The following is a 49,378-nucleotide window of genomic DNA, read 5'->3' as shown; positions in this document are numbered from 1 at the left end:
AGCGTATTTGGGATTAATCTATATTTGTAAACAACTAACAGGATTAAAGAAAAAAAACGTAAACTTTTTTCAGGACGAGACATAAATCAAAATCCTGTTAATCTGCTTAATCCCGGTTCAGACAAAAAAAAACTTGCGAAGTTTTTAAAACTTCGCAAGTTTAATCAGGTTCCCACTAATGACTAATGACTAATGACTAATGACTAATGACTAATGACTAATGACTAATGACTAATGACCAAAAGAAATTTCTCCTTTTAAGTAGGTAACGGCTTTGCCGCTCATGAGTACGCGGTCACCTTTAAGTTCGCACCAGAGTTCGCCGCGGCGGGCCGAGATCTGGTAGGCGTGGAGGCTGCTTTTGTCAAGTATTTTTGCCCAGTAGGGAATAAGGTTACAATGTGCCGACCCCGTTACCGGATCTTCGGGAATCCCTGCGCCCGGCGCGAAGAAACGGGAAACGAAGTCCGAATTATCGCCGGGGGCAGTGGCTATAACGCCTACGGTATCCATTTTTGATAGGGCATAAAAATCGGGCGTAAGATCTTTAATATCCTGCTCGCTTTCATAAACCAAAAAGTAGTCGCGTGATCTTAAAAATGCTACTGGTTGTTTTTCTCCAAGAGCTTCGGCCAGGCCATAAGGTGGTTCTATTGGGATAGGCGGCCTCGACGGAAAATTCATGGTGTATTTATCCCCATCGCGTTTAATATGCAGGGTGCCGGCCTTTAGGGTTTCAAAATGAATTTCATTACCTTCAAAACCAAGCTCGGTAAATAATATATGTGCCGATGCCAGGGTGGCATGGCCGCAAAGGTCAATTTCATATTCGGGGGTAAACCAGCGCAGTTTATATCCGGTTTCGGTCTTTACAAAAAAAGCGGTTTCGGCCAGGTTGTTTTCAATAGCTATCTTCTGCATGGTGGCATCGGGCAACCAGCTTTCAAGCGGACAAATTGCCGCCGGATTACCGCCAAACAAAGTATCAGTAAAGGCATCGGCCTGGTATATAGGAATAGTCATGGCTTTTTGGTGTTATTAGCTAAGATAGGGAGGAGAATCAAGAAACAAGAGTCAAGAATCAAGATTTTTTTACTGATTTTGAGCGAATTGTAGTGTTTTTTCTGAAATACTTCGGTAAAATTAAAAAGTGTCTTTAAATTAAGTCACCTGAACCCTTCCTATCTTGACTCTTGATTCTAACCTCTTGACTCTTCTTCCTCACTCTATCCAAATAAATGAATTACTGGTATGCTGTTCGTTTTGCTCGTATAGTTTATTGGCGGGGTCAAGGAGCCATTTGCCATCCGCCAGGAATTTGTAACGGTATTTGCCTTGCTTAAGGTGCATTTTTATAGTCCACTCATTGCCGGTATGATCCATCACTAAGCCATCGGGGTCCCAATCATTAAAATTGCCGGCAATGTGTACGCTTTTGGCGTTTCCGTAACCGGCAAGCCTGAAAGTGTAGTTAGGTTTTATACTGATGAAGGAGTTGGATATGCCGCCTTCGGTAATGTGACGCGGATTTACGGGGTCTGTTATCCAGTTATCGTCCACAATAAACTTATAACCGTAATTACCGGGCGGAACGATGATAGGTATAGCCCAGCCCGTGGCTGTTTTTTTAAGCAGGATCTCTCCCGGTTTCCAGTTGTTGAAACTGCCTGCCAGGTAAACCTTTTTAGCCTCTGTATGGCCGTTTAGTTTGAAGGTTACCGTTTCGCCCAGGTTTAATACCGAATTTGTGTGCCCGTCGGCGTCTTTTACCGTGATAGGATTGGCAGGATCGGTAACCCATTTACCATCTACCCAAAAGCGGTAGGTGTGTGTACCATCATGCAGGTAAAACCGGGTTTGCCAGCCGTTACCTGTTTTTTGAAGTGAGATATTGCCGGCATCCCAGTTATTGAAACTGCCTGCAAGCATCACTTTTTTGGCATTAGCATATCCCTTAAGGGTAAACGTATGGTTGTATTTATAATAAACCGAGTTCACATCGTTAAAGCCATCGGCATGTTGCTGCAGGTTATCACGATCGCGTTGCCAGCGACCATCAATAATGTATTTGTATTCGTATACGCCCGGTGCCAGTCTGGCATCGGTAACCCACCCGCTATCGGTTTTTAACATAGTGCCTTTTAGCGTACTCCAGTTATTGAAACTGCCCGATAATAACACCCGTTTTGCCTTTAAAAAACCGGGCAGGTAAAAACGGGTTAAGCCCGATGGCAGGTCATAAACAGTAAGTTTCATGAACTTATTGATACCAAATGTTTCCTCATCCGGGTAGCCGGGTACACCGGGGTTTATGCCATGATCAGGAGCTATGTTGGTAGTGATAAGTACCGGCTGGTTTTGCGGATTTACATCTAAATCTTTTAAAGCGCGGTTAAAGATTACCGTATTTTTTTCTCGTTTGGCCAGTTTCCAGCCATCGTTGGTTAATGATGTAAAATCGTTATGTAAAATGGCCGCGGTATTGATGGTTTTAACACCGGCTTTAAGCAGGATAGTATCCAGTTGTGGTTTTGATGAGTTCAAATCAAGCATCAATATCAAATGCTCTTTACCCAAAACCAACGAATTACGGGTTTGGGCCCCGACCGTAAAGCCCGAGAGCAAAAGGAATAAAACGATGACTGATCTGCACTTTTTCATACTACTGGTTAGTGTAAATGTACATTTCAAATTCTTTTTTAGCAAAGTTGATGCTAAAGACACCCCGGATAAAAAAATCATACCCAAGGATGCCGTCAACAGAATGCCCGTAAGCCTTGCCCATTTTTTCCAGGCTGGTTAGCAATACCCTGTTTTTTATAAAACGCCTATCGCCAATAAGCAGGGTATCAAACCGGGCATAGATCACCTCAAATGCAGAGCCTCCAATTCCGGTAGTTTTTGATCGGTTAATTACCTGCATGCCGGGTAAAATTTTGCGGGCGCGATCATAATCCATCAAATTACTTTCGGCCCCGGTATCAAAAGCAAACCACATGGTATCGCCATTGGCTGTGCCTTTAATAAAAATTACATCATTTGCAAAGCGGAAAGATGTTTTCATCCAGGGTTCGTGAAAAGCCTGCTCACCTACAGGTACGTTACCATCAGCATCAAGCTTTTGAATGTATAAGGTGTTTCGGAACAAATCAACCGTGATAGAAAACTTGCTGAATAACCGGGTACCCAGCAAACCAAGTATTTTAACGCCCCGCCCGTTTTCAATGGCCGATAGGTCGGTAACATCCGCTGTAAGCCTTGGGTAGTGTATGTCTAAAATATTAAAATTGAAAACAGCGGTGGTAAATGATTCAGATGCGGCCCCGTTTAAACCTGCCGGTTCCTGGGTATCAATTTTGCGCATGTTGCGGAAATAGGTGGCATTAAGCACCAGGTAAGGCGCACCGGTATCCAACACAAAATTGCCGGCGAGGGTATCTATCTGCGCTTCCACAATAATAAGGTTGCCTGCCCTTTTTATGGGGACTATCACGGTATTGAAATCTCCGGAAGGGTCAGGATCGGGGCCGCGCATAGCATTTTTGAAAGTAATGCCCCCTATCGATACTTTTTCTGTGCATTGCCCCGTTTGCAGGCTTGCCATCAAAATAAGGATCAATAAAAATAAACAGGGCCGGTACATTTCATAGATGGTTTATGATAAGTAGACAGGTTTAAATGAGGATATGTTACAGGAAGGCTGGAATTAATTGATATGGCTTAAATAGCCGTAAGTAACCAAATCGTCTTTATGTTTAATTGGCCGGGTATATCCGTTGGTGATCAGAATTATCCTGTCGCTTACGTCAAGGATGTTGTAGTACTGGTGATCTGTTAAAATAACGCCTTTTATCTGCGCGCATCGTTTGATAATCACTTTAAGCGCCTCGGCCTGTATGGGCGAAATGTGGGTGAAAGGTTCATCCAGTAAAATAAAATCGGCTTTGCTGTAAATCACCAATAATATTTCCAGTTGCCGTAGTTGGCCGCCGGATAGTTCTGCTATCGTTTTGTTGTGGTAATCGCGATAGATGGGGTGGGCGGCTAAATCGTCATTAAACCTGTCGTCAATAATATTCATAGCCAGGTTTTTAATTTTGATACCTTTTGGCAGATAGTTATGCTGCGGCAGATAGGCTACACGCATGTTTTTATAGCCTTTTTTGATATACTCGCCGCTGATACTTACGTGTTTATAGGCTGGGGTAAGGGTACCAAATATAATGCGCAGCAGGGATGATTTGCCACAACCGTTACGGCCAAGAATGCCAACTACTTCGCCTTGTTTGCACTCCAGGTAAACATCCTGCAAAATTTTCCTGTTGTCAAATTCCAATAATACACTGTCGGTTTTTAAAATGAGTGGCTCCAAGGTTTAGCGAATGGTTGATAAGAAGATTAGGATTGTGAATATGAGAAAATCAAAACTGAAAGTGTACACATACAAACGGTTGATGCTGTAACCCGCGTTACGGAAATAGAAGTTTGTTTTGGTTGAATTGTAGTTTAAATACCGAACTCCAAGTACAGATACGTAACCGAAAATTTTGATTATAAAAGCTAACGCGATATTTAACTGCCCTTCAAATACGTAGTAAATAGCAAAAAATGAAACCAGCAGGCTCCATATAATTAAGGATTTATAAAAGTACCAGGTGATTCTGATGGTGTTGTTCATTCAGTTAATTATGACAGGTTAGCTGAATAACGTGAATTGAGGAATTAAATTTTAAGGGGAGAGTAATTTTAAAAAATACGTTCTACGCTTCAACTTTCAGCTTGTGAGTAATAAGGTTGCAGCTTTCAGCTGCCCTATATGGGGGAGTAAACTGTAACATAAGCTGCTCACTTATGTAGTATTAACCACGATTTACGCTACACTAAACTCGCGTTAACAAATAAATGATGCATTTAAACAAAAAGGTTGCGATCTAAGTAGGATGCTTAAATCTCAACTTTATATCTCGTCGCTTCGCAAGTTTTTAGATAATACAGATCAAATGTGGTAAGAAATGAACTACTTTATGATATCCATTAGCATCTTAAACACATATACTCTATTTCTCGCCCCTCCGGTAATTTCTATTAAGATGTTTTCGCTTTGAAATTTTTCCAAAAGATTATAAATAGTTTGAGGGCTTTTAGTGTTTATGTGCTCTTTAATCAAAGAAAAAGAAACCACAGGATTGGCGAATATAATATCAAGCAATGCTATTCCATACGTTGAACCAAAAACACTCAAACTGTCTTTGATATCCTTATATAGGTCAAGCATTTTATTTACTTTATTTTTGGTGTCTTCTGCTTGTACACTAATGGATTTAATAAAGTAAGTAATCCAAGCAATCCAATCTGAATTTTCATCAACTAATCTGAGGTTGTGGTAATATGCTTCTTTATTTCTTTCAAAATATTCGCTGATGTACAATATTGGATAACTTAATATGTTTTTTTGATATAACATTATCGGAATTAATAGTCGACCGATCCTTCCATTTCCATCTAAAAATGGATGTATAGCTTCGAATTGATAATGCGCTATTGCTATTTGGACTAAAATATCGGGTTCGTCTTCCGAATTTATATATTTTTCCCAGTTACTTATTAACGTGGTCAATTCATTGGCTGGTGGCGGGATATAAATTGCCGAATCTATAGTTGCGCCTGGTTTACCAATAAACACAGGGATTCTCCTAAAATTGCCTCTGTCTTTATTGGTGCCTCTCACAGATTTTAACAAGATTTCATGAAGTTGTTTCACGAAATTTTCTCCTAAAGGTTTTTTTTCTAAAAGTTTGGTTGCAAATTCGATAGCTTGTCTATAATTAATAATTTCGCGTATATCTCTCTCTTTAGCGTCATTTTCTGTTTTTTTTCCTTCCGCTTCATATTTGAAAACTTCTTCAATTGTAGCTTGGGTTCCTTCTATTTTGGAGCTTGCGACGGCTTCTTTTGTTAACAAGGGGCTTACTAAAATACTCTGATTAGGGATCAATGCCAATAATCCCTTTAATTCTCCTAATGCTCTATTTGCTTCTGATAAACACCGGACTAATTTTCCATAATCAATCTGAGGGGGTAAGATTGGAGGTATATAAGGTTGCTTTTTCAAGTTTTTATTTTTTTTTAAATATACTTATTCCATTCTTTCGATTCAAATTAGAATAGTTAATTGTGTAAAGTAATCTTCTATTTATTAATTTTTTAATCGAGATAGAATTAGATTAGAATTTTTAATTCCATTTTGTTTTTTAAAAATGGAATAATGAAATATTTAATTCTATTTCATTGGAATATGAATATTCTAATTCTATTCCATGAACTAATATTGGAATATATAACTCCTAATTCTATTATATTGGAATATAGATATTCTAATTCCATTTTATTCTCTTTGATTAGAATATCTCTTTTTTTATTCTATTTCATTGGAATAGCTTCTTTAATCTTATTTTGCTATTCAATCTTTGAATTGAAAATTGGAGTTTTTTTAATTCTCGTTTATGGCTTATGCAATTTTGTTGATTATTTAACAGAATCGACAATAAGAACAAAATACATAAAAGATTCTAACAAAAAAGCCATCGGCGTCACCGATGGCTTTCAAACTTATTGGGGAGATTCTCTATCCCAAATAAGATTTCAAAATTTTGCTTCTTGAGGTGTGGCGTAAACGTTGTAGTGCTTTGTCCTTAATTTGGCGCACACGTTCGCGGGTAAGGTTAAATTTTTCACCAATTTCCTCTAATGACAACGGGTGATTGGTGCTTAAACCGAAAAATAATATAATGATTTCGCGTTCGCGCTCTGTTAAGGTTGATAACGAGCGTTTGATCTCTTCAGATAACGATTCGTTGATGAGCATCGAATCTGTATTAGGCTCGTGGTTTTCCAATACATCTAATAATGTATTTTCTTCGCCCTGTACAAATGGTGCATCCATAGATACATGGCGACCAGAGTTACTCAATGTGTCAGAAATCTTGTCGACCGTGGTTTCTAAAATATCTGCCAATTCTTCTGGCGATGGCTCACGCTCATACTCCTGCTCCAGCTTGGAAAAAGCCTTGCTTATTTTGCTTAAGGAACCTACCTGGTTTAAAGGTAAACGCACAATGCGCGATTGCTCGGCAATGGCTTGTAAAATAGACTGGCGAATCCACCATACGGCGTAGGAGATAAACTTAAAACCTTTGGTTTCGTCAAAGCGTTTAGCGGCTTTAATTAAACCAAGGTTGCCTTCGTTTATCAAATCGCCAAGGGTAAGGCCTTGATTTTGATATTGTTTGGCTACAGAAACAACAAAGCGAAGGTTGGTTTTTGTTAAACGCTCCAATGCCGCCTGGTCGCCCTCACGAATTTTTTGGGCTAATATTACTTCTTCTTCGGCTGTTATCAGATCAACTTTACCAATCTCGTGAAGATACTTATCAAGCGACTGTGATTCGCGATTGGTAATGGATTGCGTTATTTTGAGTTGTCTCATCTATTTATTAAACCTCTCTGTCCTTTCTATTTAATTACAGAACGTCCAAAGTTATAAAAATGTTGTAAAAAATTGCAATTGAAGCGTCTATTTTCAAAAAAAATAAGCTATAAAATTTGTTTATAATATATTGATTGTCAATTGTTTGAAAATTTATGTTTCTAAATTTATGCTATTTTAATATAAAAATTGTTGAAATCTGCAAGCGGTATGGTTTTTGTGGTGTTCGTAAAACACTATGTAAATTTGGTGTTTGGTAACCCAGCCTCCCACATCAATTTCGCTGTACTATTTAACAGGCTTTATAAGCTGTTATTACGATTTTTCTCCAAATTATGTTTTTATAAATTTTATATCATCCATATTAAAGTATGTGAATAAAGTTGGTTTGTAATTCAATCAATATTTATTGTAAATCAATAAATAAATTTTGATCTTTAATAAATATTAATTTGCTTTGACTTAAATAAAAAGCAATAAAATGAAAAAGATCCGCAGCCTGCAAATAATGGTTTATATTGTGTTTGGCGCATTATTATTAAAGGGACTGATTGCCGGAGGCTTAGAAGGTTTTAAGGAAGGCTACGGCGACGTTAAAAATGTAAGCGATGGCAGTTTCAGGCAGTCGGAGGTCATGCCGGCTGTTTTCGATGGGAGTGTTTTAACACATAATGATGAAGGTAAAATAAAAATAAGCGATAAATACCTGCTCGAAAACGTAAACATTACCGCCGATTTACGGGTAAATACCGATAAGATTGCCATACCATACGTACTTACCGGGCTAAAATGGATTTTCAGTTTGGCGTTATTTATCATAGTAATTAAAGTAGCTGTTAACACCAATAGGGTAATAAAGCAAATTGCAGACGGGACCATGTTTAACCGGGCCTGCATTAAAGTGATCAGCAATACAGGCATGTTATTGTTGCTGTTTAGCCTGGTTGATTTCGCCCAACAGCAACTGGCATATTACCAACAATCCATATTAACCCAGGGAGGGCTTAAAGTTGTCAATGTATCCACATTTGATTTTGGATCGCTCATCATGGCTATCCTTGTGTTTATTATTGCCGAAGCTTTTAAACAGGGCGCTAAGTTAAAAGAAGAACAAGCATTGATTATTTAACCATGCCTATAATAATTAATCTTGATGTGATGATGGCGCGCCGTAAAATGTCGCTAAATGAATTGAGCGATAGGGTAGGGATCACCATATCCAATCTATCTATCCTAAAAACAGGTAAAGCCAAAGCTATCCGTATCGAAACCCTCGATGCCATCTGCAAAGCGCTCGGCTGCCAGCCGGGAGATATATTGGAATATAGTGGTGAGTGGTGAGTGGTGAGTGGTGAGTTTGCGGTTTGCAGTTTGCAGTTTGCAGTTTGCAGTTTGCAGTTTGCAGTTTGCAGTTTGCAGTTTGCAGTGAAAATAGCCTGACAAGTTAGGAAAAATCGTATCGAATTTTATAAACTTTCTCCCGCGCACCCGGCTCGTGGGAGTATGGTAAATCTGATTTCAGAAAATTTTAATAATTCTTTAATTCGATAAATTCTGGTTCAGAAAAAAATAAATAATCAAAACAAAGCCCCCTCAAATCGAATTCCCCACTGCCCACTGCCCACTGCCCACTGCCCACTGCCCACTGCCCACTGCCCACTGCCCACTGCCCACTGCCCACTGACCACTGCCTAAACTTCGCTCAGCTTAAACACATCCTTAACCCTGATACCTTTTTCTGTTTGTTGCAGGGTGCAGCATTCGTTGATGGGGTCGTGCTCAAAGTATAGGATGTAATCTTTTTCCAGGGCTTCAGTTAAAATCAGTTTCTTTTCTTTAAGTGTGGTAAGCGGGAACATATCGTAAGCCATCACGTAGGGCATGGGGAGGTGACCGATGGATGGCAGCAGATCGGCCATGTAAAGGATTTGCTTACCTTTGTAAGTTATTAATGGCAACATCATGGCTTCGGTATGGCCGGATGCAAAACGGATATCGAAATTGTTGGTAAAGTTGATGCCGTCTTCTGCGTTAATGAATTGCAACTGACCGCTTTCCTGTATCGGTAGTATGTTCTCTTTTAAAAATGAGGCTTTCTCACGGTCGTTAGGGTTTACGGCCCAGTCCCAGTGTTTTGGGTTGCTCCAGTACCGGGCATTTTTAAATGCCGGTGATAGTTTTTCACCCTCACGAACAACGGCACCGCCAACATGGTCAAAATGCAGGTGGGTTAAAAATACATCGGTAATATCATCGCGATGAAAACCTAATGATGCTAATGATTTATCCAGCGTAGCATCGCCATGTAAATAGTAATGACTTAAAAACTTAGCATCCTGCTTGTCTCCAATACCCGTATCAATCAAAATCAAACGACCTTCGTCCTCTACCAGTAAACAGCGCATAGCCCAGGTGCAAAGGTTATTGTCATCGGCCGGGTTGGTTTTATTCCAGATGGATTTTGGTACCACCCCAAACATGGCCCCGCCATCTAATTTAAAAAAGCCGGTGTTTACCGTGTAGAGTTTCATAGTTTAAGTCAAAATTAAAAATTCAAAAGTCAAAAATTGATTGGCAAGTTTTACAAAGTCAAAATTCAAAAGTAAAAATTCAAAAGGCTTTTCTGATGTAATAATGAAATTAAAGGAGGCAAAAAGTGTGTAAAACAAAAGCCGGCTGCTAATTAAAGCAACCGGCTTTTGAGTTTGTCTATCCAACAGCCAGGTTTTTTGACTTTTGACTTTTAATTTTGACTTTTCAAATTACAAATGAATTACTTCGTCGTAAGCGGCAGCGGCTGCTTCCATTACGGCTTCGCTCATGGTCGGGTGCGGGTGTACCGATTTGATAATTTCATGGCCAGTAGCTTCCAGCTTGCGGGCGGTAACTACTTCGGCAATCATTTCGGTAACGTTAAAGCCTAACATGTGCGCACCTAAAAACTCGCCGTATTTGGCATCAAAAATTAGTTTTACAAAACCATCTTTAGCGCCGGCAGCACTTGCCTTGCCCGATGCCGAGAATGGGAATTTACCCACTTTAATTTCGTAACCGGCTTCTTTAGCCGCTTTTTCGGTATAACCTACCGATGCAACTTCTGGTGAGCAGTAAGTACAGCCCGGGATGTTGTTATAATCTAAAGGATGTGGGTTTTGACCAGCAATTTTTTCAACGCAAATGATACCTTCAGCAGATGCTACGTGAGCCAAAGCCTGGCCTTTTACAATATCGCCAATAGCGTAAACGCCTTCAACGTTGGTTTTGTAGTAATCATCAACTAATACTTTACCACGCTCGGTTTTTACACCGTTTTCTTCAAGGCCGATGCCTTCAATGTTGGTAGAGATACCTACTGCCGATAAAACGATTTCGGCCTCGATAACTTCTGTGCCGGTTGCGGTTTTGATGCTAACCTTGCAAAGTTCGCCCGTGCTGTCAACGGATTCAACGTTAGCACCGGTCATGATATTGATGCCTTGTTTTTTAAGGATGCGTTGCAGGTTTCTTGAAACTTCTTCGTCCTCTAAAGGCACAATGTTGTCTAAATATTCAACAACGGTAACCTTGGTACCTATTGAGTTATAAAAATAAGCAAACTCGATACCAATAGCGCCCGAGCCTACAACCACTAATGATTTGGGTTGTTTTGGCAATACCATAGCCTGGCGGTAGCCAATTACTTTAACACCATCCTGTTTAATGTTAGGCAATTCGCGGCTGCGGCCACCTGTAGCAATGATGATGCTTTTAGCGGTGATTTGTTTAGTTGTGCCGTCGTTTAATTTTACTTCAACAACGCCTTTTGATTTTAATTTACCAAAGCCGTTAACTACATCGATCTTGTTTTTTTTCATTAAAAACTGTACGCCTTTGCTCATGCCATCGGCTACGCCGCGGCTGCGCTTAACTACAGCTCCAAAATCAACTTCGCCGGTTCCGTTAATTTTAATACCATAATCCTGTGAGTGGTTAAGGTATTCAAAAACCTGGGCGCTTTTTAATAAGGCTTTGGTTGGGATACAACCCCAGTTAAGACAAATACCACCTAATGATTCTTTTTCAATGATGGCAGTTTTTAAACCGAGTTGTGAAGCGCGGATTGCTGCTACGTAGCCACCCGGGCCCGACCCTATAACAATTAAATCGTAGTCCATATTTTTAATGATATACTTTGATAACTAAATTTTTGTTTTGAACGGATTAACAGCCGGATGTGTTGCTACACCAACAGCTATATTTTTCAAAGGCCCAAAGCTAAGTAAAAACGGGCGAAATGAGAAAACAGAACATTTTACTGGTACGATAAAATTTAGGATTTACAGTTCAGTTTTTATCTTGATGCAAAAGGTTGTATTATTTATGAATATCATATTAAATCTACCGTTTTAGTGTGGTATTTATGTAATATTATGACATTGTGTTGAAAAATAAGCAAAGATTGTTAACATAAACTTAACATTGACAATGAGGGGATTACTTATCTTTGCTGCCAATTAACTCAAAGTATAATTAAAAAAGCAATTTATGAGGAAGCATTACCTTCTTTTATTATTATTGACTGGTTTATCATTCCTGATTAGCAGGAACGCGGTAGCACAGGGTGTAACAACCGCCAGCATAAACGGTACCGTTACCGATGCTAAAGGTGCAATTCCAGGCGCAACTGTAACCATTACACACGTACCAACAGGTACAGTGTACGCGACTGTAACCCGTGCCGATGGCCGTTACAACATCCCTAACTTAAGGGTAGGTGGTCCGTACACTTTTAAAGTATCTTTTATCGGGTACAACTCTTTTACGCAAGAAAACATCACTTTATCAATTGGCCAGGATCAACGTATCGCGGCTGTTTTGCAGGATAACACCACCGCTTTAGGTGAGGTTAAGGTTACTGCATCTGCCGGTAAAGTGATTAACTCGTCACGTACCGGTGCCCGTGAAACCATCAGCCGTCAGCAAATTGAAAACCTGCCAACTGTTTCACGTTCATTAACCGATTTTACCAAATTAACACCATCTGCCAACGGTTTAAGCTTTGGCGGTCGTGCAAGTACCTTTAACAACATTACTGTTGACGGTGCATTGTTTAACAACTCATTTGGTTTGTCAGGTACTTTAGGTGGTCAAACCAGCTCACAGCCAATTTCATTAGACGCGATTGACCAAATCCAGGTTGATATCGCTCCTTATGACGTTCGTCAGGGTAACTTTACCGGTGCAGGTGTTAACACTGTAGTAAAATCTGGTACCAACGAAGTTAAAGGTACTGCTTACTACTTAGCACGTGGCTCTAAATTACAAGGTTACCATGTTGGTCCAACCAACTTAAACGTTACTCCTGTTAATTACCATACAGATGGTATCGCGGTAGGTGGCCCAATCATCAAAAATAAATTGTTCTTATTCGTATCTGGCGAGCAAGAAAGAATCTCTCAACCACCTTCAACTGTGTATGTAGCCGGTGGTAATGGTGCAAGTGGTGCAAACGTATCACAAGTACAGGCTTCAACACTTGATGCGATTAAAGCAAAGTTAATTTCATTGGGTTACAATCCAGGTAACTACCAAGGTTATAACTACAACACTTACAGCAATAAATTAACTGCTAAGCTTGATTGGAACATTGATAAAAACAACACATTAAGTGCTAAATATTTTTATCTGAAATCATACAAAGATCAGCCTGCAAGTAACTCTGGTATCAGCAACAGCGATGGTAAAACAGCCGTTGGTTACGGTACTACCCGTGCGCCAGGTATCAGCACATTGCCTTTTTATGGTTCTGGTTATACTATCAACAACAACTTTAACATTGGTATTGTTGAGTTAGATACCCGTGTATCTAACACCATGTCAAACAAACTGACTGCCGGTTACTCTGCTTTAAGAGATTATCGTAGCTTCCTGGGTTCGGGAACTATTCCTATGGTTGATATCGGCAACGGTACAAACGCTGCCGATGGTACTCAAATTACAGGTGCTACTGCAACAGCAACCAGCTTTGGTTCTGAATTGTATACTGCGGGTAACTTGTTAAGCACAAACATCTGGCAGTTTTCTGATGATTTCACTATCTACGCAGGTAAACACGAGTTTACCATTGGTACTACAGATCAGATTCAAAGCTATACCAACGGTTTCGCTCCGGATTATAACGGTTTATATACCTACAACTCAGCATCTGATTTTATTAACGGAAATCCTGCTGCCGCTTACACTCAACGTTACTCTGCTGTGGGTAATAGCTTCCCTTATGCTAAGATCAAAGCATCTATTTACAGTGTTTACGTACAGGATAAATTCCATGTAACTGATAACTTCAGGTTAACATACGGTTTAAGAGCCGATTATGATGCTTTCCCAACTTCATTAGCTGCAAACGCAAACGCCGCTGCTTTAACTTTCCAGGGTGGTACTCATGTTGATGTATCTAAATTACCAAAAAACAGAGTTCAGCTTTCTCCACGTGTTGGTTTTAACTGGGATGTTAATGGTGATGGATCTACCCAGATACGTGGTGGTTCTGGTTTATTCACCGGTTCTGTTCCATTTGTATGGATCTCTAACCAGGCTTCAAACAACGGTTTATTGTTTGGTTCAAAAACCATTACAAAAGCTAACGATCCTACCAACAAGGCGCTTATTTTTAATCCTGATGTTAATGCAAACCGCCCGGCCAACGCAGTTGCCAATACCTCTTACGAATTGGACGTTGCTGACCCGAACCTGAAATATCCAAAAATCTGGAGAACCAACTTAGCAGTTGATCAAAGGTTGCCAGGTGGTGTTATTGCTACTATCGAAGGAGCTTACACTAAAGATATCCGCGCTATCTATCACCAAAACCTTGTTCTTTCTGATAGCTATACTGTATTACCAGGTACAGAAGGACAAATCCGTTACACTTCAAAAAATACAACTCCTGCCGCTGCTGCTGCAACTGCAGAAAACCCATCAATTACCGGTTTGTATTACATGAGAAATACTAACAAAGGATTCTCTTACTTCTTAACCGGTCAGTTACAAAAAAGCTTCACTAACGGCTTTGCTGCAAGTGTTGCCTATACTTACACCAAATCTAAAGATGTTAATGACGGTGGTTCAACTGCAAGCACTATCTGGAGCACAAGATACGTAGCAGGTAATCCTAATACCGATAACCTGTCAAACAGTAGCTATGTACAGCCAAACCGCGTAATCGCAACTTTCTCATACCGTAAACAATTCTCTAAAAACACTGCAAGTACTTTAGGTTTAATATTTGAAGCTGCTAACAGTGGTGCCGTATCATACATCACCAGCAACGACCCTAACGGCGACGGTGCTACCAACGATTTAATGTTTATCCCTAAAGCTCAGGGCGACATTATCCTGGTTCCTGGTGCTCCATCTGCAAACGGTACAGTTGATAACCGTACTCCAGCCCAAATCTGGAATCAGTTAAACAACTTCATTAACCAGGATGCTTACTTAAGCGCCCACAGAGGTCAGTACGCTCAAAGAAACGGTGCTATTTTGCCAACTTACAAAAGGGTTGACTTACACTTTGCACAAGATTTCTTTGTACAAGCCGGTAAAACTAAAAACACATTGGAGTTCACTTTCGACGTGATCAACTTCACCAACTTATTGAACCGTAACTGGGGTTTATACCAAACTTCATACAGTGGTTTCAACAACGGTGCAACAACTGTGTTAAGGTATGCTGGTTTAGATGCAACAACTGGTCGTCCAACTTATTCATTCCCTTATCTTGATGCCAACAACCAGATTCCGGTTACTAAATCATTCCAGAATGATATTAGCATCCTGTCTCGTTTCCAGGCTCAGATTGGAGTTAGATATACTTTTAACTAAGATAGTATAGCTATAAAATACAAGCCCCCGGCCATTTATGTGGCCGGGGGCTTTTTTGTTGTGTAAGTTTTGCTTTAGCCTTTATAGGTTTTAAAAATCTTATCCCAAATGGTGGTGTAAAAACCGTAATTGTAATGGATATTTAAGTGGTGGTTATGGTGAAAGGTGGATGTACCCAGGTAACGAAAAGGAATAACACGCCTGATAGAATGAGGAAAAGGCTCGATACCTAAATGCCCCATGATGCCAAAAAATACATTTACAGTTAGGTAAATGAGCACCGAGTAAAAATTGAAGCTAAGGGACGCGATAGTTATAAGCCATAAAGAGCCAAAGCCAACAGTTTCAATAGGGTGGAGCACGAAAAGATCAATAGGCGTGGGATCTGTATAGTGGTGGTGAAACCGATGGATTGCCTTGTATACAACCGAATGATGTATAGCATAATGGAAAATGAACATAGCCAGGTCCATTAGCATAAAAAGGGCTACAAAATCTATAACTATAAACCAATTGATAGTAAAGTTCATAACAATGTAGCCCTGCTGCCATAACCAAAACCCAGCATAAGTAATGGCGGTATTGATGACGTTTGTTAGCAGGCAAATACCTATTTCATTGCGTGATGGTTGTTTTATGGCGTTGTGGTTTAATCTTAATATTATCCACCCAAATAAGAGCGCAAGGGCTGTAACCGCCAGGTTTTCTAACAAGAATATGAGCCATAAATTTAATGTTGGTTGTGCCGATAAAAAGCGGAGCATATTAGATTCTTTTTGTTAAAAATAAAGCTGTTGAAATTATGTATTATTTGTTAAGATGCAGTTTTTATGTTTTACAATGATTTTCTTTAAAAGAATTGATCTTGCTAAACACTTGTTTTTTAACTATTTACGATAATTTGTAAAATATTAGTTATAAAGAAATGGTTAATATTAACTTAACATTAACCGATACCTCGTTCTTTACTTTTGTTTTCAATTAAATAGATAATTAATTAAAGACAAAGCAAATGAGGAAGATTTTACTTCTCCTACTATTTTCGGTTTTTACAGTGGGCATTACCCACGCGCAAGGAAACGATGGGAAACAAATTAAGGGCAAACTGTTAGATGCCCAAACAAAAGAGCCGCTGATAGGCGCTACAGTATCAGTAAAAGGTACAACTACGGCAGCTTCGGTAACACTTGACGGTACTTTTAAAATTAAGGTACCCGAAGGTAACACAACTTTAGTATTCAGGTACATAGGTTATGTAACCAAAGAGATGGATGTTACCGGAACCGATCTCGGAACTATTATGTTAGATCCTACATCGGCCTCTGTAAAAGAGGTTGTAGTAACAGCGAATGCTTCGTTAGCGATTGACAGGCGTACGCCCATAGCCGCGTCATCGGTTAATAAGGTTTACATTGAAGAAAAAGGAGCCGGGGCCGAATTTCCAGAGTTATTGAAGGCAACACCAGGCGTAATGACCTCAAAAGGCGGCGGTGGGTACGGCGATTCACGGATCAATATCCGCGGATTTAGCAGCAATAACGTGGCGCTGTTAATTAACGGCATCCCGGTTAATGATGTGGAGGCCGGTAAAATATACTGGAACGACTGGGCCGGTTTAGCCGATGTTACCGCATCAATGCAGGTACAACGCGGTTTAGGTGCATCAAAAGTGGCCGTGCCATCATTAGGTGGTACTATTAACATCACAACCAAAAGTACAGAGCGTCAGGAAGGCGGTACCATTCAACAGTCAATTGGTACATTTAACTCAGCTAAAACACTTGTATCTTATTCAACCGGGTTAACAAATAAAGGATGGGCTACATCATTCCTGCTTTCAAGAAGCACAGGCGATGGTTATGCTCCTGGCTTGTATTACACCGGTTATAGCTACTTTGCCAACGTATCAAAACTTATTGGCGAATCGCAAACTATTTCATTTAATTTGATGGGTGCCACTCAAAACCACGGACAGCGTTACACCTTCAATAATATTAACACTTACAGAAGCAGCCCGCTGGGTATCAGGTACAACTCCGATTATGGATATCTTAATGGTGTGTTGACCAGTGCCGAACAAAACTATTACAACAAGCCACTGGCATCTATCAACCACAACTGGCAAATTAACACCACATCATCGTTATCAACCGTGCTTTATGCGTCATATGGTAACGGTGCGGCTCGTTATTTAACAGGCTCAAATGTTACGCTTACACCGGGTAGCTCAACAGGTGTGCCGCGTACAGGCGATATCTACTCGCCAATTGATTTTAATGCTATCACTAAGGCAAACGTTAGCAATGCTGATGGATCTGCAAGTAGGTACTTTATTAACAGCGTAAATGATCATAAGCAGTACGGCATATTAAGCACCTACAAAAAAACAGTTGGTGATATCGATATATTAGCCGGTGTTGATGGTCGTTACTATGAAGGCGAGCATTACAACCAGGTAAATGATTTGCTTGGTGGTTCATATATTGTTGATACCAGGAGCACCAGTGCTACCAGCCCTACAGGTAATATCAACAACCCTAACGCACACATAGGCGTTGGCGGTAAATTCAATAATGATTACCGTTATGAAATAGCCCAGGAAGGTGTATACGTACAAGCCGAATATAACAAAAACGATCTTTCGGCTTTTGTAAGTCTTGCAGGTAATAATACCAGCAACAGAAGGGTAGACTATTTTAACTACCTGGATACCGATCCAAATCAGACCAGCAAATGGGTTAACTTTTTAGGTTACCAGGCAAAAGGTGGTGCCAACTATAACTTAGATAGTCACAATAACGTTTTTGCTAATATTGGTTATATCCAACGTTCGCCGCTGGTTGCTAACATTTTCGTCAATAAAAAGAACGATCTTAACCCTGATGCCAAACCAGAGCAGTTAATGAGCTATGAGTTAGGTTATGGTTTCAGAAGTTCGATATTTAGCGCAAACGTTAACCTGTACAGATCAACTTATAATAACAGGGCTAAAACAGCCACGTTTGTTGATCAAACGGATAACTCCGTTTATAACGTAAATATTTCTGGTATTAACGAAGTACACCAGGGTATTGAGGTTGATGCCAAATTACGCCCGGTTAAAGATGTAACCTTAAGCGGAAGCTTATCAATTGGCGATTATCATTACACCAGCAACACCGGCCCAACACAGGTTACCAGCGATAACGGTAAATCATTTACACAGGACGCTTTATTACTAAAAGGTTTAAAAGTTGGTGAGTTTGGTACTTCAAACACAAGTGCCCAAACTACCGCAGCTTTAGGCTTAGATGTGCAGGTATTTCCGCAGGTAAAAATTGGCGCAAACTACAACTACTACGCTCGTTACTACGCTACTTTCGATCCGTCAAAACTGACTACTACACAACAAACAACAGCAGGCCAGGCTTTCACCAACTATCAATTGCCGAATTTTTCGACAGTAGATATGAACATTGCTTACCGCTTCAAATTCGCAGGCCTTGACGCTGCTTTAATTGGTAACGTGTATAACCTGTTTAACACTACTTATATAGCCGATGCTTTTGAGACCGCTATACCTAACAGTGTTGCCGCTTACGGTTTTGTGCCACGTACCAATAATCTTGGTGTTTGGTATGGTTCGCCAAGAACTTATGTAGCCACTTTTAAAATTAACTTTTAATTATTGCCAATAAGATATTTCATGAAAACGATAATATATAACCTGCTATTACTTACAGCTATTACCGCTGTATTTAGTGCCTGCCACCCGGTGAATAAGCTATATGACGCTATCGGGCCGGTACCAACACCTAACGGCACACCACAAACTTTTACACTTACTTTGGCAGCGGCCGACTACAACTTATTGCCGTCAACTAACTATGCCAAAACATCGTTAAACTTTCAAACCAAAGATGACGCGGCATCAAGTATCCCTGTTATTCTGGGTTCAAAATACCCTAACTATGCCGATAAATCAAGCGTGACAGTTACCTATGCTGTGCCGCCGGTTACGGTTGCAGTTGCCGATTCTGTTTTTAAAGATGTAGCCTATACATTGGTTGATCCTACCGATTACCTTTTATTACCAGGAAATAAATACAGCGATTTTAGCGCGGCGCAAATCCTTTCATGGTTGCCTTATAAATATCCAACCCCGGTAGCCAACCAATTGGCGGTTTTAACTTTTATTTATTATGAAAGTGGCGCGACATCTACAGTGACACAGTCATTCCTGTATTTAAATGGTGCCTGGAAAAAAATCTACACTATATCTGCAGCGCAATATGCGTCAATTGGTAAAGGCGGAACAAGTAATGATTTCGCCGCGGCAGATGCTGCCAACCTGGTTGCCTATTTCAATACCTTTTTAAAGGCCGATGCTGCTGTTGCTGCCACTGCCAAAGCGGGTGATGTGCAATACATCAGCTTTAAATATTATGGAGGCAGCGCGGCTAAAACCTATCAGCGTGTAATGCCATTAACTTTTGATGGCACTAACTGGGCTACAACCTCATTACCACAAAGTTTAACTTTTGCCAGAACTGCCGGCGTTTGGATTGCCGATAACACGGTTAATTACACACTTGCTGCTGCCGATTACACTTACATAGGTACCACTACAACGGGTTCAGATGCTGCCCGTGCTAACGTGGCCCAGTATGGCGATTTTAACCTTACCGCTGGTGCAGCAACAGGATGGACGGATGCCGACTTACAGGCTGCCCTGATTGCGGTATTAGCACATAAATATCCAACCGCTGTTGCAAACCAAAAATTTGTGGTAACCTACGCCGCTTATAATGGTTCTACAATTAGTGTAACCAAAACATTCCAATTCAACGGTACCACGTTTGTACAGTTATAAGTTGTTTACTGGATATATAAGTAGCAAACAAAAAAGCCGCCGGATAAACTCCGGCGGCTTTTCTATTAAAAAAAAGACTCTTTTAGTTATAAACAAACTCCCCAAACTCCGATGTTACGGTTACTTGTTTAACATCGGCTGCCTCAACCCGGCCAATGATTTGCGCGTCGACGCCGAAGCTTTCGGAAATAGCGATTAAATCGGCAGCAATTTCCTGTGGTACGTAAAGTTCCATGCGGTGGCCCATGTTAAATACCTTGTACATTTCCTGCCAGTTGGTTTTTGATTCCTGTTGAATAAGTTTAAACAGCGGAGGAACCGGGAACAGGTTATCTTTGATGATGTGCAAATCATCAATAAAATGCAGCACCTTGGTTTGTGCGCCGCCGCTGCAATGTACCATACCATGAATCTGGCTGCGGTAAGCATCTAACATCTTTTTAATGATAGGGGCATAGGTACGGGTAGCGCTTAATACCAGTTTGCCGGCGGTGATGGTTTTGCCGTCGCCAATATCAACCAAATCGGTAAGGTTTTTACTGCCGCTGAAAATTAGCTCATAGGGGATTGCCGCGTCGTAGCTTTCAGGGTATTTATCGGCAATGGTTTTATTAAATACGTCATGACGGGCAGATGTAAGGCCATTTGAGCCCATGCCGCCATTATATTCTTTTTCGTAAGTAGCTTGTCCGTATGATGCCAGGCCAACTATCACGTCGCCGGGTTGAATGCGGTGGTTTGATACCACATCATCGCGTTTCATGCGGCAGGTTACGGTAGAGTCTACAATGATAGTACGCACCAGATCGCCCACGTCGGCAGTTTCGCCGCCGGTTGAATAAATGCCGATTCCGGCATCACGTAAATCGCTTAAAATTTCTTCGGTTCCATTAATAATGGCTGCTATAACTTCGCCGGGAATGAGGTTTTTGTTACGGCCGATGGTTGACGATAACAGAATGTTATCAATAGCACCCACGCAAAGTAAATCGTCCAGATTCATAATAATGGCATCCTGCGCGATGCCGCGCCATACAGAAATGTCGCCGGTTTCTTTCCAGTAAGTATACGCCAATGACGATTTTGTGCCCGCGCCGTCGGCATGCATAATATTGCAGTAATCCGCGTCGTTAGTTAATATATCGGGTACTATTTTACAAAAAGCTTTTGGGAAAACGCCTTTATCAATGTTTTTAATAGCGTTATGTACATCATCTTTTGAGGCAGATACACCTCGTTGATCGTATCTTTGCGAAGAAATCATGGGCAAATATACGGCTTAATAGTTTTTTACATAGTAAAATTTACTACATTGCTAATGCCCCCTGCTAACATTATGCTCAAAACATTATCCTATAAAATAAACCGCTGGCGACTGAGACGTAACAGCCAGCGTAACTTTTTAATTTATTGCAGTGTTTTTGTAGGCTTTTTTGGCGGTTTGGCTGCTATCGCCCTAAAATTCCTGGTTCATTTTATGGAGGATGTAAGTCACCGTATTTCGGGGCACTTATATTATCACCTGGCCTACGTGTTTTTACCGGCCTTAGGTATTTTTTTAGCCGTGGCCTGGCAGCACATTATCAATCGCGATAAAATTCAAAAGGGGATAGGCAGCATTTTAGTCAACATTAAAAAGAACCGGTCAAACATCCGCATCAATAATATGTATTCGCACATTGTTACCAGTTCGTTAACGGTGGGTTTTGGCGGATCGGCGGGTTTGGAGGCCCCCATTGTGGCTACCGGTGCGGCCATAGGTTCAAACGTAGGTAAGTTTTTTAAATTAACTCCTTATGAAAAAACAGTATTGCTTGCGGCAGGGGCATCGGCAGGCATAGCGGCGGTATTTAATAGTCCAATAGCCGGCGTATTGTTCTCTTTAGAAATTTTAATAGGCGAGATAACCATCCCAACATTCATCCCTTTACTAATAGCCTCGGCAACGGGGGTAGTAGTTTCAAAGTTGTTATACTCGGGCCAATTGTTTCACCTGGTTACCGAGGGATGGGTAGTTACCGCCATACCCTTTTATATTTTGCTGGGACTTTTTAGCGGCTGGATGGCCTTATATATTAATAAGGTAGGCGGCAATTTAGAAGGCGGCATCCTCAAAAAGCAAAACAGGTATGTAAGGGCCTTATCTGGCGGTTTATTTTTGGGTGTTATTATCATGGTTTTTCCGCAGCTTTTTGGCGAGGGTTACCATTACCTGCAGGAAATACTGAACGGAAATATTGATGCGCTGAAAGACGAATCACTTTTCGCTGATTTGCTATCAAACCCATGGATCATGTTGCTGTTTATTGCGGCGTTGGTGTTTATGAAAATTATAGCGGCCGGTATAACCATAGGCTCTGGTGGTAACGGCGGGTCATTTGCGCCAACCATGTTTACAGGGGCCTTTTTAGGGCTGCTGGTGGCTTATGGCGTTAACCAAACCGGGTTAATACATTTAAACACCAGTAATTTTATAGCAGTGGGTATGGCAGGCGCTTTAAGCGGAGTATTACATGCCCCGCTTACGGCCATATTTTTGATTGCCGAAATTACCGGCGGCTACGTGTTGTTCATCCCGTTGATGATTGTATCGGCTATATCTTACATCATATCCCGTTTATCATCGCCACATAATATATACTGGCAGCATTTAATTCACGAGCAAAATATTCACCCCGGGCAGGATTATGGTATGCTGAACGCCATAACGCTTGATAGCATCATTAACCGAAAATTCACCGCAGTTGATAAGCAAACCACGGTAAATGATTTTTACAAAGTACTGGCTGCAACTGATGCTAATATTTTCCCGGTATTAAAGGAGGATGGACGTTTAGAAGGTGTAGTATTGGTTGATGATATTCGCCGCCGTTTGTTTAACCAGGAAATAGCCGATAAAACCATTGCTGATATTATGGTAGCACCTCCCACGGTAATTGATTACGAACAACCGGCCAGCGCCGTAATGGAAACTTTTGACGCCATTGACGTGTGGCAGCTACCGGTAGTTAAAGATAACCTGTTCATCGGCTTTATATCCAAATCGGCTTTGTTGAGTAAATACCGGGAGGTAATTATTGAACAGCATAAGGCGAGTGACTTGTTTGTGTAACACTGATTTCACGTATTTGAGTGTGTGTAATTGTTAAACTGGCATTACTGTTGCAACTATACCCGGTGTTATTGTTATTATTGTTTTAAATTAATGCGCTTTGTTAGCCGGTTTTTCGGTTAATTAATGCGCTTGTTCCATACCATGAAGGTAACCTATACAAACATACTATCCAGAAAAATCCTTCTGTCGTTTTTAGTATTGATCATCATTTTGGCCATCGCGGCGCTTTTTGTTAGGGATAGTATTGCCCAAAAGCTGGCAACAACTGCCCGTTTATCCCACCAGATGGAACTTGATCAATCTCGCCCGCAGCAAGTATTGCTTTTACTTCACCAGGCCGAAAGCTTGTTTCAATCATCGTTACTTGATGATAACGTTAAAAAAAGATTGGTTTACAGGCGTAAGCTTACACAGGCCTTTAACCAGATAGATACTTTACTTAAAACCAGTTTTGATACGGTAAAGTTAAACGCCGGCGAGCGCCTGCAAATCCGCAACTGGTATACTCAAAAGCTAAAGCTATCTGATAACCTGCTGCAGGTAAAGCATCGTTTTGATTCGTTGCTGGCTATTAATGGCGAGTATGATAGGGTGGTGAGTTTAAATGCTGCCCGTAGCCGAATTGATCAAGATGCCGAAACCACATACAAGGGCGGCAAAACTAAAAGGAAAGGCTTTTTTGCCCGTATAAAGGCCGCTATCAAGGATACCAATGCCTATGCAGAATCTACAGGCAAAGAGGTTAATCATTACCATAACCGCAAAGTGCTTGACGCGACCGCCCAGCGCGAACTGGCCGAGAATAATAAAGCTTTTGTCAATAAATTTAAAAGGCTACAACAAACAAACCTTGAGTTAAGGGACCTTCAAAAGCAGCTAATTGGCTTAAATACCCAAATTATTAATGAATTGGAGCAGCTGATGGACGATTTAAAACAGCTGAATTACACCATAGCAGATTCGTTCAGGAATGTGGCGTTGCATAGTTATGCCGAAGCTACGCTGTTGCTCAATAAACTTTACTTAGGCGCGCTTTTATTGGTGTTGGTGTTTGCAACGATGCTCATAGCGTTTGTAATTAAGCTGGATAGATCTGAAGTGCTTTTGCGTAAGGAAAACGACCGTGCTGTGATCATTGCCCAGCAAAAAATGGATTTGTTGCTACATATGACGCATGAAATCCGTAACCCGCTTACCGCTATAAAGGGTTTCCTGTTTGTTTTCAGTAAAACGGAGTTATCATCCAAACAGGCGGATATGCTTACCTCTATCCGCTCATCATCAGATATGCTGCTGCATACCCTGAATGATACGCTTGACGCCGCCAAAATGGAAAGCGCCGAGTTGCAGATTCATGAAGCGCCTTTTACGCCCGATATCGTACTGAAAGAAGTTACCGAAAGTATGGAGTTTAGCGCGGCCAAAAAGAAACTGGAACTCATTTACCGTTTTGAAGGTGATGCCGCCACCGTTTTATCGGGCGATAGCTTCCGCCTTAAGCAGGTGATGGTAAACCTGCTCAGCAACGCCATAAAGTATACAAAAACGGGCAGCATAACCATTAATGCCGTATTGATTAACACAGATAAAGAAACCAGGTTAGCGGTTGCTATCGCCGATACCGGCGATGGTATTAGCCAGGAGCAGCAAGCCAGCCTTTTCTCCAAATATTACCAAACCAATTCGGCCCGCGGTAATGTAGGTACAGGGCTTGGCTTATACATTTGCAAACAGTTGATTGAATTGCAAAAAGGCAGTATCGATGTTAAAAGTGAAGCAGGCAAGGGGAGTACCTTTAGTTTTGTTATTCCTTATAAGGCTGGGGCGGGAGAGGAAGTTTAGTATAATATCAAAAAATCGTCATTGCCAGGAGGTACGACGAAGCAACCTCCAAACTATACAGCGTTAATTTGCAAGTGGACCTGCTTGCTGGGAGATTGCTTCGTTCCTACCTATGACGTTTTGTAAAAGAAGTTTGTCATCCTGAGTAACCTTTATTTGCGCACAAATAATCGCATTGAAAATGACAAGTAGAAAATAGCGTTGATAATCAATATTTTATACACTTGTCATTGGCCGGAACGAAGGATCTTCTTCGCCATGCTAATTGCAGACTTTTATAGCGAAGAAGATTCTTCGTTCCTCAGAATGACAGGGTGTAGAAGGTAGTTCTTACGTCACCCCTACCTTCAAAGTCTCCGGATTTCACAACTCGCAATGACGGATCTGTAAATCACGCCATCTCCGTTTTTCAGGGTTTCCCTTACAGGTACCTCGATGATGTTTTTAATAGGGTCTTTTGCCATAAAAAATGCCACTAACCTTGAAAATTAGTGGCATTTATAATTTATGCAATTAGTGGCAAATTTAAATTAGTGAAATTCGCCTCAATCCGTGAAATTAGTGCCTATTTAATAAACAATAGCTCCCTGAACTTTGGCAACGGCCACATGCCGTCATCAACCAATTGCTCCAGTTTATCAACCCGGTAGCGGATAGGCTGGAAGAATGATTTTACCTTTTCATCATAATCAATGGCACGCTGGCGGATATCCTCTACCGCGTTGGCCGTTTTGCGCGCTTCAACCATTTGATCAACATTGGTTTTAATGAAGTTAACGTGATCAGCAATTTTGGTGATGATATCCAACTGAGCTTCATATGTTGAAGCCGGCAAGCCAAGGTCTTTTAAACCCTTAACATTTTCTATTAATTTACTTTGATAGCTTAACGCAGCCGGAATGATCACGTTTTGTACCAACTCACCCATTACACGGGCTTCTATCTGTAATTTTTTGTAAAAGCTATCTAACAGTATTTCGTGGCGGGCATGTGCTTCACGTGGCGTAAATATGCCGGTTTCGGCAAAAAGGTTTTCCGTTTTTTCAGATAGGAAGGCATCAAGGGCTTTTGGCGTGGTTTTAACGTTGGCTAAGCCACGTTTTTCGGCTTCTTTTTCCCAGTCCTCGCTATATCCGTTACCTTCAAAACGAATGTTTTTTGATTCTTTGATGTATTTTTTAATAACGATAAGCAGGGCAAGGTCTTTTTTCTCGCCTTTTTTAATCAGCTTATCTACATCGTATTTAAACCTTTTCAATTGCTCGGCAACAATAAGGTTAAGGATAGTCATCGGGCTGGCCGAGTTTGCAGATGAACCAACAGCCCTTAGTTCAAATTTATTACCGGTAAAGGCAAAAGGCGAAGTACGGTTGCGGTCGGTATTATCGGGCAAAATCTGTGGTATTTTAGGGATGCCCTGCCATAGCAGGTTATCTTCTTTAATTTTTTTGCTGATCCTGGAGGTTTCTATCTCGTCCAAAACATCATTAAGCTGGCTGCCCAGGAAAATAGAGATAATGGCCGGAGGGGCTTCGTTGGCACCTAAGCGATGATCGTTATTAACAGATGCTATAGATGCCCTCAGCAAATCGGCATGTTCATAAACCGCTTTTATGGTATTCACAAAAAAGGTAAGGAACATGAGGTTGTTTTTAGGCGTTTTGCCTGGCGATAACAGGTTTTTACCTGTATTGGTAATCAACGACCAGTTATTATGCTTGCCAGAGCCATTGATACCTGCATAAGGCTTTTCATGCAGTAACACTTTAAAGTTATGACGACGGGCCACACGATCCATCAAATCCATCAACAGTTGGTTGTGGTCAATGGCCAGGTTTATTTCTTCATAAATTGGGGCGCACTCAAATTGCGATGGCGCAACCTCATTATGGCGGGTTTTTAGTGGGATGCCTAATAATAAAGCCTCGGCTTCCATATCTTGCATATATGCGTACACCCTGCCAGGTATCGAACCGAAATAATGATCCTCTAATTGCTGGTTTTTGGCAGAAATATGGCCAAAAAGAGTCCTGCCGGTTAAATAAAGATCCGGACGGGCATTAAATAGGGCAATATCTACCAAAAAATACTCTTGTTCCAGCCCTAACGATGCATTTACCTTTTCAACGCCTTTATCAAAGTAGTGGCAAACATCAACAGCCGCTTTATCTAATACACTCAGCGCTTTTAATAAGGGTACCTTATAATCAAGCGCTTCGCCGGTGTAGGATACAAATACAGTAGGGATACATAAGGTGCGGGCCATTAAAAACGCCGGCGACGATGGGTCCCAGGCGGTATAGCCTCGGGCTTCAAAAGTATTGCGGATACCGCCGCTTGGAAAGCTTGATGCATCCGGTTCCTGCTGGGATAATGCATCGCCGCTGAAACGTTCTATAGCACCGCCATCGGCAGTAGGCTCAAAAAAGGCGTCGTGCTTTTCGGCAGTGGTGCCGGTAAGCGGTTGAAACCAGTGTGTATAATGTGTTGCGCCTTTGCCCAAGGCCCATGATTTCATGGCCGATGCTATCTGCTCTGCCAAATCGCGGGGAATAGGCTCACCTTTTTCAATAGAATTAGCAATACCCTGGTAAGCCTCTGTTGAAAGGTACTCCTTCATTTTCTTTTTATCGAAAACATTGGCGCCAAAATATTCTGAAATTTTTGAAGCTGGTGGTTTCACCTCGGGGATGGTTCTGTTCAGAACGTCCTGCAGTGCTTTAAATCGGATGTTGGACATAATTATTATGCGGTTTAATAAATGGCAAATTCAAAAATAGAACTATCCTTTAAAATATGCACCAAAATTTAATGAAATAAATGGAAGTTAATGTGAAAAAGCTACTGTTAAAATGTCTTTTTAAGATAATTTGGATGTGTGTTTTGTGTGCATTGTGGGGTAAAATTTGCTTTTTGACTTAAAATGTTTCATTTTTTACCGTTAAAATGATGAAAATATGTCTTTTTACTTTTTAAAATGATGATTTTGTATGTTAAATGTGTTTTATAAGTACTTATGTGATTTTGTTATTAAAAATTCGATAAATTTTGACCTGTTTTTATGTTTTGAATTGTAATTTTTATAATTATTTATGTTTTTGTAATCTTTTTTTTATCTAAAATTTGTTATTGTTAAAATAACTACATAATTTCATGAAATAATTTACAAAAACCCCATAAATATTATATTTTTTTTAAAAAGGTGTAGTGTTTAGTGGTCAAAACTTAAAACCTGCCCTTTTTAAGTTGCTTTTGTAAAAAATAAACCATTTGCAATCAAGTTATACGTACTATACAACAATCAAACTAAAATTAAACTATTAAAAAACAATCAAACTAAATTAAAAAACAAATGAAAGTAAGTTCTACAAAATTCAACTTCCTAAGTTCAGTCCGACAGCTGACACGCGAGAAATGGGCGCTGGGTGCTACCATTTTTACAGGAAAAATGGTGGGCCTGTTGCTGGTTTTTGGAGCAATGATGGTTTTGCCGGGTTTATTTGGCACAAAAGCACATGCTGCCGAAACCTACACCGCACATGAAACAGCGTTAATTAATACAGTTAACACTGTTTGGACACTGGTTGCCGCCTTTTTAGTATTTGGTATGCAAGCAGGTTTTGTTATGCTTGAGGCAGGTTTTGCCCGCAAACGCGAAACAGTGAATGTGCTTATGGAGTGTATTTTTGATACTTGCCTTTGCGGTTTGTTATTTTACGCTGTAGGTTACGCGTTTATGTTTGGTAATGGTAATGGCTTTATTGGCTGGGGTGGTTTAGGCGCCGATGGAAAAACCATCACTAACTGGTTCTTCCTTCAAAATACGCCTGATACTTACGGTTCAACCGGTATCCCGGTATTGGCGCACTGGATTTTCCAATACGCTTTTGCTGATACCTGTTCAACCATCGTATCTGGTGCAATGATCGGTCGTACAAGCTTCCGTGGCGATATCCTTTACAGTATAGGTATTACAGGCTTTATTTACCCAATTATAGGTCACTGGGCCTGGGGACCAGATGGTTTCTTAGCAGTAATGGGTACTTCAAGCATTTTTGCTCATTTAAGCTCTCAGCCTTTCCGTGATTTTGCAGGCTCAACAGTTGTACACACTATTGGTGGTGTAGCCTCATTGGCCGGCGCAATGGTATTAGGCCCACGGTTGGGTAGAATTTTTGCCCGCGACGATAAAGAAAAAGGCGGATTACCTGCCGGTCATAACTTATTAGTTGCCGCGGTGGGTGGTTTCATCCTGTGGTTTGGCTGGTATGGTTTTAACCCTGGTTCAACTTTATCTGCTATGGATATGCAAGGTATTGGTCGTGTTGCTGCCAACACTACGCTTGCAGCTTGTGCCGGTGGTTTTGCCGCTATGTTGTTTGCATTGTGGTTTGGCCCAACCAAAGGTAAGTTTGATTTGGCTTTCACTATAAACGGTTTCCTTGCAGGTTTAGTTGCTATTACCTGCCCTTGCTACTGGGTTAGCCCGCTTGGTTCTATCTTGTTAGGCGCTGTTGCCGGTATGGTGGTATTTGGTGGTATTTACTTAATTGAGTATTTCCGTATTGATGATCCGGTTGGTGCTGTGTCTGTACACGGTTTCGCAGGCATCTGGGGTACCTTATCATTAGGTTTATTTGCATCTGGTCAGTACGGTGCTACAGGCCCAACCGGCGCCGATAACTCTGCACCTGTAAAAGGTTTATTTTACGGAGGTGGTTTTGAGGTATTGAAAGCGCAATTCATCGGTAGCTTTACCATTACTGTTGCTGTATTTGTGGTAACTTTTGTAATGATGTTTATCATCAACAAATTAGGCCATCCATGGAAATTACGTATCGAAGAAGAGGGTGAAACAGGTGCTGGTGGTATCGATGTATTTGATCACGGTATCGAAGTTTATCCACCTCAGGATGATGAGATTAGCTTAAGCGGCCTTTTTGATAAAGGTGTAAAAGCTCCATCTGCAGTATAATATAATACAAAAGTACCTTGTGTGGTTGGTTGCGTTACCGACATAATCAGCCAATCACACCAGGTATTTTATAATGATCTTTTTACCGGCTTTAATAACAGCGATGTTGTGTGTGAGTTTATTAGCCAGCCGAAGCTTAAAATAAAATATTTAATCAACCCAATCAATCCACAATTAAACAAACTGTTTACCATGAAAAAAGCTGCTTTTAATACTCCTTCCTAATTTATAAACGCGTGTTGCAATCATTTGCAGCCGTAATATAATCAAGAATATTTATTGAAAATTACCCCGAGGCCAGGTGTAAAACCGGGCTTAATGGGAAAGCTTTGTTCAACCCTAATCAAAATCAAATCAATTAAATCGTTATCATGAAAAAAACACTTTTACTTTTATCAGTTTTTAGCATTGCGGCTTTTACGGTTAAAGCCCAGGACACAGTAAAAACCACGTCTGATGCGCCTTTGGTAATCTACGGTTCGGTAGATACCTATTTTAAAAATGATTTCTCAAATAAGCCTAATATTCAAACCTCTTTCGGATCAGATCAAAACTCTGTTTCTATTGGTATGATTGACCTGGGTTTGAAGAAAAAAGTTGGTAAAGCTTCATTTGTGGGCGAAATGTCTTTTGGTCCGCGTGGTCAGGAGCAATCAATTCCTGATGCAACTTTAGGTGGCCTGCCTACTGGTACTTCAAGCTACCACATCCAGAATTTATATGTTAGCTATGATGTTACTGATAAATTTAACTTAACCGCTGGTTACATGGCAACATTTGTTGGTTATGAGGTAATTAGCCCGACTGCTAACTTTAACTACTCAACTTCGTATTTATTTAGCGCTGGTCCGTTCCAGAACGCTGGTTTCAAAGCTACTTACGCTTTTTCTGATAAAGTAAGCTTAATGGCAGGTATATTTAACGATACCTGGAATACCTATCGTTCAACTTCAACTACTCCCGAAGTATCAACTTTTGGTGCTCAGTTGTTTTTAGCGCCTGTTAAAGGATGGACAGCTTACATTAACCTGGCAAGCGGTAAATTCTCTGGTACTGTATTGGATTTAACTACTGCTTACCAAATTACCGATGCCTTTAAACTTGGCTTAAATGCTGCTAAAAAATCAGGCGGTGGTGCTCTTAACTATTATGGTTATGCATTGTATCCTCAAATCGCTGTTTCAAAAACAGTTACCTTTGGTTTACGTGAAGAGTATTTCAAAGCAAAAGCTACCAACAGTGGTTCTGACATAGGCATTGCACCAGGTAACTCTGTATTTGCATCAACTTTAACCGCAAACATCAAAGCAGGTCCGTTAACTTTTATTCCGGAGGTTAGGTTAGATCACACTAAAAACCTTGACGCATTTGTTAACAGCGATGGTGTAGCAACTAAATCAGCATCTCAATTTATCTTAGCTGCTGTTTACGCTTTCTAATTTTTAATAAAAGCAATATTTTACAAAAAGCCTCCTGATATAACCGGGAGGCTTTTTATCTTTGGAATAGAGTCAAGAATTAAGAGTCAAGAATCAAGACAGAAGTTTTTCAAATTTCGATTAGAATTTGAAATGCTTAAACCTTGTTCATTGATCTCCAATGCAAAGCAGACATGCTTTTTATCTTGACTCTTGATTCTGTTTCCCACTATGAAAAATATCATCGTTGCCTTAATATTCCTGCTGTCGGCTAAAATTGCTTTGGCTCAAAAAGACTCCCTGGCTTTTGACGAGCGTAATAAATACATTTACTACCAGGCTACCGAGCAACCGGGTTTAAGTAAGGATACCCTGTTTAACAGGGGCGCTCATTTTATGAGCAAAGCTTTCCCTAAAGGCAAATTTAAAGTAACCCAAAGCGACGAAGCAAAAGGTGTGTTAACCGGCGAGGGTAGTTTTATTGTACCTAAAAGGTCGTTGATCTCCAATAGCCTGGGTGGTGAAATAAGCTACACTATGCAGATAGAGGTTAAAGATGCCAAATATCGGTACTGGTTTACCGATTTTACCTTTAGTCCTTACAAGCGCGATAGGTACGGAATGGAAGTGCTTACCCCCGGCGTAACCACTGCTATGGAAAAAGGTAAAGATGTGCTTGATAAAAAAGATTTTTCGGTTTACCTGGATAAGATCTTGCTGAATAGCCGTCAATATGGCAATACATTAAAGGCATACATGCTTAAAGTATCTGCAAAGCCAAAAGTCGCGGATAAGTCGATAAAGAAGATATCGACTAAGGAGTGGTAAAAGCCTCACCTAAATCCTCTCCAAAGGAGAGGACTTTGATTTGCAGGGCTTGAGCCGAAAAAAAACTATTTTATCTTTTGAATATTGCTTTTATAAGTCCTCTCCTTTGGAGAGGATTTAGGTGAGGCAAAAAAAAAGCTGCCTCTTTAACAGAAGGCAGCTTTAATTTTTTGTTGTTATTTGGTTCGTGGCGAGAATTAATAACAATTACGTTAATTGGAGTGTTTGTTTAAATGTACTTGTAATGTTTGTGTTTTGAGGGGATGTTTTAACTGGCACCTCCTTTCTGATTTTAATAAGCTCAATTCAATTCGTGAAATTCGATTTAATTCGAGAATATTCGTGTGTAATTATTCGAGTACTATAATTCTTCGTCGTGTTGGCTGATATCCAAACCTGCGGCTTCTTCTTCTGGTGTTACACGCAATTTGCTAATCTTGTCGGTAATGATCAACAATATGTATGAGCCAACAAAGGCAAAAACCGATACGGCTACCAGCGCGATAAGGTGGATGAAAAATAATTTGGTTTCACCATAAAACAAGCCATTGCCGGTGCCGTTACCACTGTTAACATTAACGTGTGCAAAAACGCCTGTAAGTAGCATGCCAACCATACCGCCTACGCCGTGGCAAGGAAATACGTCAAGGGTGTCATCAATGCTGGTTTTACTTCTCCAGATCACTACCAGGTTACTCACCATAGCGGCAACTATACCTATAATTAATGAATTTGATATGGTTACAAAGCCGGCTGCGGGAGTGATGGCTACCAGCCCTACAACCGCGCCAATACAAGCACCTAAAACTGATGGTTTTTTACCCAGCATCATATCAAAAAAGATCCATGAAATGGCAGCGGCGGCAGATGCTGTAGTGGTAGTGGCTAAAGCTGTAGCAGCAAGTGGGTTTGCGCCCAGGGCCGAACCTGCGTTAAAACCAAACCAACCAAACCATAAAAGGCCTGTGCCTAATAATACGTAGCTGATGCGGGCAGGAGAGTGCGCTTTTTCATTACGTTGTTTTAAGTATAAGGCAGATGCTAAAGCAGCCCAGCCCGCGCTCATGTGTACTACGGTGCCACCGGCAAAGTCAAGTACGCCTAATTTAAAAAAGAAACCATCGGGGTGCCAGGTAGCGTGTGCCAATGGCGCGTAGATGAATACCATAAACAGGCAAAGGAAAATAAGGTATGAGTTAAAGCGGATACGCTCTGCAAAAGCGCCAGTGATTAAAGCCGGCGTAATAACCGCGAATTTTAGCTGAAACATGGCAAATAATACCAACGGAATGGTAGGGGCCAATGGCCATACATCGTTGCCAAGCATGCCTTTCATCATAAAAAAGGTGCCCGGGTTGCCAATAAAGCCGCCAAATTCGTCTTTGCCAAACGCAAGGCTAAAGCCAAATATTACCCATAACACGGTGATAACGCCCATGCATACAAAGCTTTGCATCATGGTTGATAATACGTTTTTTTTGCTTACCATACCGCCGTAAAAAAAGGCCAGGCCAGGTGTCATGATCAATACAAGGGCAGTACTAACTAATAGCCATGCGGTGTCGCCGCTATCAATTTTGCTGGTTTTAATAGTAGTTACAAGGTTTGAAGGGTATATAAGGGCAAGTACAATTACAACTAATAGTACGCCAAATGGTATGAATTTTTTCATGCTTCGGGTTTTAGGGAGTAGTTAAATTAAGTGATTAAAACACTGCCCGGTACCCAATCAAAATACCGGGCAGTATAAAACTATACACGCAGGCACCCAATCAAAATGCCATGGTGTATCAAAAAGTACTTACAGGGCACTCAATCAAAATGCCGTTCAGTATTTTAAACTAAATTTTAAAAAACAATAAAATACGGGCGTGTAATCAGCATGCCGCGTATGAAATTGCTTTTGTTACTACCAGAAATCGTGGAATGGAAAAAGGATGAGTTTGCGGAAGCGAGAGAGTTCGCCTGTGCCCCAACCGCAAATAAAACTGAGGTATTTAAAATGTATGGAGTAAAAATTGGGGCTGTTGTAAATACCCTGCATGGAGTGCGACCCCCTGTGTTGCTGCAGGTTTAATAGTTGTGAGGGCGCGCTGTTTAATATAAACTCACAACTGTAGGGGTTATAATGTTGGTGACGCGCCGTTGTGGCCGATATTGACGTTTTTTTATCGTCGGTGTGGTTGGCATGGTACAATCCTCCTCTTGCCGAGGCCGAAAAGCCCGGAAAAAGAAGAAAAAATAAGGCAATAAACCGATAAAGCCTGTTGTCCATTTCATAAAAGTAGTAAAAAAATAAAATAAGTGTGATTTTTTTATAAATATTTTAACTTTTTATTGTTTTATGTGATAAATCTATATTGATTTTTAATTATTAATTGTTTTTTAAAAAGTTTTGTATGTTTTACTGTGTGGATATGTCTATTTTTTATAGTTGAGTTGAAATATTTCCCAATAATGGCAAAGTGTTTAAGGTTAATCACTGTTAAACTAAACGATTGGGCTTGTTTTTCTTTGATTTTCGATAAAAGCTAATTGCAATTTGGCTGCACTTGTTAGCGAGGGCTAATGTAATTTCAATAATGATTTGCTAATCATCCGACTACTTAAATTACCTGCAAAATCATTCTGCGCCAAATTAAATTCTGAAAAATTCGATTTTTATCTTGTTTTATAAAATATAAATACTTTATATTCGTTAATTGTAAAATTTAATTCTGTAAATATGTCAATGACGAAATTTAATTTGTACGAGATGGAGTGGCTCGATCTTGTATTTGATCAGCGTAACAAAAGTTACGGCGCGTATGAATTGCGGCAACATTACAGCCGTACCATGAGTAAGGCTATGGGGCTGGCCTTCGCGGTAGTAGCGGTTTGGGGAATAGCAAACTTTGCATTCCGGCATAAACCAGGTGCTGAACCTTCAACCATAGAGCATGTTGTTGATATATTACCACCGCCACCCCCTGTATCACCCGAAAAGCAAAAACAGGTAATCCCTCCACAATCTGCCGCGTCTAATTTACCTAAGGATGTATCTAAAAAGATCAACTTTCCGCCGCCTGTTGTAGTGCCCGAAGAAAAAGCCGTTGATCCTCCCACTACAGCCGAGCTTCAAAAGGCTGTTATATCCAATGTAAATCAGGATGGGCAAGATGCGACGGCGGGGAATCTTTTAATTGATAATGGGATTAAAGACGGACCCGGCGGCCCGGGTGTTACTGAAGATGTATCCATCCACACGTTTGATGCTATAGAGGTTTTGCCTACACCTGATGGCGGGATGGAAGGCTGGGCTAAGTTCCTGCAAAAAAACCTGCGCTACCCGGCCGTTGCACGTGAAAACAATGTACAAGGAAGGGTAATTTTGAACTTTGTGGTGGAAAAAGATGGATCGATATCCAACATTAAAGTGGCCCGCGCTTTGGGTTCTGGCTTAGATGAAGAATCTGTAAGAGTACTTAAACTGGCCAAGCCCTGGAAGCCCGGCATTCAAAACGGACATCCGGTAAGGGTTGCTTACAGTATCCCTTTCAATTTTCAACTGGCCGAAGGCGAGTAATGTTTAAACCATAAACACGGCTGGTTTGGTGAACTTAAAATGAAACTTTAATGAAATTTATTTTTCAGATAAATAAAATATTTTAAGATTTTATAAAATATAATAGATGTTGTAACGTTAATATAGAAATTTAATTCTTAAAATTATGCCTTACACGAAATTTGATTTGTACGATGCCGAGTGGCTCGACCTTGTATTTGACCATCGCAACAAAGAGTATGGAGCTTATGAATTAAGAACCCATTACGGGCAAACCATGACTAAAGCCATGGGCCTTGCCTTTGGTGCTGTGGCTATTATTGTTGTATCCAGCCTTATGTTTAAGGTTAAACCGCCCGAGTTGGTTAAAATAACGCCGGTTGAAATTATGACTTTTAAAACCATTAAGCCCGTTGAGCCGGCAAAACCTGCAACGCCTGCAAAACCGGCCCAGCCACTAAAAGCCACACCGCCTGTAAAAACCCTGCAAAACCTGCCGCCGGTAGTGGTACCTAATGATCCGCCGGTGCAGCCGCATACTACTACCGAGCTGTTAAATAGTACTATTGGCAGTACAGATAGTAAGGGTGATGATAAACCGGGCAATGCGATGGATAATACCAAAGCGAATGATGGTGGTGGCAACGGACCGGCGGTAGATAACACCATACATGATGTAAATGCCGGCGGCCTTGAAGTAATGCCCGAGCCTGTTGGTGGCAGCGCTGCCTGGAGCAAGTTTTTAAACAAAAACCTGCGTTTCCCGGCTGCAGCACAGGAGCAAGGTATCTCTGGCAAGGTATTGATGAGTTTTGTGATTGAAAAAGACGGAACGCTATCAAATATAAAAGTAGAGCGTGGCGCGGGTTTTGGTTTTGATGAAGAGGCCAGCCGCGTACTCAAACTGGCCAAAGCCTGGAAACCGGGTATGCAAAATGGGCAGCCTGTGCGTGTTAAATACGTTATACCAATGAATTTTCAATTAGCCGATGGCGGATAAAGATGGTGAATAGTGAGTGGTAAGTAGGATTTTGTGTGTAGATAGGTAAGTGTATGATTGGAGGTAAACGGAGCTTGTTCGTTTACCTTTTTTATTTTTATATAGTTAGCTAAAGGCTTTCGGCTTTAAGCATTTAGCTTTAAGCTTTTCCTAAAGCAAATACTATCCGGCAAATCAACATAAGGGCCGTATTTAGCAATCAGCACATAGCCCGATTTTGGATACAAGCTTAAGGCTTCCACTTGTTTGGCGCCGGTTTCCAGTACCGTGTAAATAAAACCCAGTTCGCGTGCCCAGGTTTCTAATTCAGCTAATACCTTTTTGCTGATGGCGTTTCCGCGGGCTGCGGGTTGTACAAACATCCTTTTTATTTCTACCGCTTCGGCATCAAAGGGTTTAAAGCAGCCACAGCCGGCCGGCTGGTTATTTAAGTAGGCAATAACTACGGTATCAATTTTTTCGATTACGTTATGCTGATCGTAAATGTCCATCATCTCGCCATTGCGCTCGCGCAGGTCGGCATCCAGTTGGCTAACCAGGTTTCTGAAATCAAGATCGTCGCTATTGGTTCGTTTAAGGTTGATGATATTCATAAAGGCAAAAATAATATTATGGATGGTAAAGCTATCTTGCCATAAATTAAAAATTATAAGGGTGAACTTAGGCGTTTTTTTTCTTTTGTCTAAAAGTCCTTTATCCGTTGTCTCTTACTCTATTTCAGAGTACAACCTGTGCGATTGCTATTTATCGCCACTAATATTAAAACCTTAAAAACCGAGATATTAAATATATCGTTTATAGTAATAACAAATTAAACCTAAGGGAATGGAAATTTTAGCGAACTACAGCGTGAAAACCATAGCTGGTAATATCCGTACTACCAGGGAGCGTTTAGCGTATTCTCAGGAATACCTGGCCGCCAAACTCAAAGTATCACAAAATACCTATAGTAAAATTGAACTCGGCTACGTTAAACTTACCCTTGAACGTTTCTTTAAAATTTGCCAGGTACTTGAAATCGACCCAGCCGAAGTAATCAACGCCGAACGCGCAGCAGCATAGGGAGTAGAATCAAGAGTCAAGAATGAAGACTTTTTCTGAATCTCTTTTCTGTAAAGTGACTTCAATCCAATATTCTCAAAATCAAATAGTCCTATAAGTCAAATAGTCTAAAAGTCCAATAAGTCTAATTCTTAGTTATTCCCGTCTTATATAAACTCGGCGTTGTTCCCACAATTTTTCTGAAGGCCCTGCTAAAATAGTGCTGGTTGTTAAAGCCGGCTTTAAAGCAGGCATCCGCTATGCTGCAGTAGGGGTTATGTAATAGTTGTTTGGCAAACTGGATGCGCTCCTTAATAATATAATCAACCGGCGAAATTCCCATTTCGTGTTTAAACGCCCTAAAAAAGCTTGCCTTGCTCATATAGGCCCTCTGGCTTAAGGCATCAATGCTCAGTTTATCGGTAAGGTGGTTTTTGATGTACTGCAAAATGTAGGCAAAGCGGTTATTTGTACCCAAATGCTGCATGTTTTCCTTTACCTGGTGCAGGTTTTGCATCTGCATAATGCGGATGAGTAGTTCCTTAAGGGTAAGGTTGGCCAATACATCTTTGGTAAGTACATCGCCGGTACTGATGCTAATAAGTTTATTGATGAGTTGCGCGAGTTCATGGTTATTAAAAAAATGAAACTGCTGATAATTGAGCTGCCACAAGTCGTCATTGGCACGGGGATAGTTCTCGTTCAAAAAATCGAGCGTGCTTTTGATCTCCTGGTGATTGATAGCCAGGGCTGTGCATTGCGATGGGTTAAGCTCCGATGCCTCGGGGAAATCAATGGTCATGGTAACGTTGGGTGGTACAATAACGGTTTCGCCGGGCAGGTAATCAAAGCCGGGTTTATCAAACAGGTGCATTACCTTTTTACCCCGCAACATGCTGGTAATTACAAGGTCGTTAAAGGTAAGGGGTACCAGTTCGCTGCGCTGATAAGTTTCGTAAATATTAAGCTCACAATGGTTTAAGGTATAGGCACGGCGGTTTTCAACCAGCGTGTGCAACTCGCGCCTACCGCTCAGGGTAAACGGAGATACCAGGTTTCTCTCATTCATAATTGGCTTATTTAAAAGCAAGTTAGGGATAGTTAACAATAGTTTGCAAATCAATTTTACTTTGAAACTATTGTGCACCCAATTGAGAGTATTGTGCAAAAGGCCGATGATGCCCGCCGCTAACTTAGCCTGTACCAATTCAATAAAACAAAAAACTATGAGTACAGCGCAAAGACCATCCTTTAAGGATAAGTACGACAATTTTATTGGCGGCAAGTTTGTTCCGCCTGTTAAAGGCGAATATTTTGATAACATATCGCCCATTGATGGCAAGGTTTTTACCAAAGCCGCCCGCTCAACCAAAGAAGATATTGAAGCCGCCGTTGATGCAGCTACCGAAGCTTTTAAAACCTGGAGCAAAACAGCTGCTACCCTGCGTAGCAATCTGCTGCTTAAAATAGCCCAGGTAATTGAAGATAATTTAAGCTATCTGGCTACAGTAGAAACTATAGATAATGGCAAGGCCATCCGCGAAACCATGGCCGCCGATTTGCCTTTATGTGTTGACCACTTCCGCTATTTTGCAGGTGCCATCCGTGCCGAAGAAAGCAGCATCAGCGAGCATGATGAGTACACCGTAAGTATTAACTTACAGGAGCCGCTTGGTGTGGTAGGCCAAATTATCCCATGGAATTTCCCTCTACTAATGGCTACCTGGAAAATTGCCCCGGCGCTTGCCGCCGGTTGCTGTGTGGTGGTAAAACCTGCCGAGCAAACGCCAACCAGTATTATGGTATTGATGGAATTGATAGGCGATATTTTGCCCGCAGGTGTATTAAATATTGTAACCGGTTTTGGGCCGGAAGCGGGTAAGCCGCTGGCTACCAATTCGCGCATTAGCAAAGTAGCCTTTACCGGCGAAACCACTACCGGCAGGTTGATTATGCAATATGCGTCAGAGAATTTGATCCCGGTTACCATGGAGCTTGGCGGTAAATCGCCCAATATTTTCTTTGAATCTGTTGGGGATGCCGATGATGAGTTTTTTGATAAAGCGGTAGAAGGGGCTGTGCTGTTTGCCTTAAACCAGGGCGAAGTTTGTACCTGTCCATCGCGCATGCTGGTGCATGAAAATATTTACGATAAGTTTATGGAGCGGGTTATTGCCCGCACCAAGGCCATTAAAATGGGTAATCCGCTGGATTCAAGTACGATGATGGGCGCGCAGGCATCCAATGATCAGTACGAAAAAATCCTGAGCTACCTGGATATCGGTAAAAAAGAAGGGGCCGAGGTATTAGCCGGTGGCGAGGCGCAAAAGTTGGATGGTGATTTGGGCGACGGCTATTACATAACACCTACTATTTTTAAAGGCAACAACAAGATGCGTATTTTCCAGGAAGAAATTTTTGGTCCGGTGGTATCGGTTACCACTTTTAAAACGGTTGAGGAAGCGATAGAGATAGCCAACGATACATTGTACGGATTAGGAGCCGGCGTTTGGACCCGCGACGCGCATGAAATTTACCAGGTACCACGCGCCATACAGGCCGGCCGTGTTTGGGTTAATTGTTACCATGCTTACCCGGCACACGCGCCATTTGGCGGCTACAAAAAATCGGGCTTTGGCAGGGAGAATCATAAAATGATGCTCAACTACTACCGCCAAACCAAAAATATGCTGATCTCTTACAACAAGAATAAGCTGGGCTTTTTTTAGCACCGGTTCATTGCTAAAGGCGTCTGCGAAATGTTTGGGATTTTGCAGCACCTTTTATCGTTTGATAACAAAAAGGAAGTTGACAATAGCGGGGGCTTGAGCGAATCCCCTCTTGAGAGGGGCGGAGGGGTGTGTTTATGCAAGATGCTGAGAACGAGGGACAGCACACCCCTGCCATTGCTCAAATCCCAACGCGCCCCTCTCAAGAGGGGATTTGAAAAAACTGAAACCCATGACACCAAGAATATCATCCACCCCCGCAGCCGAAGGCGTTATAGCACAGCTAAAAGAGCGCTTTGGCCCTTTAATGTTTCATCAAAGTGGGGGCTGCTGCGATGGCTCATCGCCCATGTGTTTTGAAAAAGGCGACTTTAAAATTGGCGGTAGCGATGTAAAAATTGGGGAGGTAGTTGGCTGCGAATTTTTCATGAGCGCAGATCAGTTTGAGTACTGGAAACATACCCACCTAACGCTGGATGTAACGCCTGGTCGTGGCTCCAGCTTTTCTATCGAAATTCCGATGGGCATCAGGTTTATCATTCGCTCAAGGCTGTTTACAGATGAGGAACTGGGTAACCTTGAGCCGGTAGTTTATTACGAGTCGTAGGTGCTTTTGTTTTCTTAATAAATCAATACCTTACCTAAAAAGATATTTTCGCTTTTTAATAAACAAAATTGTTGTTAGATTGCTTAGCATTTCTAAAACATCAGTAAAAGTTGGAAAACTTTAGTCCCCAGATTCAATCAGATATTAAAGCTGTAGCCAGCATTTCGGTAGTCCCGTCAATTTTAGAAGTTATTTGCCGTACCACGGGTATGGGCTTCTCGGCCGTAGCACGAGTTACCGATGAAAAGTGGATTTGTTGCGCCGTGCGCGATGAGATAGCTTTTGGCTTAGGCGTTGGCGGCGAACTGGTACTGGAATCGACCATTTGCCACGAGATAAGGCAAAGCGGACAGGGGGTGATTATTGACCATGTGGAGCTTGATTCACATTTCAGAACTCATCATACACCGGCCATGTATGGTTTTCAAAGTTATATCTCTATTCCCATTATCCGCAAAAATGGTGACTTTTTTGGTACGTTATGTGCTATCGATCCAAAGCCGCATGTATTGAATACTACGGAAACAATCAACATGTTCAAGCTTTTTGCCGAACTGATCTCCTTTCACCTGGATGCATCGGATAAGTTGGCAATCAGCGAAAAAAGTTTGCTTGAAGAACGTGAAACCGCCGAACTGCGCGATCAGTTCATTGCCATTTTAGGGCATGATTTACTTAACCCGGTAGGGGCTGTGCTCAATGTTGCCCAGTTGCTGTTGCGCATCCCGTCGGATGAGCGCGTTACCCGCATGGCCAACATTGTACAGGATTCGGCCTACCGTATGAAGGCACTTATTGAAAATATCCTCGATTTTGCCCGCGGTCGCCTGGGCGAAGGTATCATTCTTAAGCGCGGGGATAACGAACCATTGGAAGATATGCTGACCAAGGTACTTACCGAGCTGCGCATCATCTGGCCAAACAGAATAATTGAAACCAATTTTGATTTTAGCGCGCCCGTAAATTGCGATGGCAGGCGCATAGCGCAACTGTTTTCAAATATATTGGGTAACGCGCTTTCGCATGGGGAAAAAGATATGCCGGTAATGGTAGAGGCCGTTAGTAAAAATGAGGGCTTTACACTTTCTGTAACCAACAGCGGCCACAAAATACCTACCCTGGTTATGGAACGCCTGTTTCACCCTTTTTACCGTGGCGAAGTAGATCCGCACAAAGAAGGCCTGGGGTTGGGATTATACATATCTTCAGAAATTGCCCGTGCGCATGGCGGCGCCCTAACCGTTAAATCAACCGACGAAAATACCTGCTTTACCCTTTGGCTACCGGCCTGCTAAGTACAAGTTGCTGTTAAATATCAGGGCATTCCCCGGCCGGTATAAGCCGGGGCCGGGCTATTCAATTATACGGCCTCAGGCCTTATTCACGGGCCGGTATTCGTTGCTATCCCTAATGCGGAAAATGTTATTTAAAATCACAGGATTTTGTTGGTAATTGCTGTAAGTGGCTGATAGCCAATTAAAAAAGTGTTCCATTAAGTTGATTTTGATGCAATGTTAAATACTTGATAATCAACGCTAATGCGTTCCAAAGCGTTCCACGTGTTCCACCCGTTCCGGTGGAACACTATTGAAAATGCGCTATAAACAAGTCAAAAGTTTGTTGTTAATTTGCTGCCTGGCTTTATTGCGCATAATATTTAAACAACTTTCAAAGGATGTTTTAAAAATATCAACGCTATCGGGATCAATAGAAAAGGGATTTCGATAAGCGCCGGCTTCATTTCGCCCACACGTAAAAACTGGATCATCAGGAAAAATATCAATACCGCGTTTAATACATTTCCTGTCACAAATGTTTGCGGAAACAGGATCATCAAAGCACTTAAAATTGTAAGTGCCGAAAATACTTTGATCACAGCCATACTCAGGTTAATCTTTTTAAACAAGTCGGCCGCGGGGCCGGTATCTGTTGGTTTGGCATTTAAGCCCTGCCAGCCATGTTTAATACCCATATAGGCTGTAAATAAAATAAGCACCCCGCTAATGATTTTGATTGACATGATTTTGTTTGGTTATAAATACTTAGCAAAGGTATTGGCGTTGATGTCGCCACTGTTTGCAAGCAACAATCAATTGTTTATCAAAATCAAATGTGCCGACTTTAGCAGGTAGTTTTTAGTAAGCATTGTAAATGCCCTTAATTGACAGTCGGATAAGGATATAAGCGTCTGAATTATTATATTTAGCCTAAACTAAATCTGCTATGACCACAATTAATGCAACCGAACCGGTATACTGGTCGGGTATTCAAAAACTGCTGCTCCGGTTTTTCCTCGTATTTTTTATCGTTTACATTATTCTTGATCCTAACGGTTTTTTGCCCTATGCTGATCCGTTTTTTAACTTATTTATCAATCGCCTCCACGTCTTTATACCCTGGATAGCCAAAAATATCCTGCACCTGGCCAAGCCTGTTACCGAATTTACAGGCGGCAGTGGCGATACCACGTATGATTATTTGGTTTTATTATTTGTGGTGACTTTTTCGGCAATAAGCGCTATCATCTGGTCGGTAATTGACCGTAAGGCGCGTAATTATAATAAGCTGTTTTATTGGGTTTGTGTTATTGTGCGGTACTATGTGGCGCTAACCATGTTGAGTTATGGTTTTATTAAAATTATAAAACTGCAATTTGGTTCGCCAACGCCGGGCCGGTTGCTTGAATCATTTGGCGATGCCTCGCCCATGGGCCTGGCCTGGACGTATATGGGCTACTCTACCGGGTTTAACTATTTCACCGGGATAGCCGAGGTTTCTTGTGGCCTGCTGCTCTTCTTCCGTAAAACAACTACGCTGGGGGCTATTTTGGGTGTGGTTGTTGCCGGCAACATTATGGCTATCAATTATTGTTTTGATGTACCGGTTAAGCTGCTTTCAACCATGCTGGTGGCTATGTCGTTGTTCCTGTTGTCGAAAGATGCCTTGCGGTTAATCAACTTCTTTTTCCTTAATAAAAGCGCGCCGCCATCAAATATTGATCCGCACAGATTTAAGGCAAAGTGGAAAAATATAACCCTTAAAACCATAAAGTATGTATTGATCATTTATGTAGTGGCCATCAATTTATATGGCGATATTGACGCCGCAACCCAATACGGCGATAAAGCACCGAAACCGCCGCTATACGGTATTTATGATGTGCAAAGTTTTGTACGTAATAAAGATACCATTGCGCCGCTTACCACCGATACCACCCGCTGGCGCAAGCTGATTATTAGCTATGCAGACAACGCCCGCATAAAGCTGATGGATGATACTTTAAAAAACTACAGTTTTAAAACCGATGTTAAGACGCATAGCATCGTTATCAATACCTACACCGATACATTAAAAAGAAACCTGTTCAGATACACCGAAGCGCCAAACGGTGATTTGCAACTCAAAGGCATGTGGGATAAAGATTCCCTGAAAATTACCCTCAAAAAATTCGACCTTAATAAATTTCGCTTAATCAACAGGGGATTTCACTGGATAAACGAAGCTCCTTATAATAAGTAGGACTGCTGGATTTTGGGACTGTAGGACTATTGGACTTTGGAATGAGGGGATTTAATCAATAAATTTCAGAAGTTCTTTAAGCTCCTTGTCTGCTATGTTTTCCTGCTCGCTTTTATCGAATATCGTGAGCAAAAAAACGGTGTTCTGTACAATTTTAAAACATGTAATTACGCGGGCACCACCCGATTTACCTTTCCCCTTGCTTGAAATGGACATCCGGATTTTGTAACAATCGTTTCCGAGAGATATTCCTTGAGATGGATTTTCTTTGAGAGATAAAAGAAGAGATGAAAAATCAGACTTAAGCGATGGATGTTTTTTTGCCAGTCGCTTGAGTTCTTTTTCAAATTTAGATATGAATTTGACGTTATAACTCATTCAGCAAATCATCTGCATTACGAGCTTCAAGTTTGCCGGCCAATACCAGATTTAATTCGTCTACGGCGTCTTTAATGTCCTCTAAAACTTTGGCTTTGTAAGGTGTAAGTGGCTTTGCTTTTACGTAAGGCAAGTCGTTTAGCAATGCCATAAGCATCTCTACCTTATTCTCTTTAACGTCCAATACAAATTTCATATATCAAAATTACAAAATTATACCGTTGAATTTTAAGGATATGTTTTGTTAATGCACACAAAGTAAAGGATGAATGAGTATTTTACTCATTCATCCAAAAGTCCTTGCTCCTTTGTCCAAAAATCCTTGCTCCAACTAAGGTTTCCAAACGTTATTGCTCTTATCTGAATCCACGTCGTACGTAGTACCTAACACTATTTGTTTAATAGTGCCTTTGGCTGTAAAGTTTACAGTAGTGGTTTTGTTGCCTTTTTCCCAGCAAGCTATGGTTTTGCCGGCGGTTTGGGTGCTGCCATCGGTGTAATAGATGGTAAGGTGTACGGGAACAGCTTTGGTACCTATGCTGGTAATTGTGGCGGTGTAGTTTTTTGCTACATGGGTTATTTTGCTGATGCCTAAGTCGGGGATGCCGTTATCGAAGAACCAGTTTTTCCAAAACCAGTTCATGTTAATGCCGGCGCCGGCGTTCATGGTATTAAAAAAGTCGTAAGGCATGGGGTGTTTGCAATGCCACAGGCTTATGTAATTATGCAGCGCTTTGGTAAATAGCTCATCGCCCAGCATTTCTTTAACATACAGGTAGCCAAATGCTGGTTTGGGGTAGTTATCGGTAAATTGTGCAATGCCCAGTAAGCCGGGTGTAAGGGTCATGATAGGTACATCCTGCTCAGATCCTGCCGAACCGTTTACCGCGCTGATACCATAAAGATCGGTTATTTTAGGATCAATCTCGGGACTAACCAGCCATTCGCCAATAGTAGCCCAACCTTCATCCATAAACGCGTACTTGGTTTCGTTTACGCCCATATAAAACGGGAACATGGTATGGAAAATCTCGTGGTCTGTTAACTCAATGGCATCCTCGCTTTGCTCAAGCGGATTGTCGTTCACCATCATAGGGTATTCCATTTGATCCAGGCCGTCAAAGACGGTTTCATGCGGGTAGGGGTAAGGCCATTTAGGGAACTTGTAGCTCATGGTTTCTACCGTTTTGCGGGCGTAATTAATTACTTCAAAGTAATCCTTGTGCGCCGGATTAAACACAGCGTCAACACGGGTGCGCCTGCTGGTTTTAGGATCAACTACCAGGCTGCTTGCTTTCCATATATAATGGTTACTGGTGGCAAAGGCCAGATCGGTAACGCTATCGGCTTCAAATTTCCAGGTATTGGTTGGGTTCTTTTTGGTAATGTCGCCGGCGGCCAAATCGGCCTCGGTAACAATGTCGGTTACTTTATCATACGTGTTGGCGGTGGTAATCAGCTTTACATATTTAGGGTTGTAAACCTCATCGGCATTTTTAAGGTTACCGGTTGCCCAAACCTGGTAGTCGCCGGGTACGGTGATCTCGGCATTAAAATGGCAAAAGTCGTTATAAAATTCTTCCGATCCCTTGTACGGATATTCGTTCCAGCCATCAATATCATCATAAACGGCTACCCTCGGAAAAAAGTAGGCTATGAAAAACGCGCCATCGTCAACCTGCCCGGTACGGATATGTGATGTTTTGTTAAGTGTGTAGGCGTAAGCAATATCAAAGTGCGTAGTTTGCTTTGGGTTGATGGCCTTTGGCCTCACCGACATATTGGTATTAACAATACGGCGTTTGGTGCTATCCAACGTTTGTCCATCCTGGCTCATTGATTTAATATCCACCCCATCGGTAAGGTCGTTTGGTGATATACCCCTATCCCGTGCCGCTCCTTTTTGGTAAAGGTTTGGATAAAGCTTAAAGGTTACCCTTTTTAACGTATCCGGACTGTTGTTTACATAATCAATACCAACAGTGCCGCTCACCAAACGTGTTTTAGGGTCGAAGTTTACTTTGATAGTATAGTTTGCTGTATTTTGCCAGTAATTTTTACCCGGCGCGCCACCCGGTGTGCGGGTACCCTTGGTATAGGTTTTTTGCAGGGTAGTATTAATAGGGAGGACTACTTGTGCCGATGCTACGGCGCTGCCAAATAGTAAAACTACAGACAGTAATTTTTTGAGGTTGATCATGAAGCCAGATTATATCACTTATATTTACCGTAAATATAATAAACAGGATGTAAAGCAACTCAATAACAACTGTTTTGCCGCTTGTTTAATATTGTCCATTATAACCGTACTGACCATGACCTCAGAAAAAATGATTATCATAACAGGTAAGCAATACCTGGAGCTTAAGCAAAGTTTAGAAAGCGGAGAAGGCCTTACCTATAATATAGGTACCGATAAACACCCCGAAATGGTTAAGATAACCAATATGTACATGGATACCGACCCCGACTTTACCCGCAACTCGGGTCAGTTTGCCAAAATGAGCGAAAGCTTAAATGTGCAGGTAAAGCTGGAGTATGTGGCGAAGTAAAGCTAAAACTTAGAATTTTTTATTTAAAGGCCGTTGCGAAAAATTAATAATAGCGGTATCATCATCGCTAATTTCATTTTTCTCTTCCCTGCTTTTGATATATACAAACCTGCCGTTTTTGATAGTATATAATGAGCCGGTTGATCTCATATCATGCTTTTCACTATAGTAGTATTTGTGCATGGTGAATATTTTGTTACCATTAATCACAAATATTCCAAAGCCCGGTAAGTAATCACGATTAAATTGTTCGTCCTTTACCAGGGTTTGGGCTTTGTTATCTATTGCATACAACATGATGTAGCCGCGGTTGGTATCAGTCAAAATTGAGATTAGGGTCACATCTCCCCAAATTAACCAACTGCATTTTTCAATATGACCGTTTTTTAACTGGCAAATAAAGGGGCGGGCGTTTTTTAAATCAATCTTATATTTTTTGAGGATACAAAGGGTTTTGCTTTTTACCGCAAGGCATGCACTATCACGGTCAGCATACTCAACCGGAGCTAAATCAACAGAATCTATGCCTGGATCAACCAAGCTTTTACTTGTGCTATCGGCCTGTTTAGTTTTTATTTTTACTCCTGAACTGTCAGGACTAACGCAAGAGACTATTGTTGATAAACTCATCACCAATATCATGAAAACCAGGAGTTGTTTCATCTTGATTGCTTTGTAATTGGCTACCTACTTGCTAAGTGTACTTTATATCGCTCACCTATCCTCTCGAGTGCGGAAATCAAACAACATCACATTGGAAAGATTATTGTTTAATTCAATAATTCCATAATTCCATAATTCAATAATTGATATTCTACCATCCTCCCTTAAAGCCTTCAGTTAACGCGTGTTTATAACCTTCCAAATCAAAAGAGTATAAATAGGGCGCTTTGTGGGCACCGCCTTTGCGGGGCTGTTCGGCGCGGTTAAGAATGCCGAAACCTAATATACGGCGCTGAAAGTTACGGCGGTCCAATTTTTTATCTAAAATGGTTTCGTACAGTTTTTGCAGCTCGGGCATGGTAAATTCCTTCGGCATCAGGTTGTAGCCAATGGGTTGGTAATTTAACTGCACACGCAGGGTATCTAAAGCCGATTTAAAGATGAGGCCGTGATCAAGCTGCAGCTCGGGCATATCCTCCATATCGCGCCAGGCGCATACTTCAGAGAAACGGTCGGGCTGTGGGGTTACCTCAAAAAAATCGACCAATGCGTAATAGCCAATCGTTAAAAAACGGTTCGAGAACCAGTTTTCCTCAGGCGGCAGCATATCAGCGTACATATCGTTATGTACTTTTGAACGATCCGGGTCGCCAAAAACATGAAATTGCTGTAAAAAAATTTCATCAAGGCCTGTACGCTCCTTCAATATGCGGTTGGCGGCCATTTCAATAGGCTCGGGCTTAAGCACAAAGCCGCCCGGCAGGTACCATTTTTCTTCGTCCTTGTTTTTTAACAACAACACTTTCATCTGGCCTTCATGAAAGCCAAACACCACGCAATCTATAGAAATATGGTCGAGGTAGCTTTCGCGTGCCTCTTTACAAAACTCAATAAGTTCTTCCTTAGTTAACATTTGTGCTATTCTACAAAAATAGTTTGATTATTTAATTATAATAATTACAATTGTGT

Annotated in this window: 40 protein-coding genes; 18 read left to right on the top strand and 22 right to left on the bottom strand. The window is 41.2% G+C overall.

Translation table 11 applies throughout. The annotated features are described in order from the left end of the window. Positions 1-231 precede the first annotated feature (231 nt). The 7 genes from QWZ17_RS02575 to QWZ17_RS02545 all read right to left on the bottom strand — a co-directional run bounded on the left by QWZ17_RS02575 (position 232) and on the right by QWZ17_RS02545 (position 7,486). Positions 232-1,023 carry a PhzF family phenazine biosynthesis protein gene (locus QWZ17_RS02575; RefSeq protein WP_290303324.1) on the bottom strand — a complete coding sequence of 264 codons (792 nt, stop codon included), beginning with the start codon at positions 1,021-1,023 and terminating at the stop codon, positions 232-234. A gap of 198 nt (positions 1,024-1,221) precedes the next feature. Continuing rightward, positions 1,222-2,661: an early set domain-containing protein gene (locus QWZ17_RS02570; RefSeq protein ID WP_290303323.1), complete on the bottom strand. Its 1,440-nt coding sequence runs from the start codon at positions 2,659-2,661 to the stop codon at positions 1,222-1,224. 1 nt (position 2,662) lies between these two features. Beyond that, positions 2,663-3,643, bottom strand: coding sequence for an aspartyl protease family protein (locus tag QWZ17_RS02565; RefSeq protein WP_290303322.1), 981 nt, complete (start codon positions 3,641-3,643; stop codon positions 2,663-2,665). A 63-nt stretch (positions 3,644-3,706) separates the two neighbouring features. Next, a complete protein-coding gene (locus QWZ17_RS02560) occupies positions 3,707-4,372 on the bottom strand; it encodes an ATP-binding cassette domain-containing protein (protein WP_290303321.1) in 666 nt (221 codons plus the stop codon). Positions 4,373-4,375: 3 nt separating this feature from the next. After that, positions 4,376-4,678 carry a hypothetical protein gene (locus QWZ17_RS02555; protein WP_290303320.1) on the bottom strand — a complete coding sequence of 101 codons (303 nt, stop codon included), beginning with the start codon at positions 4,676-4,678 and terminating at the stop codon, positions 4,376-4,378. A gap of 339 nt (positions 4,679-5,017) precedes the next feature. Further along, complete coding sequence (locus QWZ17_RS02550) at positions 5,018-6,112, bottom strand: Fic family protein (protein WP_290303317.1); 1,095 nt, start codon at positions 6,110-6,112, stop codon at positions 5,018-5,020. A gap of 513 nt (positions 6,113-6,625) precedes the next feature. Further along, complete coding sequence (locus tag QWZ17_RS02545; protein WP_290303316.1) at positions 6,626-7,486, bottom strand: sigma-70 family RNA polymerase sigma factor; 861 nt, start codon at positions 7,484-7,486, stop codon at positions 6,626-6,628. Between the two features lie 481 nt (positions 7,487-7,967). On the opposite strand from QWZ17_RS02545, the gene QWZ17_RS02540 reads away from it, so the two are divergent. Both QWZ17_RS02540 and QWZ17_RS02535 read left to right on the top strand, forming a co-directional pair. After that, on the top strand, positions 7,968-8,615 hold the full coding sequence (locus QWZ17_RS02540; RefSeq protein ID WP_290303314.1) for a DUF2975 domain-containing protein: 648 nt from the start codon (positions 7,968-7,970) through the stop codon (positions 8,613-8,615). Positions 8,616-8,617: 2 nt separating this feature from the next. Next, the gene (locus QWZ17_RS02535) at positions 8,618-8,827 is read left to right on the top strand and encodes a helix-turn-helix domain-containing protein (protein WP_290303312.1); all 210 of its coding nucleotides are present in this window, start codon (positions 8,618-8,620) and stop codon (positions 8,825-8,827) included. Positions 8,828-9,177: 350 nt separating this feature from the next. Here the strand turns inward: QWZ17_RS02535 and QWZ17_RS02530 are convergent, their stop codons facing one another. Together QWZ17_RS02530 and lpdA are read right to left on the bottom strand one after the other, a co-directional pair. Beyond that, positions 9,178-10,017 carry an MBL fold metallo-hydrolase gene (locus QWZ17_RS02530; protein WP_290303311.1) on the bottom strand — a complete coding sequence of 280 codons (840 nt, stop codon included), beginning with the start codon at positions 10,015-10,017 and terminating at the stop codon, positions 9,178-9,180. A gap of 231 nt (positions 10,018-10,248) precedes the next feature. After that, complete coding sequence (gene lpdA / locus QWZ17_RS02525; RefSeq protein ID WP_290303310.1) at positions 10,249-11,640, bottom strand: dihydrolipoyl dehydrogenase; 1,392 nt, start codon at positions 11,638-11,640, stop codon at positions 10,249-10,251. A gap of 370 nt (positions 11,641-12,010) precedes the next feature. Between lpdA and QWZ17_RS02520 the strand changes: the two genes are divergently transcribed. Then, on the top strand, positions 12,011-15,346 hold the full coding sequence (locus QWZ17_RS02520; protein ID WP_290303309.1) for a TonB-dependent receptor: 3,336 nt from the start codon (positions 12,011-12,013) through the stop codon (positions 15,344-15,346). 74 nt (positions 15,347-15,420) lie between these two features. Here QWZ17_RS02520 and QWZ17_RS02515 read toward each other — a convergent pair whose 3' ends face one another. Next, positions 15,421-16,110 (bottom strand): sterol desaturase family protein, encoded by a 690-nt coding sequence (locus tag QWZ17_RS02515; protein ID WP_290303308.1) that lies wholly within the window; start codon positions 16,108-16,110, stop codon positions 15,421-15,423. Positions 16,111-16,358: 248 nt separating this feature from the next. Between QWZ17_RS02515 and QWZ17_RS02510 the strand changes: the two genes are divergently transcribed. Next, positions 16,359-19,010 (top strand): TonB-dependent receptor, encoded by a 2,652-nt coding sequence (locus QWZ17_RS02510; protein ID WP_290303307.1) that lies wholly within the window; start codon positions 16,359-16,361, stop codon positions 19,008-19,010. Between the two features lie 21 nt (positions 19,011-19,031). Further along, positions 19,032-20,198, top strand: a complete 1,167-nt coding sequence (locus QWZ17_RS02505) for a hypothetical protein (protein ID WP_290303306.1) — start codon at positions 19,032-19,034, stop codon at positions 20,196-20,198. An 82-nt stretch (positions 20,199-20,280) separates the two neighbouring features. On the opposite strand, the gene QWZ17_RS02500 is transcribed toward QWZ17_RS02505, so the two are convergent. Continuing rightward, positions 20,281-21,462 carry an AIR synthase related protein gene (locus tag QWZ17_RS02500; RefSeq protein WP_290303305.1) on the bottom strand — a complete coding sequence of 394 codons (1,182 nt, stop codon included), beginning with the start codon at positions 21,460-21,462 and terminating at the stop codon, positions 20,281-20,283. Between the two features lie 54 nt (positions 21,463-21,516). Between QWZ17_RS02500 and QWZ17_RS02495 the strand changes: the two genes are divergently transcribed. Next, positions 21,517-23,310 (top strand): chloride channel protein, encoded by a 1,794-nt coding sequence (locus QWZ17_RS02495; RefSeq protein WP_290303304.1) that lies wholly within the window; start codon positions 21,517-21,519, stop codon positions 23,308-23,310. A gap of 144 nt (positions 23,311-23,454) precedes the next feature. Further along, positions 23,455-25,155: a sensor histidine kinase gene (locus tag QWZ17_RS02490; RefSeq protein ID WP_290303303.1), complete on the top strand. Its 1,701-nt coding sequence runs from the start codon at positions 23,455-23,457 to the stop codon at positions 25,153-25,155. A gap of 565 nt (positions 25,156-25,720) precedes the next feature. Here the strand turns inward: QWZ17_RS02490 and QWZ17_RS02485 are convergent. Beyond that, positions 25,721-27,895, bottom strand: coding sequence for a glutamine synthetase III family protein (locus QWZ17_RS02485; protein WP_290303302.1), 2,175 nt, complete (start codon positions 27,893-27,895; stop codon positions 25,721-25,723). A gap of 612 nt (positions 27,896-28,507) precedes the next feature. On the opposite strand from QWZ17_RS02485, the gene QWZ17_RS02480 reads away from it, so the two are divergent. The 3 genes from QWZ17_RS02480 (at position 28,508) to QWZ17_RS02470 (ending at position 32,376) form a co-directional block, all read left to right on the top strand. Further along, positions 28,508-30,130: an ammonium transporter gene (locus QWZ17_RS02480; protein WP_290303300.1), complete on the top strand. Its 1,623-nt coding sequence runs from the start codon at positions 28,508-28,510 to the stop codon at positions 30,128-30,130. Positions 30,131-30,501: 371 nt separating this feature from the next. Then, positions 30,502-31,569 carry a porin gene (locus QWZ17_RS02475; RefSeq protein WP_290303299.1) on the top strand — a complete coding sequence of 356 codons (1,068 nt, stop codon included), beginning with the start codon at positions 30,502-30,504 and terminating at the stop codon, positions 31,567-31,569. Positions 31,570-31,779: 210 nt separating this feature from the next. Next, a complete protein-coding gene (locus tag QWZ17_RS02470) occupies positions 31,780-32,376 on the top strand; it encodes a DUF4468 domain-containing protein (protein ID WP_290303298.1) in 597 nt (198 codons plus the stop codon). Between the two features lie 361 nt (positions 32,377-32,737). Here the strand turns inward: QWZ17_RS02470 and QWZ17_RS02465 are convergent, their stop codons facing one another. Both QWZ17_RS02465 and QWZ17_RS02460 read right to left on the bottom strand, forming a co-directional pair. Next, positions 32,738-34,048, bottom strand: a complete 1,311-nt coding sequence (locus tag QWZ17_RS02465; protein WP_290303296.1) for an ammonium transporter — start codon at positions 34,046-34,048, stop codon at positions 32,738-32,740. A gap of 237 nt (positions 34,049-34,285) precedes the next feature. Beyond that, positions 34,286-34,651, bottom strand: a complete 366-nt coding sequence (locus QWZ17_RS02460; protein WP_290303295.1) for a hypothetical protein — start codon at positions 34,649-34,651, stop codon at positions 34,286-34,288. 456 nt (positions 34,652-35,107) lie between these two features. On the opposite strand from QWZ17_RS02460, the gene QWZ17_RS02455 reads away from it, so the two are divergent. Together QWZ17_RS02455 and QWZ17_RS02450 are read left to right on the top strand one after the other, a co-directional pair. Next, on the top strand, positions 35,108-35,941 hold the full coding sequence (locus QWZ17_RS02455) for an energy transducer TonB (RefSeq protein ID WP_290303294.1): 834 nt from the start codon (positions 35,108-35,110) through the stop codon (positions 35,939-35,941). Positions 35,942-36,086: 145 nt separating this feature from the next. Further along, on the top strand, positions 36,087-36,920 hold the full coding sequence (locus QWZ17_RS02450; protein WP_290303292.1) for an energy transducer TonB: 834 nt from the start codon (positions 36,087-36,089) through the stop codon (positions 36,918-36,920). Positions 36,921-37,045: 125 nt separating this feature from the next. Here the strand turns inward: QWZ17_RS02450 and QWZ17_RS02445 are convergent, their stop codons facing one another. Beyond that, positions 37,046-37,513, bottom strand: coding sequence for a GNAT family N-acetyltransferase (locus QWZ17_RS02445; protein ID WP_290303290.1), 468 nt, complete (start codon positions 37,511-37,513; stop codon positions 37,046-37,048). 232 nt (positions 37,514-37,745) lie between these two features. Here QWZ17_RS02445 and QWZ17_RS02440 point away from each other — a divergent pair, with 232 nt between their 5' ends. Then, entirely contained in the window at positions 37,746-37,982 is a 237-nt protein-coding gene (locus QWZ17_RS02440) for a helix-turn-helix domain-containing protein (RefSeq protein WP_290303289.1), read from the top strand. Between the two features lie 124 nt (positions 37,983-38,106). Here the strand turns inward: QWZ17_RS02440 and QWZ17_RS02435 are convergent, their stop codons facing one another. Next, positions 38,107-39,030, bottom strand: coding sequence for an AraC family transcriptional regulator (locus QWZ17_RS02435; protein WP_290303288.1), 924 nt, complete (start codon positions 39,028-39,030; stop codon positions 38,107-38,109). 157 nt (positions 39,031-39,187) lie between these two features. Here QWZ17_RS02435 and QWZ17_RS02430 point away from each other — a divergent pair, with 157 nt between their 5' ends. The 3 genes from QWZ17_RS02430 (at position 39,188) to QWZ17_RS02420 (ending at position 42,592) form a co-directional block, all read left to right on the top strand. Beyond that, on the top strand, positions 39,188-40,690 hold the full coding sequence (locus tag QWZ17_RS02430) for an aldehyde dehydrogenase family protein (RefSeq protein ID WP_290303287.1): 1,503 nt from the start codon (positions 39,188-39,190) through the stop codon (positions 40,688-40,690). 232 nt (positions 40,691-40,922) lie between these two features. Further along, the gene (locus QWZ17_RS02425; RefSeq protein ID WP_290303285.1) at positions 40,923-41,297 is read left to right on the top strand and encodes a DUF779 domain-containing protein; all 375 of its coding nucleotides are present in this window, start codon (positions 40,923-40,925) and stop codon (positions 41,295-41,297) included. Between the two features lie 110 nt (positions 41,298-41,407). Next, positions 41,408-42,592 carry a GAF domain-containing sensor histidine kinase gene (locus QWZ17_RS02420; RefSeq protein ID WP_290303284.1) on the top strand — a complete coding sequence of 395 codons (1,185 nt, stop codon included), beginning with the start codon at positions 41,408-41,410 and terminating at the stop codon, positions 42,590-42,592. Between the two features lie 362 nt (positions 42,593-42,954). Here the strand turns inward: QWZ17_RS02420 and QWZ17_RS02415 are convergent, their stop codons facing one another. Then, positions 42,955-43,317, bottom strand: a complete 363-nt coding sequence (locus QWZ17_RS02415; protein WP_290303283.1) for a hypothetical protein — start codon at positions 43,315-43,317, stop codon at positions 42,955-42,957. A 203-nt stretch (positions 43,318-43,520) separates the two neighbouring features. On the opposite strand from QWZ17_RS02415, the gene QWZ17_RS02410 reads away from it, so the two are divergent. Further along, a complete protein-coding gene (locus tag QWZ17_RS02410) occupies positions 43,521-44,816 on the top strand; it encodes a hypothetical protein (protein WP_290303281.1) in 1,296 nt (431 codons plus the stop codon). A 51-nt stretch (positions 44,817-44,867) separates the two neighbouring features. Here the strand turns inward: QWZ17_RS02410 and QWZ17_RS02405 are convergent, their stop codons facing one another. The 3 genes from QWZ17_RS02405 to QWZ17_RS02395 form a co-directional block, all read right to left on the bottom strand. Next, complete coding sequence (locus QWZ17_RS02405) at positions 44,868-45,194, bottom strand: type II toxin-antitoxin system RelE/ParE family toxin (RefSeq protein WP_290303280.1); 327 nt, start codon at positions 45,192-45,194, stop codon at positions 44,868-44,870. Then, on the bottom strand, positions 45,184-45,390 hold the full coding sequence (locus QWZ17_RS02400; protein ID WP_290303279.1) for a hypothetical protein: 207 nt from the start codon (positions 45,388-45,390) through the stop codon (positions 45,184-45,186). The genes QWZ17_RS02405 and QWZ17_RS02400 overlap by 11 nt, the downstream gene beginning before the upstream one ends. 135 nt (positions 45,391-45,525) lie before the next feature. Continuing rightward, complete coding sequence (locus tag QWZ17_RS02395; RefSeq protein WP_290303278.1) at positions 45,526-47,394, bottom strand: M1 family metallopeptidase; 1,869 nt, start codon at positions 47,392-47,394, stop codon at positions 45,526-45,528. Between QWZ17_RS02395 and QWZ17_RS02390 the strand changes: the two genes are divergently transcribed. Next, positions 47,393-47,746 carry a hypothetical protein gene (locus tag QWZ17_RS02390; RefSeq protein WP_290303277.1) on the top strand — a complete coding sequence of 118 codons (354 nt, stop codon included), beginning with the start codon at positions 47,393-47,395 and terminating at the stop codon, positions 47,744-47,746. The two genes, QWZ17_RS02395 and QWZ17_RS02390, sit on opposite strands and share 2 nt — an antisense overlap. Positions 47,747-47,755: 9 nt before the next feature. Here the strand turns inward: QWZ17_RS02390 and QWZ17_RS02385 are convergent, their stop codons facing one another. After that, positions 47,756-48,409, bottom strand: coding sequence for a hypothetical protein (locus tag QWZ17_RS02385; RefSeq protein WP_290303276.1), 654 nt, complete (start codon positions 48,407-48,409; stop codon positions 47,756-47,758). Between the two features lie 151 nt (positions 48,410-48,560). Next, positions 48,561-49,322 carry an NUDIX hydrolase gene (locus tag QWZ17_RS02380; RefSeq protein WP_290303275.1) on the bottom strand — a complete coding sequence of 254 codons (762 nt, stop codon included), beginning with the start codon at positions 49,320-49,322 and terminating at the stop codon, positions 48,561-48,563. Between the last annotated feature and the right edge of the window lie 56 nt (positions 49,323-49,378).

It is taken from the genome of Mucilaginibacter flavus, assembly GCF_030409315.1.
Lineage (GTDB): Bacteria > Bacteroidota > Bacteroidia > Sphingobacteriales > Sphingobacteriaceae > Mucilaginibacter > Mucilaginibacter flavus.
Note: the sequence above shows the minus strand (reverse complement) of the source record. Positions and strands in the feature narration are given on the sequence as shown.

Excerpts from the sequence above, each read along its gene's own strand:
- QWZ17_RS02575 (WP_290303324.1), bottom strand. The coding sequence starts at position 1,023 with ATGACTATTCCTATATACCAGGCCGATGCCTTTACTGATACTTTGTTT.
- QWZ17_RS02570 (WP_290303323.1), bottom strand. The coding sequence starts at position 2,661 with ATGAAAAAGTGCAGATCAGTCATCGTTTTATTCCTTTTGCTCTCGGGC.
- QWZ17_RS02565 (WP_290303322.1), bottom strand. The coding sequence starts at position 3,643 with ATGTACCGGCCCTGTTTATTTTTATTGATCCTTATTTTGATGGCAAGC.
- QWZ17_RS02555 (WP_290303320.1), bottom strand. The coding sequence starts at position 4,678 with ATGAACAACACCATCAGAATCACCTGGTACTTTTATAAATCCTTAATT.
- QWZ17_RS02545 (WP_290303316.1), bottom strand. The coding sequence starts at position 7,486 with ATGAGACAACTCAAAATAACGCAATCCATTACCAATCGCGAATCACAG.
- QWZ17_RS02540 (WP_290303314.1), top strand. The coding sequence starts at position 7,968 with ATGAAAAAGATCCGCAGCCTGCAAATAATGGTTTATATTGTGTTTGGC.
- QWZ17_RS02535 (WP_290303312.1), top strand. The coding sequence starts at position 8,618 with ATGCCTATAATAATTAATCTTGATGTGATGATGGCGCGCCGTAAAATG.
- QWZ17_RS02530 (WP_290303311.1), bottom strand. The coding sequence starts at position 10,017 with ATGAAACTCTACACGGTAAACACCGGCTTTTTTAAATTAGATGGCGGG.
- lpdA (WP_290303310.1), bottom strand. The coding sequence starts at position 11,640 with ATGGACTACGATTTAATTGTTATAGGGTCGGGCCCGGGTGGCTACGTA.
- QWZ17_RS02520 (WP_290303309.1), top strand. The coding sequence starts at position 12,011 with ATGAGGAAGCATTACCTTCTTTTATTATTATTGACTGGTTTATCATTC.
- QWZ17_RS02515 (WP_290303308.1), bottom strand. The coding sequence starts at position 16,110 with ATGCTCCGCTTTTTATCGGCACAACCAACATTAAATTTATGGCTCATA.
- QWZ17_RS02510 (WP_290303307.1), top strand. The coding sequence starts at position 16,359 with ATGAGGAAGATTTTACTTCTCCTACTATTTTCGGTTTTTACAGTGGGC.
- QWZ17_RS02505 (WP_290303306.1), top strand. The coding sequence starts at position 19,032 with ATGAAAACGATAATATATAACCTGCTATTACTTACAGCTATTACCGCT.
- QWZ17_RS02500 (WP_290303305.1), bottom strand. The coding sequence starts at position 21,462 with ATGATTTCTTCGCAAAGATACGATCAACGAGGTGTATCTGCCTCAAAA.
- QWZ17_RS02495 (WP_290303304.1), top strand. The coding sequence starts at position 21,517 with ATGCCCCCTGCTAACATTATGCTCAAAACATTATCCTATAAAATAAAC.
- QWZ17_RS02490 (WP_290303303.1), top strand. The coding sequence starts at position 23,455 with ATGAAGGTAACCTATACAAACATACTATCCAGAAAAATCCTTCTGTCG.
- QWZ17_RS02485 (WP_290303302.1), bottom strand. The coding sequence starts at position 27,895 with ATGTCCAACATCCGATTTAAAGCACTGCAGGACGTTCTGAACAGAACC.
- QWZ17_RS02480 (WP_290303300.1), top strand. The coding sequence starts at position 28,508 with ATGAAAGTAAGTTCTACAAAATTCAACTTCCTAAGTTCAGTCCGACAG.
- QWZ17_RS02475 (WP_290303299.1), top strand. The coding sequence starts at position 30,502 with ATGAAAAAAACACTTTTACTTTTATCAGTTTTTAGCATTGCGGCTTTT.
- QWZ17_RS02470 (WP_290303298.1), top strand. The coding sequence starts at position 31,780 with ATGAAAAATATCATCGTTGCCTTAATATTCCTGCTGTCGGCTAAAATT.
- QWZ17_RS02465 (WP_290303296.1), bottom strand. The coding sequence starts at position 34,048 with ATGAAAAAATTCATACCATTTGGCGTACTATTAGTTGTAATTGTACTT.
- QWZ17_RS02460 (WP_290303295.1), bottom strand. The coding sequence starts at position 34,651 with ATGGACAACAGGCTTTATCGGTTTATTGCCTTATTTTTTCTTCTTTTT.
- QWZ17_RS02455 (WP_290303294.1), top strand. The coding sequence starts at position 35,108 with ATGACGAAATTTAATTTGTACGAGATGGAGTGGCTCGATCTTGTATTT.
- QWZ17_RS02450 (WP_290303292.1), top strand. The coding sequence starts at position 36,087 with ATGCCTTACACGAAATTTGATTTGTACGATGCCGAGTGGCTCGACCTT.
- QWZ17_RS02445 (WP_290303290.1), bottom strand. The coding sequence starts at position 37,513 with ATGAATATCATCAACCTTAAACGAACCAATAGCGACGATCTTGATTTC.
- QWZ17_RS02440 (WP_290303289.1), top strand. The coding sequence starts at position 37,746 with ATGGAAATTTTAGCGAACTACAGCGTGAAAACCATAGCTGGTAATATC.
- QWZ17_RS02435 (WP_290303288.1), bottom strand. The coding sequence starts at position 39,030 with ATGAATGAGAGAAACCTGGTATCTCCGTTTACCCTGAGCGGTAGGCGC.
- QWZ17_RS02430 (WP_290303287.1), top strand. The coding sequence starts at position 39,188 with ATGAGTACAGCGCAAAGACCATCCTTTAAGGATAAGTACGACAATTTT.
- QWZ17_RS02425 (WP_290303285.1), top strand. The coding sequence starts at position 40,923 with ATGACACCAAGAATATCATCCACCCCCGCAGCCGAAGGCGTTATAGCA.
- QWZ17_RS02415 (WP_290303283.1), bottom strand. The coding sequence starts at position 43,317 with ATGTCAATCAAAATCATTAGCGGGGTGCTTATTTTATTTACAGCCTAT.
- QWZ17_RS02410 (WP_290303281.1), top strand. The coding sequence starts at position 43,521 with ATGACCACAATTAATGCAACCGAACCGGTATACTGGTCGGGTATTCAA.
- QWZ17_RS02405 (WP_290303280.1), bottom strand. The coding sequence starts at position 45,194 with ATGAGTTATAACGTCAAATTCATATCTAAATTTGAAAAAGAACTCAAG.
- QWZ17_RS02400 (WP_290303279.1), bottom strand. The coding sequence starts at position 45,390 with ATGAAATTTGTATTGGACGTTAAAGAGAATAAGGTAGAGATGCTTATG.
- QWZ17_RS02390 (WP_290303277.1), top strand. The coding sequence starts at position 47,393 with ATGAAGCCAGATTATATCACTTATATTTACCGTAAATATAATAAACAG.
- QWZ17_RS02395 (WP_290303278.1), bottom strand. The coding sequence starts at position 47,394 with ATGATCAACCTCAAAAAATTACTGTCTGTAGTTTTACTATTTGGCAGC.
- QWZ17_RS02385 (WP_290303276.1), bottom strand. The coding sequence starts at position 48,409 with ATGAAACAACTCCTGGTTTTCATGATATTGGTGATGAGTTTATCAACA.
- QWZ17_RS02380 (WP_290303275.1), bottom strand. The coding sequence starts at position 49,322 with ATGTTAACTAAGGAAGAACTTATTGAGTTTTGTAAAGAGGCACGCGAA.